At 59.0% G+C, this 43,813-nt stretch carries 44 protein-coding genes and 3 tRNA genes; 30 read left to right on the top strand and 17 right to left on the bottom strand.

Going from position 1 to position 43,813, the window contains the following annotated elements:
• Positions 1-26: 26 nt before the first annotated feature.
• The 10 genes from K0U62_03205 to K0U62_03160 all read left to right on the top strand — a co-directional run bounded on the left by K0U62_03205 (position 27) and on the right by K0U62_03160 (position 10,195).
• Positions 27-473, top strand: coding sequence for an NUDIX hydrolase (locus K0U62_03205; protein MCH9800526.1), 447 nt, complete (start codon positions 27-29; stop codon positions 471-473).
• Positions 470-2,512 (top strand): hypothetical protein, encoded by a 2,043-nt coding sequence (locus K0U62_03200; GenBank protein ID MCH9800525.1) that lies wholly within the window; start codon positions 470-472, stop codon positions 2,510-2,512. Before K0U62_03205 ends, K0U62_03200 begins: the two co-directional genes overlap by 4 nt.
• A complete protein-coding gene (gene murJ, locus K0U62_03195) occupies positions 2,499-4,247 on the top strand; it encodes a murein biosynthesis integral membrane protein MurJ (GenBank protein MCH9800524.1) in 1,749 nt (582 codons plus the stop codon). Before K0U62_03200 ends, murJ begins: the two co-directional genes overlap by 14 nt.
• Positions 4,248-4,301: 54 nt before the next feature.
• Positions 4,302-4,772 (top strand): hypothetical protein, encoded by a 471-nt coding sequence (locus K0U62_03190; GenBank protein ID MCH9800523.1) that lies wholly within the window; start codon positions 4,302-4,304, stop codon positions 4,770-4,772.
• Positions 4,773-4,880: 108 nt separating this feature from the next.
• Positions 4,881-6,311 (top strand): protein kinase family protein, encoded by a 1,431-nt coding sequence (locus tag K0U62_03185; GenBank protein ID MCH9800522.1) that lies wholly within the window; start codon positions 4,881-4,883, stop codon positions 6,309-6,311.
• 52 nt (positions 6,312-6,363) lie between these two features.
• Positions 6,364-6,978, top strand: a complete 615-nt coding sequence (gene sigM, locus K0U62_03180; GenBank protein MCH9800521.1) for an RNA polymerase sigma factor SigM — start codon at positions 6,364-6,366, stop codon at positions 6,976-6,978.
• Entirely contained in the window at positions 6,965-7,606 is a 642-nt protein-coding gene (locus tag K0U62_03175) for a hypothetical protein (GenBank protein ID MCH9800520.1), read from the top strand. The genes sigM and K0U62_03175 overlap by 14 nt, the downstream gene beginning before the upstream one ends.
• A gap of 78 nt (positions 7,607-7,684) precedes the next feature.
• Positions 7,685-8,626, top strand: a complete 942-nt coding sequence (trxB, locus tag K0U62_03170) for a thioredoxin-disulfide reductase (protein ID MCH9800519.1) — start codon at positions 7,685-7,687, stop codon at positions 8,624-8,626.
• Between the two features lie 74 nt (positions 8,627-8,700).
• Positions 8,701-9,027, top strand: coding sequence for a thioredoxin (gene trxA / locus K0U62_03165; GenBank protein ID MCH9800518.1), 327 nt, complete (start codon positions 8,701-8,703; stop codon positions 9,025-9,027).
• A 19-nt stretch (positions 9,028-9,046) separates the two neighbouring features.
• Positions 9,047-10,195, top strand: coding sequence for a peptidoglycan-binding protein (locus tag K0U62_03160; GenBank protein MCH9800517.1), 1,149 nt, complete (start codon positions 9,047-9,049; stop codon positions 10,193-10,195).
• Here K0U62_03160 and K0U62_03155 read toward each other — a convergent pair.
• Positions 10,192-10,338, bottom strand: coding sequence for a hypothetical protein (locus K0U62_03155; GenBank protein ID MCH9800516.1), 147 nt, complete (start codon positions 10,336-10,338; stop codon positions 10,192-10,194). The genes K0U62_03160 and K0U62_03155 overlap by 4 nt on opposite strands.
• A 141-nt stretch (positions 10,339-10,479) precedes the next feature.
• Here K0U62_03155 and K0U62_03150 point away from each other — a divergent pair, with 141 nt between their 5' ends.
• Together K0U62_03150 and K0U62_03145 are read left to right on the top strand one after the other, a co-directional pair.
• On the top strand, positions 10,480-11,715 hold the full coding sequence (locus K0U62_03150) for a PLP-dependent aminotransferase family protein (GenBank protein ID MCH9800515.1): 1,236 nt from the start codon (positions 10,480-10,482) through the stop codon (positions 11,713-11,715).
• A 9-nt stretch (positions 11,716-11,724) separates the two neighbouring features.
• Complete coding sequence (locus K0U62_03145; protein MCH9800514.1) at positions 11,725-12,684, top strand: D-alanine--D-alanine ligase; 960 nt, start codon at positions 11,725-11,727, stop codon at positions 12,682-12,684.
• 4 nt (positions 12,685-12,688) lie between these two features.
• Here K0U62_03145 and K0U62_03140 read toward each other — a convergent pair whose 3' ends face one another.
• From K0U62_03140 to rpmH, 8 genes are all read right to left on the bottom strand, one after another.
• A complete protein-coding gene (locus tag K0U62_03140; GenBank protein ID MCH9800513.1) occupies positions 12,689-13,633 on the bottom strand; it encodes a ParB/RepB/Spo0J family partition protein in 945 nt (314 codons plus the stop codon).
• A gap of 187 nt (positions 13,634-13,820) precedes the next feature.
• A complete protein-coding gene (locus tag K0U62_03135; GenBank protein ID MCH9800512.1) occupies positions 13,821-14,825 on the bottom strand; it encodes a ParA family protein in 1,005 nt (334 codons plus the stop codon).
• Positions 14,826-15,067: 242 nt separating this feature from the next.
• Positions 15,068-15,772 carry a 16S rRNA (guanine(527)-N(7))-methyltransferase RsmG gene (gene rsmG / locus K0U62_03130; protein MCH9800511.1) on the bottom strand — a complete coding sequence of 235 codons (705 nt, stop codon included), beginning with the start codon at positions 15,770-15,772 and terminating at the stop codon, positions 15,068-15,070.
• Positions 15,690-16,295 carry a KH domain-containing protein gene (locus tag K0U62_03125; protein ID MCH9800510.1) on the bottom strand — a complete coding sequence of 202 codons (606 nt, stop codon included), beginning with the start codon at positions 16,293-16,295 and terminating at the stop codon, positions 15,690-15,692. The genes rsmG and K0U62_03125 overlap by 83 nt, the downstream gene beginning before the upstream one ends.
• A gap of 26 nt (positions 16,296-16,321) precedes the next feature.
• Positions 16,322-17,302: a membrane protein insertase YidC gene (gene yidC / locus K0U62_03120; GenBank protein MCH9800509.1), complete on the bottom strand. Its 981-nt coding sequence runs from the start codon at positions 17,300-17,302 to the stop codon at positions 16,322-16,324.
• A 136-nt stretch (positions 17,303-17,438) separates the two neighbouring features.
• Complete coding sequence (gene yidD / locus K0U62_03115) at positions 17,439-17,738, bottom strand: membrane protein insertion efficiency factor YidD (GenBank protein ID MCH9800508.1); 300 nt, start codon at positions 17,736-17,738, stop codon at positions 17,439-17,441.
• Between the two features lie 131 nt (positions 17,739-17,869).
• Complete coding sequence (rnpA, locus tag K0U62_03110) at positions 17,870-18,205, bottom strand: ribonuclease P protein component (GenBank protein ID MCH9800507.1); 336 nt, start codon at positions 18,203-18,205, stop codon at positions 17,870-17,872.
• 4 nt (positions 18,206-18,209) lie between these two features.
• On the bottom strand, positions 18,210-18,347 hold the full coding sequence (rpmH, locus tag K0U62_03105) for a 50S ribosomal protein L34 (GenBank protein MCH9800506.1): 138 nt from the start codon (positions 18,345-18,347) through the stop codon (positions 18,210-18,212).
• Positions 18,348-18,712: 365 nt separating this feature from the next.
• Here rpmH and dnaA point away from each other — a divergent pair, with 365 nt between their 5' ends.
• The 12 genes from dnaA to K0U62_03045 all read left to right on the top strand — a co-directional run bounded on the left by dnaA (position 18,713) and on the right by K0U62_03045 (position 30,987).
• Positions 18,713-20,194, top strand: a complete 1,482-nt coding sequence (dnaA, locus tag K0U62_03100) for a chromosomal replication initiator protein DnaA (GenBank protein MCH9800505.1) — start codon at positions 18,713-18,715, stop codon at positions 20,192-20,194.
• A gap of 671 nt (positions 20,195-20,865) precedes the next feature.
• Positions 20,866-21,975 carry a DNA polymerase III subunit beta gene (gene dnaN, locus K0U62_03095; GenBank protein ID MCH9800504.1) on the top strand — a complete coding sequence of 370 codons (1,110 nt, stop codon included), beginning with the start codon at positions 20,866-20,868 and terminating at the stop codon, positions 21,973-21,975.
• Positions 21,976-21,981: 6 nt separating this feature from the next.
• Entirely contained in the window at positions 21,982-23,112 is a 1,131-nt protein-coding gene (gene recF / locus K0U62_03090) for a DNA replication/repair protein RecF (GenBank protein MCH9800503.1), read from the top strand.
• A 25-nt stretch (positions 23,113-23,137) separates the two neighbouring features.
• Positions 23,138-23,671, top strand: coding sequence for a DUF721 domain-containing protein (locus K0U62_03085; protein MCH9800502.1), 534 nt, complete (start codon positions 23,138-23,140; stop codon positions 23,669-23,671).
• Positions 23,672-23,818: 147 nt separating this feature from the next.
• Positions 23,819-25,846, top strand: a complete 2,028-nt coding sequence (gene gyrB / locus K0U62_03080) for a DNA topoisomerase (ATP-hydrolyzing) subunit B (GenBank protein MCH9800501.1) — start codon at positions 23,819-23,821, stop codon at positions 25,844-25,846.
• An 81-nt stretch (positions 25,847-25,927) separates the two neighbouring features.
• Positions 25,928-28,477, top strand: a complete 2,550-nt coding sequence (gene gyrA, locus K0U62_03075) for a DNA gyrase subunit A (protein ID MCH9800500.1) — start codon at positions 25,928-25,930, stop codon at positions 28,475-28,477.
• Between the two features lie 5 nt (positions 28,478-28,482).
• Positions 28,483-29,043 carry a DUF3566 domain-containing protein gene (locus tag K0U62_03070; protein MCH9800499.1) on the top strand — a complete coding sequence of 187 codons (561 nt, stop codon included), beginning with the start codon at positions 28,483-28,485 and terminating at the stop codon, positions 29,041-29,043.
• A 54-nt stretch (positions 29,044-29,097) separates the two neighbouring features.
• Positions 29,098-29,172, top strand: a tRNA-Ile gene (locus K0U62_03065).
• A 50-nt stretch (positions 29,173-29,222) separates the two neighbouring features.
• Entirely contained in the window at positions 29,223-29,393 is a 171-nt protein-coding gene (locus K0U62_03060) for a DLW-39 family protein (protein MCH9800498.1), read from the top strand.
• A gap of 7 nt (positions 29,394-29,400) precedes the next feature.
• Positions 29,401-29,473 (top strand) — tRNA-Ala (locus tag K0U62_03055).
• A gap of 84 nt (positions 29,474-29,557) precedes the next feature.
• Positions 29,558-30,082, top strand: a complete 525-nt coding sequence (locus K0U62_03050; GenBank protein MCH9800497.1) for a peptidylprolyl isomerase — start codon at positions 29,558-29,560, stop codon at positions 30,080-30,082.
• A 101-nt stretch (positions 30,083-30,183) separates the two neighbouring features.
• A complete protein-coding gene (locus K0U62_03045; GenBank protein MCH9800496.1) occupies positions 30,184-30,987 on the top strand; it encodes a rhomboid family intramembrane serine protease in 804 nt (267 codons plus the stop codon).
• On the opposite strand, the gene K0U62_03040 is transcribed toward K0U62_03045, so the two are convergent.
• Together K0U62_03040 and K0U62_03035 are read right to left on the bottom strand one after the other, a co-directional pair.
• Positions 30,913-31,872 (bottom strand): EamA family transporter, encoded by a 960-nt coding sequence (locus K0U62_03040; protein ID MCH9800495.1) that lies wholly within the window; start codon positions 31,870-31,872, stop codon positions 30,913-30,915. The two genes, K0U62_03045 and K0U62_03040, sit on opposite strands and share 75 nt — an antisense overlap.
• Positions 31,873-32,173: 301 nt before the next feature.
• Positions 32,174-32,452, bottom strand: coding sequence for a cell division protein CrgA (locus tag K0U62_03035; protein MCH9800494.1), 279 nt, complete (start codon positions 32,450-32,452; stop codon positions 32,174-32,176).
• A gap of 117 nt (positions 32,453-32,569) precedes the next feature.
• Between K0U62_03035 and K0U62_03030 the strand changes: the two genes are divergently transcribed.
• Genes K0U62_03030 through K0U62_03020 form a run of 3 tightly spaced genes read left to right on the top strand, consistent with a single transcriptional unit; the run spans position 32,570 to position 34,177 of the window.
• Positions 32,570-33,277, top strand: a complete 708-nt coding sequence (locus K0U62_03030) for a class E sortase (GenBank protein ID MCH9800493.1) — start codon at positions 32,570-32,572, stop codon at positions 33,275-33,277.
• On the top strand, positions 33,270-33,533 hold the full coding sequence (locus K0U62_03025) for a hypothetical protein (protein MCH9800492.1): 264 nt from the start codon (positions 33,270-33,272) through the stop codon (positions 33,531-33,533). The genes K0U62_03030 and K0U62_03025 overlap by 8 nt, the downstream gene beginning before the upstream one ends.
• Positions 33,530-34,177, top strand: a complete 648-nt coding sequence (locus tag K0U62_03020; GenBank protein ID MCH9800491.1) for an aminodeoxychorismate/anthranilate synthase component II — start codon at positions 33,530-33,532, stop codon at positions 34,175-34,177. Before K0U62_03025 ends, K0U62_03020 begins: the two co-directional genes overlap by 4 nt.
• Here the strand turns inward: K0U62_03020 and pknB are convergent.
• From pknB to K0U62_02990, 6 genes are all read right to left on the bottom strand, one after another.
• Complete coding sequence (gene pknB / locus K0U62_03015; protein MCH9800490.1) at positions 34,174-35,916, bottom strand: Stk1 family PASTA domain-containing Ser/Thr kinase; 1,743 nt, start codon at positions 35,914-35,916, stop codon at positions 34,174-34,176. The genes K0U62_03020 and pknB overlap by 4 nt on opposite strands.
• 213 nt (positions 35,917-36,129) lie before the next feature.
• Entirely contained in the window at positions 36,130-37,566 is a 1,437-nt protein-coding gene (locus tag K0U62_03010) for a serine hydrolase (GenBank protein MCH9800489.1), read from the bottom strand.
• Positions 37,563-38,972 carry an FtsW/RodA/SpoVE family cell cycle protein gene (locus K0U62_03005; protein ID MCH9800488.1) on the bottom strand — a complete coding sequence of 470 codons (1,410 nt, stop codon included), beginning with the start codon at positions 38,970-38,972 and terminating at the stop codon, positions 37,563-37,565. Before K0U62_03005 ends, K0U62_03010 begins: the two co-directional genes overlap by 4 nt.
• On the bottom strand, positions 38,972-40,249 hold the full coding sequence (locus tag K0U62_03000; protein MCH9800487.1) for a protein phosphatase 2C domain-containing protein: 1,278 nt from the start codon (positions 40,247-40,249) through the stop codon (positions 38,972-38,974). Before K0U62_03000 ends, K0U62_03005 begins: the two co-directional genes overlap by 1 nt.
• Positions 40,246-40,713, bottom strand: coding sequence for an FHA domain-containing protein (locus K0U62_02995; GenBank protein MCH9800486.1), 468 nt, complete (start codon positions 40,711-40,713; stop codon positions 40,246-40,248). Before K0U62_02995 ends, K0U62_03000 begins: the two co-directional genes overlap by 4 nt.
• Positions 40,713-41,408 (bottom strand): DUF3662 and FHA domain-containing protein, encoded by a 696-nt coding sequence (locus K0U62_02990; GenBank protein ID MCH9800485.1) that lies wholly within the window; start codon positions 41,406-41,408, stop codon positions 40,713-40,715. Before K0U62_02990 ends, K0U62_02995 begins: the two co-directional genes overlap by 1 nt.
• Before the next feature lie 107 nt (positions 41,409-41,515).
• Here K0U62_02990 and K0U62_02985 point away from each other — a divergent pair.
• The 3 genes from K0U62_02985 to K0U62_02975 all read left to right on the top strand — a co-directional run.
• Positions 41,516-41,599 (top strand) — tRNA-Leu (locus K0U62_02985).
• Positions 41,600-41,783: 184 nt separating this feature from the next.
• Positions 41,784-42,887, top strand: coding sequence for an AI-2E family transporter (locus K0U62_02980; protein MCH9800484.1), 1,104 nt, complete (start codon positions 41,784-41,786; stop codon positions 42,885-42,887).
• Between the two features lie 436 nt (positions 42,888-43,323).
• Positions 43,324-43,813 (top strand): GNAT family N-acetyltransferase (locus tag K0U62_02975; protein MCH9800483.1); only part of this gene is annotated, 490 nt, incomplete at its 3' end.

Raw genomic sequence — 43,813 nt, 5'->3', positions numbered from 1 at the left:
GGGGTCGGTCAGCCCGAAATCTGTGGATGGGTGATCCCGTCAATGAGGAAACGAGCGCGGGGGGGTTGGTAGTCAATAGCCTGCCGACCCCCACTCAGGGCCTTCTAATTTCACGCTACGATCGCTGCAACCGCCTCATCTGGTCCTTCCCCAAAGGACACGTCGAGTTCGGGGAGAGCAACCAAATGGCCGCTCTGCGTGAAGTTCGGGAGGAGACCGGTATCGACGCACAGATTGTGGACCATTTGGGCGTCATAGATTTCTCCTTTACCGCTGACGGCCGGAGAATTCACAAGACGGTCCACCATTTTCTGATGGTTAGCAGCGGCGGCTCACTGAGCGATGAGGATCCCGAGGTTGAGTCCGTAGCCTGGATCGCCTTTGACAACCTAGCCAAGCGGCTTGCGTACTCCGATGAGCGAAAACTGTTCCACAAAGCTCGCGAAATACTCACTGGTGGTGGCGCACCATGAAGTACGCCGGATACCTGCTGGCCACACTCTTGGCGACCACGCTGTTGGCCGTAACCCCGTCGACTAGCGCGGATGAAACGGTTCAACCACAACTCTTGATCGAATCGATCACACCAGCTGCACCACAGCCGGATGCAGATCTTCGCGTCTCCGGGCGCCTCGCGAATACCAGTGACTCGCCCATCGTCACTCCCGCCGTGCAACTGCGTCACTCGCCACCGCCATTGGCCAGTCGTCAGGAGGTACGCGAGGTACTTGCTGGCTCAACGGTGCGAGCCGGAGTACCGGTCGCGGGAACGCGACAGGAGTTCGGCGACTGGTTGCAGCCAGGCCAGCAGATCAGTTTTCAGATCCGAGTGCCAGTTACCGAACTAGCCCTCCCCGAGTCCGGTGGCGTTTTCGCAGTCTTTGTTGAAGCGCTATCCGGTGAGCTAAGCGTTGCATCGACGGGAACGGTCTTTCCGTGGTTTCCGCCGACGGCAGAGTTTGAACCCTCGCAATTGGCTTTGCTGTGGCCGATTACCCAACGACCTGCTGTTGCTGCTCAGCGACTAGTGGTCGAATCGCAAGTGATCGCGGACTACTTACCCGAAGGACGGCTATCGAACCTTATTGCGTTGGGAACTGGGCAACGAGTCTCGTGGCTAATCGACAGCGCCACCCTGCAATCCGCTGAGGAACTAGCAAGTGGCTACTCGATCCAAGTCCGCGGGGAACGTACTCCGGGCGAGTCGACCTCCGCTGCGGCAGCAACAGCAAGGAATCTCCGGGCAATCTTGGATCGCAACACTTGGTCACTGATGCCGCAGTTCGCTGTCGCGGACGTGGATGCCATCTCCGACAGTGGGCTTAACGCTATTCTCGCCCGATCCATCTCACTGCCCCGGGTGATCCGAGCCGATCTGAGCTCTGGGTCGCGCGCCAGTGACGTCTTTATTTCCGGTAACTCACGGGTGCGTCCTGCGGCGATGAGCGCAGTCGCAGACGCTGGGACGAGGACAGCGGTGATGCCCGATGACCTCTTCCCACCACTACCGGCACTGCCATTTACCCCCACCGGGAAAACGACGATTTCCGCTGGCGGCACGCAACTCGACGTCGCCCTCACCGACACATATCTGGGGCAGTACCTGGCTGGGCGACTGCAATCTTCGGCGGAACAAAGCGCTGCGCTCCAAGGCTTCTTGGCGGAGACGGCCCTCATCACACTGGAACGCCCCGCAGAACCCAGAATCGTCGCTACGATGCCACCGCTGACCTGGGACCCGCCCATCGCCTGGTCGGAAAAACTACTCAAGCAGCTATCTCGCGCCGATTGGATACGGCTGACCGGGCTCAAGACGTTACTGTCCGCCACGGACTCGGTGGCTCGACAAGAGTTATGGACCGCCGAGCAGCCCACAAAGAGGCAACTGCCTGCGACCTATCTAGATCGAGTCGGCAAGCTTCAGCGACAACTGAACGGCTTGCTGGGAATCGTGGATGATTCCGCGGGATTCAACGAGGATTTTCAACTGGCGTTGCAGCGAGCAACGTCTGGCCTTTGGCGAGGCAAAACCGAGAAGCGCGACACGTTTCTGGACACCGTCGATTCGCAGTTAAGCGCGGAGCGGGCGAAAGTCTCGGTCATCACATCGGGGACGGTCACCCTAGCTGGTGACTCTGGAGTGCTGCCGCTGACGATCGCCAACGATCTTGATCGCAGTGTCACTCTCGCCGTTGAGTTGCGCTCCAGTTCGGGGCTGGCGCTGGACTACGCCGCCCCGGACCTCATCGCCATTGAGCCGCGCACCAAGGCCGGCCTAGAGATCCCCATTCGCGTTCTCAGCAGCCAGCCAGTCCAGGTGACCGTCGTGCTCAAAGATTCCCGCGGGCGCCTCTATAGCGAAGATGCCTCACTGGAAGTCCGCTCCACTGCAGCTAGCCGGATTGCCGGGCTCATCGTGGGAGTAGGAGCTATTGCACTAGTACTGCTCGCGGGCCTCAATCTTTTGCGACGCCGGGCCAGGAAAGGCAGTCAGCCCAATGACCGAGCGTGAACCTGACGGCGGGAGCGGCCCGCCCGACCCATTGGCGGGAACGGAGGCAGAACTCGCCAGCGCAGAGGTCAACGAAGCGGAACAATCTGGTCTCTTGCGCAACAGCGCGACCATGGCGGCTGCCTCCGTTGTCTCGCGGATCACGGGCGTCTTTCGCAACACTGCGCTCGCAGCAGCTATCGGTCTAACGATTTCTGCCGATGCCTTCGCGCTCGGAAACTCGCTGCCCGACATCGTCTACGTCTTGATTCTCGGTGGCGCGTTGAACGCCATTTTTGTGCCACAACTGGTCCGCCGGATGCACGACGACGCAGACGGCGGTCGGCGCTACACCGATGCCCTACTGTCTGCCACCGGCGTCTTGTTAATACTGGTGACAATCCTCGCGGTTGCTGCCGCTCCCTGGATTGTCAACCTGTACGTCACACCGGCCTACTCGCAGGAGCAGGTGGATCTTGCGGTTGCCTTCGCTCGGTACTGCTTGCCGCAAATCTTCTTCTTTGGCATTTACGCCATGGTTGGCCAGGTACTCAACGCCCACAACCGATTCGCTATGCCGATGGTTGCGCCGATCTTCAACAATCTGGTGGCAATCGCTACTTATCTGTCGTTCATCGTGATTTTCGGTTCTGCTGCAGCTGACGAGGGCTTACTGGATCCGCAGCAGACCGCCTGGTTGGGCATCGGAACGACTCTCGGCATTGTGGCCCAGTCTTTGGTCCTGATACCGGCGCTACTACGAACGGGCTACCGCTGGCGGTTCTCGACAAAGTGGCGGGGAATGGGACTGGGTAAGGCGGGAAAACTCGCTGGCTGGACCATCGGACTCGTGGGCGTCACCCAGTTGGGCTTTATCGTCATCACGCGGCTAGCCACCCTGGCGAACGTCAATGCAGCCGAGGCAGGAGAACCGGCAGCCGGTCTTGCTACCTACACGAACGCCTACGCAGTCTTCATGATCCCCCACGGCATCGTGACGGTCTCGATCGTGACCGCTCAATTACCGGGACTGTCGCGACTAGTTCACGCCGGCAAGCGAGAGCGAGCCGGGCGCGAAATCGGCCACACCATGCGACTGGTGATGACCGTGGTCGCGCCATTGGCTATCGCCTTATTCCTCGCGGCCGAGCCACTCGCTGCTTTGCTTTTCAACTACGGCGCTGCCAATGCAGCGCAAGCCCAACAACTGGGCATCGTTATCTCCATCTTCATGCTGGGTTTGCCGGCCTTCACGCTCTACTACGTGCTGCAGCGAGGCTGGTACGCCAGGGAGGACACCCGAACCCCGTTCTTCTTCTCCATTCTGATGAACGGGGTTCTCGTCGGCCTAGCACTGGCCATGTTCCCCGCGGCGGCTCCCGGCGGCCCGGAAGTCAACGTGCTGGCCGCTGCCTACGCTCTGGCAAGTATCGTCACGTTACTGGTGGCCTGGCCCGTCCTGAGTCGCTCCTACGGTGGCATCGACTCTCGTCACACCATTGCGGTATTCCTTCGGCTTGCGTTGGCCGCGGCTGTCGCAATGGTTGCCTCGGTGCTGACCGTGGCGGTGACCGGAACCCAATTTCTGCTGGGTGACTCGAAACTGGACGCGCTGGTGGATCTTGGGCTCACCTCGATTGTGGTTCTCGTCGTCTTCGTCGCTGCGACCTGGCTGCTGCGGGTTCCTGAAATGAGAGAGGTGCTCGGCTGGGCCGGTGGCGCGATCTCGCGTATCCCAGGAAATAAGCGGGCATAATGAGGCACAGCCCGATCACAACGGCGACCACCCGCACGACAGATAGAGCGAATCGTGACGATGCCCACAGTCTGGGGCAGTCCACTATTTAAGGACCTGCCAGTTGGTGCCGATTACTCACGTATGGGTGCAACGGGCTTTCACGACGATGCCGGCGCCATTGTGCTGGGATGGCTGACGAAGCTAATCCTGGTCTTGGTCGTCGGCGGCGTTGTGCTGTTCGATGTCATGGCTATCGCGTATGGCCAGGTGTCGGCCGCTGACGACGCTCGGCAAGTCGCCCGCATCGCCACCGATGCCATTGTGTTGAAGAATGCATCGCCCGACGAGGCGGCAAAACTTGCCTACACGCGCGCGCAGACGCGAGGCATTGACGTCACACCGGAGGCCATCACCGTTGAGCGAGATGGCTCGGTCACGGTGGTGATTGATCGGGATATCCAAACTCTGGTCGCCTACCGGATTGGCCCCATCGAGCATCTCTCCCGGGTGACAGAGACCTATACCAGCCCCGCCACCAGCTAGTGACTGGCTACCGCGGTTCGTTGACCGCAGCAGCCTTCCAATACCCCAACGACTGATCGGCGCGCCAGGATTAGGGCTCGGAGGGAGATCTTGGCTTATCATGAACAGGTGTCGACCCCCCCAGATTCATCTATTTCACAGCGTCAGGTGGGTCGATATATTCTGCTGGACCTCGTAGCGGAAAGCACCGGAACGGCGCTTTGGCTCGCGCGAGATCCGGCTCTCGATCGCACGGTGGCAGTTCGAATCCTGCCGCAAGCGGACCCTCGCGCCAGCCGTCTCCGCGAGGCGGCTGCTGGTGCCGCCAAGGTACTCGATCGCAGGACGGTGCGCGTCCTAGATGTGGTGGAAACCGATGAGGAACTGGCTGTGGTCACCGAATGGGTCACCGGAACCTGTTGGCTTGATCTTTTGGACGATGGCTGGTCACCACAAGAGGTGACCATCGTGGCTCTCGAGGTAGCACGGGCGCTGGAGAGTGCTCATCAGTCGGGTGTGACTCACGGGCGACTCCGGCCCCAATCGGTCATGATCACCGATACTCGGGAAGTCCGACTGCGCGGCCTCGGAGTGGACGCGGTTCTTCGCGGTGAGGATCCGTTCGACGACCCGTTTGCGGCCGATCTGCACGGAGTCGGGGCCCTGCTATACGTGGGTCTAACTCGAAAGTGGCCTGGGCCGGGCACACTGTCAGCACTTCCACCGGCCCCGCTGGCCGGTGGAAACACAGCTGCCGCTTCGGCAGTCGAGCCCAATGTGCCCACCGCCCTCGATCGGGTGATCAACCGTTCACTAACGACACTGGGAAATACCCGCGATCAGTCCTACCAGGACATGGCCGAGTGCGTCTACGCATTGGAAAATGCCGCAGGGGTCCTCGGCGCCACCTCAGCCGGAGATCGGCATCATGACGATACTGACCGGGCCACCAACCGGCTGCTGGGGCGTGTGGGCACCTTGCTGATTGCATTGCTGGCTATTAGCGGCCTAGTGCTGCTGCTCTGGCAACTCACTGTGGGAAATCGCGTGACCGAGGCAGAGGACGCACCGGCACAAGTACCAGCGGACGGTGCCACACCCAATGAACCGTCACCGGTCAAGGAACGTCCTTTCCCAGTAGTGGCGGTCCAAGATCATGATCCCGCCGGCGATGGCAGCGAAAATCCCGAGTTGGTCAATCTGGCTGTCGACGGGCGAAAAGTCACTGCCTGGACGACGGAGACCTACAGTTTCTCCGAACCCAAACCCGAGGAAGGGATCGGGCTAATCCTCGATCTGGGGGCAGTTCGACCGGTACGCGCAATCGATCTTCGCATGACCGACAGTGGGGCTGATTTTGCAGTGGCAACCACGACGAAGAACCCCAACAAGCCCGCCAACTTCAACGAGATTCTCAGCATCACCGGCGCTGGCGAAAAGATTCGGGTTCGCACCCCGGAAGCGATTGCTACTCGTTTCGTCCTCATCAAACTCACTCGGTTGCCGTTCGATGGCACGAACTATGTCGGTGGCATCAGCGAAGTTCGAATCTTGGGCTGACCTCGGGGGGTTGCCCGTGGTGGGCTGTCAAACCGCGTAGGCTCGTGCTGCCATGCAGTCCACCGATAGTTCCAGCGACGAGCAACTCCTCGCTGCCCACGTCGATGGCGATCCGCATGCCTTTGCAGAACTGTTTCGGCGACATTCCGATCGACTCTGGGCAGTAGCATTGCGCACCTGCCGCGACCCAGATGATGCCGCCGACTCGCTGCAAGATGCCATGATCTCGGCTTTTCGGCGCGCCAGTTCATTTCGAGGGGACGCCCGAGTGACCACTTGGCTGCACCGGATCGTCGTGAACGCCTGCCTGGACCGGATGAGATCGCGTAAGAATCGACCCACGATTGCGCTACCTGATACCGAAGCGGATGTCGGCACTCACGATGGTCGGGATCAGATTTCCGAACATGTCACTCGATTGACGGTGATGACCGCGCTTGCGGAAATACCCGACGAACAACGGATCGCCTTGACGCTGGTCGATCTTGAAGGATGGCCGGTCGATGAAGCCGCAGAAATCCTGCAAATCCCACCAGGTACCGTCAAGAGTCGATGCTTTCGTGGCCGACAGCGGATGGCGGAGTTGCTCAGGAACCATAACGAAGCGGGCGACGTCCCAACCAAGAGCAGCCGGATAACCGACGGGGTGAACGATGACAAAGAATGACCCCCACGACAATAGTGAACCCGAACAGGATGAAATCCGCCGGCAACTGTCCGCTCAGCCTGCTCCGGAAATCCCAGCCTCGGTCAGTGAGCGCATCACCGCCGCGCTCGCGGAAGAACAGCAACGCCGCACAGTCGAGGAACCCCGCCGTAATCGCTGGTGGATCCCGCTGGGAGCAGCTGCCGCGATAGCGCTTCTAGTGGGAATCGTTGTCATCCCGGGGGGCACTGATCCCGAACCGCAGCCGATCGCCGCAGGATGTCAAACCCCTGTTGTCGAAGGCGGCGACCTCGGTCCAGTCACCCAGCAAAGTGGCCGAGACTACACCCAAGCCGAACTAGCCGATCAAGCCAAGGACCTCGTTGCAGGCAGTTCGCCCTGTCCGGCACCCACTGGGAACGCCATTCCGTCCGATCGGACTACGGCCCCCGCGCCCAGCCCGGTTGCCGCCGACATCTCCAACTGCCTGCTGGAAGTAATCCCCGATCAAACTGTGGTTGCCATCGATATCGCAGACTTCGAAGGGGAAGAGTTGCTGGTAGCAGTCGTTGCCACTGAAACATCTGAGGCACTTGTCGTAGATTGTGCCCCTTCGCCCACGGTTGTCCACCGCACCGAGCTGGAGTGACTAGGGAATGATCCGGCTACCGCCGGACGTTATAGCCCGGTGTCCAGTTAGGATTCAGCTGAAGGAACAGGGGTATCGGTGAGCGAAGTCCACGATCTGATCATTGTTGGTTCCGGCCCGGCCGGTTACACCGCAGCGCTGTACGCTGCCAGAGCACAATTGCAGCCGATTGTCTTCGAGGGGGCAGTCACCGCTGGCGGAGCGTTGATGAACACCACTGATGTGGAGAACTTCCCTGGATTTCCCGAAGGAATCATGGGCCCAGAGCTCATGCAGCACATGAAAGCCCAAGCCGAGCGGTTCGGCGCAAAACTCATCACTGACGACGCCACCAAAGTGGATTTGACGAGTGACATCAAAACCCTGACGGACGGTAACGGCGAGGAACACCGCGCCAAGGCCGTCATCCTGGCGACCGGCTCCGGGTACCGCGAGCTGGGAATTCCCGGCGAAAAGGAACTGAGCGGGCACGGGGTTTCGTGGTGCGCTACGTGTGATGGTTTCTTTTTCCGGGATCAAAACATTGCCGTCGTGGGTGGCGGAGACTCTGCGGTCGAAGAAGCGACCTTCCTCACCCGGTTCGCGAAGAAGGTCTTCCTGATTCATCGGAGGGATGAACTGCGTGCCAGCAAGATCATGGCTGATCGCGCACTGAATGACCCCAAGATCGAGATGATCTGGGACACCATGGTGGAGAAGGCAAACGGTGATGGAAAACTGACCGGCCTCACGCTGCGGAATCGCAAGACCGGCGACACCAGTGAACTGCCCGTCACCGGCATGTTCGTGGCGATTGGTCATGACCCCCGATCGGAACTCCTGCAGGGCCAGGTCACCTTGGATGATGAGGGATACGTGATCGTAGACGCCCCTGGAACCCGTACGTCACTTCCGGGCGTATTCGCCTGTGGTGATCTGGTGGACCACACCTACCGTCAGGCGATCACGGCAGCAGGAACCGGCTGTGCCGCCGCGCTGGATGCCGAGCGCTATCTGGCTGATCTTGCCGCTGGTCAGTAGTACAACACAGCCATAGTGATGCGGCGGTAACCATCCCGGTCGCCTAGGCTGAGAGAAGAAGAAGGAAGGTCCTCGTGGGTCAAAACACAACCGTAGTCACCGAAGCGTCGTTCACCGCCGATGTACTGCAATCAGATAAACCAGTCCTTGTCGATTTCTGGGCGGAGTGGTGTGGACCCTGCCGAATGGTGGCTCCGGTTTTGGAAGAGATCGCTGGCGAACATGCTGACAAGATCACGGTCGCGAAGTTGAACGTTGACGAGAATCCGCAAATCGCGGCTAGTTATGGAGTGGTCTCCATCCCAACGCTCAACGTTTACCAAGGCGGTCAGGTCGTCAAGCAAATTGTTGGGGCGAAGCCCAAACAGGCACTGCTGAAGGATCTGGCTGAATTTCTGTGACCAGCCATCCGGTTGCACCATGTCTTTGATACGAATCGGTGACCGAGGACCGGCCGTTGCCGAAGTACGGGCGAGGCTGGCCCGCCTCGGCCTGCTGCCAGGTTCGCGCTTCGCTGAGGAGTCCCTACAGCGCGACCGACTGCGGCAAGGGCCGCTGGAACAAGAAGATAATCCGGCAGCCTGGAGCACTACCCAACTCATTAGTGCCGACTTCGACGAGGAAGTGGAAGCCGCAGTGCGCACATTCCAGCGCGAACGGGGGATCACTGCTGACGGAATCGTCGGCCCGGAGACCTTTCGGCGATTGGAAGAAGCTCGCTGGAAACTCGGGGATCGGACACTCGCCTACGCCGCAGGTCATCCCACCTCGGGGGAGGACGTGCTGGAACTGCAAAGCCGGCTCAACGCCATGGGTTTCTCCTGCGGGAAGGAAGACGGCAGTTTCGGCCCCGCAACTGACCAAGCAGTTCGAGAGTTTCAGAGCAACCTTGGGCTGCGTTCCGATGGTGTCTGCGGACCCAATACGTATCGATCCCTCGGGCAACTGCGACGCACGGTAGGGCAGGAGTCTAGCCAGGAGGTACGGGACCGGATCGCGCTGCAGAAAACGCGAACCGGCATCCAAGGCAAGATTGTGGTGTTGGATCCGGGAGCCACCTCGGCAAATCCCTCCATCGAAGCCTGCCAGCTATGCGCGAACGTTGCAGGCCGACTGGAACGTCGGCTCATCCCGTTAGGTGCTCACGTCGTAGTCACCACACCATTAGCTTCGGATGAAACGCCACCACCGGAAGAGGCCGATCGTGCGCGAATCTGCAACGAACTCAGCGCCGACCTAGTTATCTCCTTGACCGCCTTTAGTCGGGAACACGAGCCGACCGGGATCAGTGCCTACTACTTCGGTCGAGACGGTGGCTCACACTCAGTACCGGGCAAGATGATGGCCGCGATGTTGTTGGAAGAACTCACGGCGGAAAACACGGCAGTCAGTGCCGGGCCCCAGCCCCGCACCTGGGACATCCTGCGAAATACCCGCATGCCTGCGGTTCGAATCGCTATAGGTAACACCGGCGATGTCAACGATTCTGGTGCCCTGTCCCAACCTCAGCATTTGGACAACCTAGCTAGAGTCATGACAGATACGATCGTGCGATTCTTCGCGCCCTAGCGCAGCTGATCCTGCTGCAGTTGCCGCAAGTACGCAGACCTAGGATTCTTGTGCAATAACGACCAAGAGAATCCCGCCGCTAGCCCCGCTGCGAAAATAAATGCAGCGACGAGAAACGGGCGAGTTGGGATTCTGGTGCTCACTCAGGCATCGTAGAGTCCAAGTAACACCAGAGTCGACACCGCGCTCGATGAGGAGGAACCGTGAATCCCGCCGATCTGCCACCCGCTCCTGGATCCCGGCTGGATCCGTGGATTGCGGCGTACGCCGATCGCGCAGCCGGTATGACCGCCTCGGAGATTCGCGCACTCTTCGCCGTAGCCTCTCGCCCTGAGGTGGTGTCGCTGGCGGGTGGGATGCCCTACGTAGAGGCGCTCCCGCTCGATGCCCTCGCTGAAACTGCATCGCGACTCATCCGCGAACGTGGCGCTCAAGCTCTGCAATACGGCTCCGGGCAAGGAGACACCGTGCTCCGAGAGCAAATCGTTGACGTGATGTCTGACATGGGGGTGTCATCCCATCCTGATGACATCGTCGTAACCGCTGGTTCGCAAATGGCGCTTGACTTGGTGGCTCGCATCTTTTGCAACCCCGGCGATGTCGTTCTCGTAGAGTCACCAAGTTACGTGGGCGCCTTGGGTATCTTCCGCGCCTTCGAGTGCGACATCGTTCACGTTCCGATGGACGGCGATGGCCTGATCCCGGCGGCTCTCGAGGAAACAATCGCGGACGTCCGGGCCTCTGGTCGAACGATCAAGTTGATCTACACGATCCCCTCCTTCCACAATCCCGCCGGCATTACCCAACCACCCCAACGCCGCAAGGAGTTACTAGACATCGCCCTGCGCGAAGATCTGCTAGTTCTCGAAGACGACCCTTATGCGCTGCTGGGCTTTGACGGCGTCGTACCCCGAGCCATGCGGGCTGACGACAGCGACCAGGTCGTATACCTAGGATCTTTTTCGAAGACGCTGGCCTCAGGTCTACGCGTTGGTTGGGCCGTCGCACCTCACGGTGTCCGGGAAAAACTGGTTCTGGCCGCTGAGGCAGCCGTGCTGTGCCCATCGAACTTCACCCAAGGAGTCGTCTCGGAGTTCCTAGCCACCCAACCGTGGCGTGATCAAGTCGAAGTTTTTCGGGATGTCTACCGTGAGCGACGGGACGCACTGCTGGAGTCACTTGATGCGCTGATGCCACCCGGCACGGAATGGACACGTCCCGCCGGCGGCTTCTACTCCTGGCTGACGCTACCCGAGGGGCTGGATGCAACCGCCATGCTTCCCCGCGCGGTATCTGCGCTGGTCGCCTACGTTCCCGGTACCGGTTTCTATGCTGATGGTCAGGGTCGCCGCCATCTACGGTTGTCGTACTGCTACCCGGAACCGGATCGAATTCGGGAAGGTGTTCGCCGACTGGCTGCAGTGATGGAGCAAGAACTACAGATCGGTGAAACCTTCGGTACCGCAAGTGCGCTGCACCATCCTTCCGGCTCATCGGTACCTACCCCCGACATGCTCTGAGAGGCGCTCATGTCCAACCTCCATGAAACTCCCACGGTTCTCGTTCTCTGCGGCGGTCTATCCCCAGAGCGCGACGTATCGATCCGATCGGGTCGTCGGGTCGCCGAGGCCTTGCGATCGCAAGGCCTCGCTGTCACTACTGCCGACGCTGATGCCTCCTTACTGCAGCGCCTTGCCGAGGCCCGCCCGCAGTGTGTCCTGCCAGCACTGCACGGTACCGGTGGCGAGGATGGCTCCCTGTCTGATGTTTTGACAACGGTAGGGATTCCCTTTGTCGGTTCACCTGCAGATCCTGCACGTCTTGCCTTCGACAAGTCGGTGGCCAAGGGCGTTGTTCGGCACTGGCAACTACCTACTCCCGATTCGGTGGCTTTGCCACATTCCATGTTCCGCGAACTGGGGGCAGCGCAGTTGCTTGACCGATTGGTGGATCGGCTCGGCCTGCCACTCATGGTCAAGCCCACGCGCGGGGGTTCAGCGCTGGGTGCCTCGATAGTGCACGAGGCTACTGAGCTTCCCGCTGCCATGGTTGGTGCCTTCGCCTACGGCGATGTTGCACTAGTTGAGCGATACGTTGCGGGGACTGAATTAGCCGTGTCTGTGATTGATACCGATGAAGGTCCGGTGGCACTACCCGCAGTTGAAATTGTCCCGGACGGTGGCTTCTACGACTACAACGCCCGCTACACCGCCGGTGCTACTGAGTTCTTTAGCCCCGCCCGACTCGATCAGGCTACCGCTGCTCGGGTGGAGGACATTGCCGTGGCCGTCCACCAGAACATGTCGCTGCGGGACTACTCACGCATCGACTTAATCGTGGGGGAAGACAGCGAACCCATGTTCTTAGAGGCGAACGTCTCGCCCGGAATTACCGAAACCTCACTGCTGCCGCAGGCGGTCGAGGCCGCCTCACGGGATTTAGGTGCAGTGTTCGCCCAACTGGTGCACCGAGCAATCGACCGAGGCTGACCGATCAAGAGGGCTGAGATTCACTGCCCTCGATGATGTCGACAATGCGAGCAAGGTCGTCCACCGCAGCAAACTCGACGATGATCCGGCCTTTGGTTTTGCCAGATTCCACCCGAACTCGAGTCTCCAAACGGTCAGCGATTCGATCCGCCGCTGCTTCATACTCCACTGGGATCTGTCGCGGGGTGGCCGCGCGCCGCCGTCGTCCGCCAGACTCACCCACCATCACAAGTTCCTCGACTGCTCGCACACTCAGTCCTTCAGCAACGATCCGTGTCGCCAAAGTCTCCATCTCTTGCTCGGAGTCAGCGGCCAGCAGCGCCCGCGCATGACCTGCGCTGAGCACTCCTGCTGCGACTCGGCGCTGCACCTTCGGCGGAAGCTTGAGCAAGCGCAAGGTATTGGCGATCTGAGAACGTGATCTACCAATTCGCTCCGCGAGTTGCTCTTGCGTGCACGAGAAATCCTTGAGGAGTTGGTCGTAGGCCGCCGCCTCTTCCAGCGCATTGAGTGAGGATCGGTGCAGGTTTTCCAGCAACGCATCTCGCAAGAGCGCGTCATCCTCGGTTTCCCGGACAAATACCGGGATGCTTTCCAGTCCCGCGAGTTTGCTGGCGCGCAGTCTGCGCTCACCGGCGATCAGTTCGTAGCCGCCAGTCGCAGGTCGTACCACGATGGGCTGCAGGAGTCCGATGGTGTTGATGGAATGAACAAGCTCGGACAGCGCCTCCTCATCAAATACTTGCCGGGGTTGCCGCGGATTGGGCGAGATCGTGTCGAGCGGAACCTCTCGGTAGGCAGTCGCGACTGAGGCTGCCAGTTCACTTCCTGGGCTGGGTTCTCGCAGGTCAATGACCTGCGGAGAGTCTTGCGGCAGATCCTGACTATTTTCTGGTGCTGTAGGAATCAGCGCTCCTAAGCCTCGACCCAATCCACGACGCTGTGTCATCTCTTGCTCCCTCTTTCCCGCTTGGCACCACGGACAGCACGTCCTGTGGATACTCTGTGTGCACTCAGCGAGGCGAAATGTCCGATTTGCCCCAGATGTAGTATTTTCACAAGGTCACAACCAGACATTTTGGGGCCGGCTTGACAATCCCCAGGTCAAAATATGCTGTGGAGATACTTGTGGATAATTATTCATTCTCGTCTTCGCTTGTCACCGTCGTGTGGCTTGGTTGCGATGACTCCATGCGGGCCACCAGCTCCCGTGCCACTGCAAGATAAGCACGAGAGCCCACACTGTTCGGGTCGTACTGCAGGACGGTCTGGCCGTACGAGGGTGCCTCCGAGAGACGAACCGAACGCGGGACAACACTGTCCAGCAACTGCTCCGAGAAGTGCTCACGGACCTCTTGCGCAACCTGGGGTGCGAGTCTGGTCCGACCGTCGAACATTGTCAGCAGGATGGCCGCGATACGAAGTTGTGGGTTCAAATGCTGCTGGATGAGTTCCACAGTGCTGAGCAAATGGCCCAAGCCTTCGAGGGCGTAATACTCACTCTGCAGCGGAATCAGTACTTCCGATGTCGCTACCAACGCGTTCACCGTGAGAAGCCCAAGGCTTGGCGGGCAATCCACCAGCACGAAATCCAGCGGATCCCCCTGCTCGCGTCGCTCGGAGACATAGAGTTCGACGGCCTTGTGAAGTCGATTCTCCCGAGCGACCTGACTGACGAGTTCGATGTCAGCACCCGCCAAATCCACCGTCGCAGGAACCAGACCAATCGTGGAGATATCGGCGATCGCAACGACAACATCGGCTATGGACTTTCCCGAGACCAGCACCTCATACGTACCGGCGGTACCAGGACTATGCTCGACACCCAGCGCTGAGGAAGCATTTCCTTGTGGGTCCATATCAACAACGAGCACCTTGCGACCCAGAGCGGCAAGTGCGGCAGCCACATTGACGACCGTTGTGGTCTTAGCTACGCCGCCTTTCTGGTTGGCCACCGCAATCAGACGAGTCTCTGGTAAGGGGGCCAGCAGATCATCAATAGGCAGGCTGAGTGCATCACGCAAAGCCACCACATCTGTAGCCAGTTCAGGGCTGAGGGTGGGCGAGGGCTCTACTTCCGCTTGGCTCGAAGTTGCCGCTGAGTCAGAGTGCTCATCGGGTGTTTCACGTGAAACATTCATATTCACTCCTCGATCCAGATCGGATTCGCGGGCGGGGGTGACCGAACTACCAAAGGGGGACATGAACTCCCAGAACTCAACCCGGTCAGCAGTAGCCATTGACTCCCCAAACCCCTTGACTCTCCCCATGGCTACCAAGCCTAACCCCCGACCGAGGTCGACTCGCTCAGCCGGGTGGGAGAGTCGCAGCCAGGCATGTGGGTAGCTGGCTCGTGGACGCCGTCCCTGTCGTCAGGGATGCCTCATACCGCGTCGTGCTGCCGGTAACGCACCACTGTTGTCGGCTGATTCAGTCCCTCGCCTGCGATCTGCATGATTTGGGCTTGACCGAGACCTAGCGATGTGGCCAACTCCACGGTTACCGCAACTTCGGCCGCTGCTTTATCCCCCTTGAGCAGCACCAACTGTCCGTCCGTGTGCATCAATGGGCGGAGCCACAGCAGCAGCCTCGGTAATGGCGCTACTGCCCTGGCGGTCACCACATCGGCTCGCAGGTCCGTCAACTCTTCAGCCCGCCCCCTGATCACATCTACGCGACTGGCGATTCCCAGTTCCGCAACGACATCAACCAAAAACTGGCTGCGGCGCAACAGTGATTCCACAAGCGTCACCCGCAAGTCCGGCCGGCACAGTGCCCAAATGATTCCCGGTAATCCAGCCCCGGAGCCGACATCGATGACGGTGGACTCAGTGGGTAAGAGTTCGTAGTCGGTCGCGACGACGGCACAGTTCAAGAGGTGCCGTTCCCACAGCCGATCACGCTCTCGGGGACCGATGAGGCCGTGTTCAATACCTCGCGTGGCAAGAATCTCGCCGTATTCCGCAAGTTTCGGCAGATCCGCCGCTTGTTTCACGTGAAACACGTCAGACAGGAGACACCACGACGTAGCGTTCTGGGTCGCTGCCTTCACTCTCGCTAGCCAGTCCCGCTTCGGCCACCGCGTCATGAACGACCTTGCGCTCAAAAGCATTCATCGGATCCAGTCGAACTGGGCCTTGCGCAGCTTTGGCCTCGGCCACAGCTGCAACCGCAATTCGTTGCAGTTCTTGCCGACGAGCAGCTCGGAATCCCGCCACATCTAACATCAGTCGCGAGCGATGACCAGTCTCTCGTGCGGCCGCTAGGCGCACCAGATCTTGCAAGGAATCTAGTGTTTTCCCGCCATCACCAACGAGTAGACTGAGTTCGCCATCATTCACCTCAACCACCGCGACTGAGGCCCGGTCATTCTCCACGTCGATGTCGATGTCGCCGTCGAGATCGATGATGTCCAGTAGGGCCTCTAGGTAGTCGGCTGCTGCATCTCCCTCGGTGATCAGACCGGCGTCGGCTGGCAAATCCTGCCCGGCGTTGTCCGTTTCCTCGACTGCCTGGCCGTTATCACTTGCGGTGTCCGTGTCCTGCTCGTCTTCCCGAATTGGGGTGTCTTGGTCCGCCAAGACACCCGCTGGTTGAGTTTCCTCCGGCATGTGTGCTCCTTGTCGTGAGGGTCGCTCTAGGCCTGGGGGTCCGGATTTTGCGACCCTGGACCACGTTTACGTTGCGAACGACTCTTCTTCTTAGGTTGACTTCGCGGGGTTTGTTTTGGCTCGGAGGCCTTGAGGACCTCTTCGACTGACTCGGCCTCGCCACGCTTGACCGCTTTCTTGGCTTCCTTCGACTTCTTACGCTCTTCCCACGCCTCGTACGCTGGTGTGTTGGGCTGCGGATTGTTGCGGATTACGTAGAATTGTTGACCCATAGACCACACATTCGTGGAGAACCAGTAGATCAAGACACCGATCGGGAAGTTAATGCCAAAAACGCCAAACATGATGGGGAAGACGTAAAGCAGGATCTTCTGCTGCTTAGCCATGGGGTTGTCAGCCGCCATGTTCTTCAACATCAACTGCCGCTGGGTGGTGTAGGTGGTCCCCACCATGAGCACAATCAATACAAAAGTCACTATTCGAGTCGCGACCGGGCTGAAGCCGCCCGCAGCCACCTCATCAGCGGAAAGAAAAGTGCCGTAAAGAGGTGCCCCGAAAATTGCGGCCTCTCTAGCCTCTTGGAACAGGGCGTCGTACTGATCCCAGTTGAAGACGCCTTCTTTGGTGTTCGTTGCAATGCCCTGAAGGACGCTAAAGAGTGCGAAGAAGATCGGCATCTGCAACAGAATCGGCAGACACGACGACAACGGGTTTGTACCAGTTTCCCGGTACAACTTCATCATCTCTTGAGATTGCCGCTCCCGATCCCCGGCGTACTTCTTTTGAATCTCTTTCATCTGCGGCTGAATCAGCTGCATATTTCGTTGCGCTTTGATCTGCTTCACAAACAGCGGGATCAGCAAGATTCGGATGACGATGACAAGTCCGACGATGGAAAACGCCCAGGTCCAGCCACTGGCTGGATCCATGCCCACCGCGCTCAGTAGCTGATGCCACTGCACGAGAATCCAGGAGACGGCTGTTCGCAACCAGTCCAACAGGAACACAGGTATCTCCACAGGCTTGACGTGACATTCTAGTGTCGCTCACTCCGGGGAGGAAAAAACCGCCGGGTACCACAGCTCGGCAGTGAGCAACCCTCAGCGCAGGGTACCCGACCAAGACGATAGCCGAAAATCTCAGTCAATCCTGCCGAGACTGGGGTATTTCGTTTAACGTCTCGCCGGTCCGATTTCGTGGTGTGCCATCCGGTTTGACACTAGGAAGCCACCGACCGCGACGAGGTACCGGGTCCACACCGCCACCGCTCCAGGGGTTGCATTTCAACACCCGCCAACCAGCTAGAACGCTTCCTTTAAAAGCGCCGTGCCGACGGATGGCCACCAGCGCGTAGCCGGAACATGATGGGTGATAACGGCAACTACTGCCGAACAGTGGTGAAATGAAACGCTGATATCCCAGGATCAGACCCTGTAATAACATCCGAATCGGCCAACCCATCCAGTTGAGTAGCCGACTGCCCAGCGAGCGATTCGGGCGTTGACCTGGTGAATCTGGTTGCACCGACACAGCCCCAGCATCCCGGAGTTTCTTCGCTGGCGTCGTTGGCTGAGTCATAAGCGAGCCACCGCCTTACGGGTGGCAACTGCTGCCTCTGTCGCTAGATCGCGGCCCGGTTTCGCTGCACCAGGCAGTGCACGGAGCACCACATCCACCCTTGTGGGAACGCTGCGAAAGACCTCCGGCATCGCGTGCCGGAGAACTCGCGAAACTCGATGCCGTTGAACTGAATTACCGACGTTCTTGCCGACAATAAGCCCGACACGACTATTTGCTGACGCGGCCGGGGAGACGTGAGCGGTGATCCGACCGCTGGTGCCACGGGAACCATTTGACATTACCGCGGTGAACTCGGCACTGCGGGTCAGGCGTTGTGGCCGCGGCAACACGATCTCAGGCGGCGAGCCGCTCCCGACCCTTGCTGCGACGCGACTTGATGATGGAACGCCCCGCCCGAGTACGCATGCGATGGCGGAAGCCGTGCTTCTTGGCGCGGCGCCGGTTGTTCGGCTGGTAGGTGCGCTTCGACATGGTCGTTTCCTCTTCCTCCACACGATGTACCCAACGGGCAATCCCCCTACGGTACGGAACCTGGCCCGATGTGGTCAAACCCTATGTGACCGAAAATCGACATTTCACGGCCCTAGGGGTGGTCAAGATAGGTAACTGACCCCGCCGGTTTAAGTCGACACGCCGAAAAAGTTACGAACATGCAAAGAAATATTGGAATCTCGCTTGACGAACCCCCAGCCCGGAGGACTACTGTCGCACCGCACCGGAGGGAAAAGTAGGACTACCTGTTGGGGGTCAAACCTACTCGTGAACTATCCACAGGTTGTGGATGTTGCTGTGTACTCACACAGCAACATCGGTGATGGCACCTCGAAGGGGAGCGTATGGGTGGGGAAGCAACCTTGGAGCAGCTCTGGCCGGAGATCATCACCAAGATCACTAGTGACAGTGATTCGGTGACTCCGCACCAGCGCGGAATACTTTCACTGATCCAACCAGTAGGCATGGTCGGGCAAACGGTCGTGTTGGCCGTCCCGAGTGATTTTCACAAGGATTCCGTGGAAACCAAGCACCAAGGACCGCTCCTGACCGAACTCAGTCGCTTGTTCAATCACGACGTGCAGTTGGCATTGACGGTCGATCCCAAGTTGGCGCCCGGATTGGATGAGACCAGCACTGACGAAGTAGCTGACGCCACCTACGCCGCTGCCACACCACCCTCACCTCGATCAGCCCCCAGTGAACCCGATGTCACAATCCCCAGCCCCACCCCTGGACGCCCGGGAACGGGAACGCCGCAATCTGTCACCGACAACACCGAATCCCGGCTCAATCCCAAATACACTTTCGAAAGCTTCGTCATCGGTTCAAGTAACCGCTTCGCCCACGCCGCCGCAGTTGCAGCAGCTGAACAACCAGCGAAGGCCTACAACCCGCTCGTTATCTACGGCGAAAGTGGTCTTGGCAAGACTCATATGCTCCACGCCATTGGTCACTACACCCGGGAGATGTATTCACACACCCGAGTGCGCTACATATCGAGCGAAGAGTTCACCAATGAGTTCATCAACTCGATTCGTGATGACTCCTCGGCAGCTTTTCAGCGTCGCTACCGCGACGTCGATTTGCTGTTGGTGGACGACATCCAGTTCTTGTCCGGCAAGGTGCAGACTCAGGAAGAATTTTTTCACACCTTCAACACCCTGCATAACAACGACAAGCAAATCGTGGTCACCTGTGACATTCACCCCCGACAGCTTCCGGATTTCGAGGACCGGATGCGGTCACGATTCGAGTGGGGCTTGATCACCGACGTCCAACCACCGGACCTCGAGACCCGAATTGCGATCCTGCGTAAGAAGACGACTCAGGACAACATCCGGGTCCCTGACGATGTCTTGGAATACATCGCCGACCGAATCTCGAACAACATCCGAGAGTTGGAAGGTTCGCTCATCCGAGTCTCTGCCTTCGCCAGCCTCAATCAGCAACCGGTCACCGTTGATCTGGCTCAGGAAGTGCTGCGAGATCTGATTTCCGATCAGGGACGACCAGAGATCTCTGCTGGTCTGATCATGTCGGAAACCGCGCAGTACTACGGCGTCAGTATCGATGATCTGTGTGGGCCTTCCCGCAGCCGTAGCTTGGTAGCTGCGCGACAGGTTGCTATGTACTTGTGTCGGGAACTGACCGACATGTCCTTTCCCAAGGTAGGTCAAGCTTTTGGCGGCCGTGATCACACCACCGTCATGCATGCGGAGCGGAAGATTCGTAAGGAGATTGCGCAACGGCGCAGCCTGTACAACCAGGTGGACAGCCTGACGCAACGGGTGAAGACGCAAGCCCGTAGTCATCGCCCCTACTGAGTACCCCTTGCGGGCCGGCCGTGGCCTCCCGCAAGCCGCCCACGGTGCCCCGTGGCGCCACCTGACTTCACTGGACAGTTCTTCAATAGTGGTGAGCTTGAGATGTTTAACCGTCGGACTATCGCGGTACATCAGAGGTATGGAAAAATCTGATTGGGAAATCCCAGCCGTCGCGGCAGCCGTCGTGCTGGTAGCTGTGGCAGGGGTTCGCTACGGCTGGAACAACCGCGTTCGATCCCTGTACCAATGACCGCTGTTACTCGCATAGACATGAGTCCCCGCCACCAGTTGTAACTACCTGTTGACTACCTGTTGACAGGTGCTGGAAACACAATCTTGTAGTTCCCTGCAAACAGGGAAAAGTTTTACTGTCGAAGCTGCTTATCCACACTCGTACACAGTCCGGCTGAGAACTACACAGGTTGGCTCTGGATAGAGACACGCATAAACCCAGCGCAAATCGGGTGTTTTCCACACTATCCCCAGTACCTATGACTACTACGAACCACTTAACTCCTAGAAACTTAATTCACCTAAGGGAATGTGGATGGTGTCCCGTTCCCGCAACACAGTGAGTTATCGATCTAGTTGCCATTTCAAAAGGCTGCGGACAGGCGATTTCCTATCGGACCCGGTATGGCAGGATGAGCGGGCAGATCGCTGGAGGAACCATGAAGATTCGGGTGGAACAGGACGAACTCAAAAAGGCCGTCGGCTGGGCTGCGCGTACCTTACCCAGCCGACCCTCGTCGCCACTGCATGCAGGTATCCGTATCGAGGCCGGCACTGACGTCATTCAACTCAGTACTTTTGATGCCGAGACATCGACACGAGCAGATGTGACTGCCGTAGTTGATGAGCCTGGCGTTGCCATGGTTCCTGGTCGACTACTCGCCGACATTGCCAAAGAGGTACCGAAGCAACCGGTGGAGTTGACGCTGGATGGAAGCCGGTTGAATGTTCGGTGCGGTCGAGCCAATTTCGGACTGCCCACCTATCCGCTGGATCAGCAAGCTGAGATGCCCGCCATGCCGGAACATCGCGGTGAAGTGGACGCCGAGACCTTCACCGAGGCAATCGCACAAGTGCAGATTGCCGCCAGCCGCGACGACTTATTGCCGCCGCTAACTGGGGTGCGGATTGAACTGAGCGACACCAGCATGACTCTGGTAGCCACTGATCGGTACCGATTGGCAATCCGAGAACTTCCTTGGCGCCCGGCCGGCAGTGGCAACGAGTTGAGCGCTCTCGTCAAGGCTCGCCAGCTAACTGACCTCGCCCACTCGCTAGAAGCCGAGCAGATGGTGAAGGTTGCCTTGGCTGACGGGGAGGAAGGCCGCATCGGCTTTAGTCTTGCTGGTCGAGAACTGATCACTCGGGTCGTACACGGTGAGTTTCCTGCCTACCGGGCGTTGCTGCCGGACTCAGCTAGCAGTCGGGTAACGGTTGCTACCGAGGATTTGATGGCTGCGGTGAAGCGCGTGAAGATTGTGACCAGCGAGCGGAACACCCCCATCACGCTGACGATCTCAGACGACGAAGTACTGCTGCGTGCGAGTGGCTTTGACGATGCCTTGGCCGCGGAATCTTTGGAATGTCGTCTGGAAGGTGAACCACTAAAGATTGCGTTCAACCCCGAACTGATCATGGAGGGTTTGAATGCCATGAAGGTCGACGAAGTGGACATTGCTTGCAACGGCTCCAGCAAGGCGGCAGTATTCCAGCCGACGACTGGCGAGTCAGGATACCGCTACCTGCTGATGCCGATGCGCTTCAGCTGATCGTCTATGTGGGTTCGCTCTGTCGATGTCGAGGACTTTCGCTCCTATGACAAGGCTCACGTGGATTGGGAGTCCGGTGCGGTCATTCTGTGCGGCCCCAACGGTCGCGGAAAGACGAACCTAGTTGAGGCAGTTGGCTATGCGGCTGGGCTAACTAGTCATCGGGTCAGCACCGATTCGGCACTAGTAAGAGTTGGCCAAGAGCGGGCAGTAATTCGTCTTGGAGTAGTGATAGCTGGCCGAGATACCGCCATCGACCTACAGATCAACCCAGGCAAGGCAAACCAGGTTCGCGTCAATGGGGCCCCCCTCCCTCGCAGTCGCGACGTACTGGGGATCTTCCGCTGTGTCACCTTCGCACCGGAGGACCTGAGATTGGCAAAAGGGGAGCCAGTCGATCGACGACGATTTCTTGATGGCCTGATCGTGCAAGCATCACCACGTTATGCGGCCGTCCGCGCTGACTTCGACAAGGCTCTCAAGCAACGTAACGCCCTGCTGCGATCAGGTACCAGCATGGCCAAATCAGATTTCGAAGCATCGCTGCGGGTCTGGGATGACCGGTACCTCCCGCCGGCCGCTGAACTGACCTGGGGTCGGATCAATGCGGTCCGGCGACTCAAGGAACCGATGGCCGCGGCCTACCGGGCCATTAGTCCGGTTGCTGACACTTGTGCCATTAAGTACTCCTCGAGCGTGGCTGGACTAGCGGAGGCCAGCAGCCTTCCAGAACTCACCGCGTTGCTGGCAGCAGCACTAGCCGAACGTCAGCCAGAGGAACTACGACGTGGCAGCACGTTGGTGGGACCGCACCGAGATGATTTAGCGATCCGACTAAACGACATGCCAGCAAGAACTCACGCAAGTCATGGTGAGTCATGGTCACTTGCTCTGGGGCTACGACTGGCTTCTTTCACAGTGCTGACCGATATAGGTGAGGAGCCGCCGGTTCTGATCTTGGACGACGTCTTCGCAGAACTCGATCAACAGCGCCGGTCTCGACTCGTCGCGGCCATCAGTAGCGCTGAGCAGGTACTAGTGACTGCAGCGGTAGAGAGCGATATTCCCGTGGAGTTGGTCGGGCAGCGTTGGAGTGTCGACCAGCAGGGCACCTCCCACGTGCAACCGATGGACTAGTGGGCCAGACCGTATGCTGACAACCATGGCGGAAGAGACCGTGGATGCGGCCGCGCAGGCACTTGCGCGGGTACGCGCGGCTGGTGTCAATCGCTATCAGCAATCCCGTAAGCCGTCCGGGTCGCACTACAGCAGCTCCGTGTCTGATGATCGCGACCCAGGGCTCCTGGGCCGAGCGCTCGACAACTGGGTCAAGGGTCAGGGACATTCCGATCGACTGGCAATAACTGGACTATTGAATCGATGGGTCGACATCGTTGGTCCTCAGGTGGCTGAGCACGTAAAGGTCGCAGAATTTCGGCCTGCGGACGGTGGCACGGTGGCGCTAGTGGCGGATTCGCAATCATGGGCATTGCAGATGAGATATCTGAAAGACAAAGTGCTGGCCCGGATTTCCGATGAGCTGGGACCTGGTCTAGTCGCGCGCATCACGATCTCCGGTCCAGCAGATAAGCGCCGGCGGGGCGGCAAATTTCGGGTGCGGCACGGTCGACGAAGCCCCCGAATAAGTGATTCACAGCCACAAAGTCTATTGGAAGAGCCACCTGAGGCTTTATAACCTTGCAGGGAGGGGGTAGGTAGGGGGAGTTGTGAGCCTACCTTAATATCCGGAAAATGCCCTTACAGGCCCGCCATGGTCTTGAGTTGAACATTTTCACGGTAGGATGGCAGACGTTGGGGTTCACACGAACCGTATCCAAAGAGCTTGTACGTATCGGCCATCTCGTGGCGATACCGCGTTCTGTGCCAGCAAGGAGAGTCGTTGTCTTACGACGCAAGCGCCATTACGGTGCTCGAAGGTTTAGAAGCCGTCCGCAAACGCCCGGGAATGTACATCGGATCCACTGGTGAGCGTGGGCTGCACCACTTGGTCTACGAGGTGGTGGACAACGCAGTAGATGAGGCCATGGCCGGCTACTGCGATCACATTGAAGTGGAGCTACTCACCGATGGTGGTGTCCGGGTCACCGACAACGGCCGCGGAATTCCAGTGGACATCCACCCCGAAGAAGGGCGACCTGCCATAGAAATCGTGCTGACCGTGCTGCATGCGGGCGGTAAGTTCGGCGGGAGCGGTTACTCAGTCTCCGGCGGTCTGCACGGAGTTGGCGTATCGGTGGTCAACGCGCTGTCCTCGCGGATCACTGCCGAGGTTCATCGGGACGGATCGGTATGGCGACAGAGCTACACCGGCGGAGTTCCGGATGAGGCGCTGGCGCAGGGCGAAACAACTGATCGCTCGGGTACAACCATCACGTTCTGGCCCGATGATGAGATTTTTGAGACGACTCACTTTGAATTTGAGACTCTTGCTGCTCGGTTCCAGGAGATGGCGTTCTTGAATCAGGGACTCAAGATCGAGCTCATCGACGATCGAGAGCATCCACCAGTTGAACCCGATCAGGTAGTGGAGTCGGAGCCGCTAGATCAGCGACGTCAGGTGACCTACCACTATGCCGGCGGAATCGCGGATTTCGTCACGCACTTGAACTCCACCAAGGGGGCCGCCAACCCGAGTGTGATCAGTTTTAGTGGTGAGGACGGTGAGGGACGAATGACCCTGGATGTGGCCTTGCAGTGGAATCAGGGATTCAACGAATCGGTCTACACCTTTGCGAACACCATCAATACCGTGGGCGGTGGCACTCATGAGGAGGGTTTCCGGACGGCGTTGACGTCGCTGGTCAACAAGTTTGCTCGGGAGTGGGGGGTCCTGAGAGAAAAGCAGGCAAACCTGTCCGGTGAGGACATCCGCGAAGGTTTAACCGCGATTATTTCACTCAAGCTCGCCGAACCCCAGTTCGAAGGTCAAACCAAGGGAAAGCTGGGAAACACTGAGGCCAAAACTTTTGTGCAGAAAGTCGTCAACGACCACCTCGGTGCTTGGTTTGAGGCCAACCCAGCAGAAGGTAAGAGCATCGCCCGGAAGTCTGTTGATGCTGCGGCAGCCCGGTTCGCAGCCCGCAAAGCCCGTGATCTTGCCCGCAACCGAAAGGGTCTACTCGGTGGCGCGGGTCTGCCGGGCAAGCTGATCGATTGCTCCTCCCGGGAACCGGAAGAATGTGAAATCTTCATCGTTGAGGGTGACTCCGCCGGAGGTAGTGCCCGCAGCGGTCGCGATCCTCGGATTCAGGCAATCTTGCCGATTCGAGGAAAGATTCTCAACGTAGAGAAGGCCCGTATTGATCGAGCGCTGAACAATAATGAAGTGCAGGCAATTGTCTCGGCCTTGGGTACCGGCGTAAAGGAAGAATTCGACACCGGAAAACTGCGCTATCACAAGATTGTGTTGATGGCGGATGCAGACGTGGACGGTCAACACATTCGCACGCTGCTGTTGACTTTCCTGTTCCGCTTCATGCCAGAAATCATTGAAAGTGGTTTTGTTTATTTGGCTCAGCCACCGCTGTACAAGATCGACTGGTCGCAAGGCGAACCCGAGTATGCCTACTCGGATCGAGAACGAGATGCACTCCTAGCGGCTGGCAAAGCAGATGGTCGCAAACTTCGACGTGGTGGTGAGGTGCAGCGATACAAGGGACTGGGCGAAATGAACGCCAGCGAACTGTGGGAAACGACTATGGATCCGAGTAATCGGACGATGCTGCGAGTAGATATCGACAGTGCAGCTGAGGCAGACGAAATTTTCAGCCAACTAATGGGTGAGGACGTGGCAGCACGTCGGAAGTTCATCCAAGAAAACGCATCAGACGTCCGCTTTCTGGACGTCTGATCAGAAGGAAACACTGTGCCGGAAGATGACATTGTCATAGTCGATCCTGAGCGGATCGAACCAGTTGATCTCCGTGAGGAGATGAAGAAGTCCTACATGGACTACGCCATGTCGGTGATTGTGTCTCGTGCGTTGCCCGACGTCCGCGACGGTCTAAAGCCAGTCCATCGCCGAGTGATCTTCGCGATGTACGACGGTGGCTATCGACCTGATCGGGGTTACAGCAAGTGCGCCCGAGTCGTCGGAGACGTGATGGGCCACTATCACCCTCACGGTGACAGTGCGATCTACGACACCTTGGTCCGGTTGGCTCAGCCATGGAGTTTGCGCTACCCCCTAGTTGACGGTCAAGGAAACTTCGGCTCACCAGGTAACGATCCTGCAGCAGCGATGCGCTACACCGAGTGCCGAATGAAGCCACTCGCGATGGAGATCGTGCGTGACATTGACGAAGAAACGGTTGACTTTCAACCCAACTACGACGGTAAGACTGAAGAACCACTGGTCTTGCCAGCGAGATTTCCGAATCTGCTCGTCAACGGCAGCGCCGGCATCGCGGTGGGCATGGCTACCAATATCCCGCCACACAACTTGCGCGAGGTGGCCGCTGGAGCGCTGTGGGCCCTCGAGAACCCTGAGGCGAGCCGTGAGGAACTACTGACCGCACTCCTCGAGCGAGTGAAGGGTCCGGATTTCCCGACCGGGGGAATCATCGTGGGCCGCCGCGGCATCGATGAGGCATATCGAACTGGTCGAGGCTCCATTGTGACTCGCGCTCGGGTTGAGGTCGAAGAAGATTCACGCTCGCGTCAGTTGCTGATCGTCACCGAGCTCCCTTACCAGGTCAACCCTGACAACCTGTTGCTGCGCATCGCCGAACTAGTCCGTGAAGGCAAACTCAGCGGGATTGCTGATGTGCGGGACGACTCCTCCTCCCGCACCGGCATGCGACTAGTCATCGAGTTAAAGCGGGACGCAGTCGCGCAGGTCGTGCTCAACAACCTGTACAAGCACACGCAACTTCAGGACTCGTTTGGTGCCAACATGTTGGCCTTGGTCAACGGCAAACCACGAACTCTCGCGCTCGATCAGTTCATCACCTACTGGATCGCACACCAGATTGAGGTCATTCAACGGCGTTCTCGGTTCCGGCTACGCAAAGCCGAGGAGCGAGCACACATCTTGCGCGGCTACCTCAAGGCGCTCGATGCCATTGACGAGGTGGTTGCCCTGATCCGAGCTTCTGCCACGGTGGACGCGGCTCGCGCTGGCTTAATGGAATTGCTGGAGATCGACGAGGTGCAGGCCACCGCCATCCTCGACATGCAGTTGCGTCGCCTTGCTGCTCTGGAACGGCAGAAGATCCTCGATGAGTACGAGGAGCTGATGACGCGGATAGCTGATTTGCAGGATATCTTGGCTCGGCCGGAGCGACAGCGGCTAATCGTCTCGGAGGAGTTGTCGGGCGTCGTCGAAAAGTACGGTGACGAGCGACGCACCGAGTTCGCCCCTTGGGAAGGCGATATGGCGGATGAAGACTTCATCGCTGAAACCGAGTCTGTGGTGACCATCACCCACAGCGGCTACGCCAAGCGAACTGCTCTCGATCTCTACCGGTCACAACGTCGGGGCGGTAAGGGCGTACGCGGTGCCCAGTTGCGTGCTGACGATGTTGTCCAGCACCTGTTTGTCACTTCGACACACAACTGGGTGCTGTTCTTCACGAACAAAGGTCGCGTCTATCGGGCCAAGACCTATCAACTGCCGGAGGTGGGTCGCGACGGTAAAGGTCAGCACGTCGCTAACTTATTGGCGTTCCAGCCAGATGAGGAGATTGCCCAGGTCCTCCCGCTGCGAACGTATGAAGACCAGCCGTTCCTGGTACTCGCTACCCGCAACGGGCGAGTGAAGAAGACCCGACTCTCGGAGTACAACTCCCCCCGTACGGGTGGAATTATAGCCATCAACCTGGTGGATGATGACGAGGTCATTTCAGCAGAGTTGTTGGGTGAGGCGCAGGATCTGTTGTTGGTCAGTCGTACCGGAATGTCCGTCCGCTTTACCGCCAATGACCAACAACTACGTGCTATGGGGCGATCCACAAGTGGTGTCGGCGGGATTAAACTGCGCTCAGGTGATGAGCTGCTGGCCATGCAGGTCGCGGAGGACGAGCAGTATCTGGTGACGTTGACCGACGGTGGTTACGGTAAACGGACACCGGTTTCGGAATGGAGCCGCAAGAACCGCAATATTCAGGGCGTGCGGGCGATGCGGCTGGTTGCGGATCGTGGCGGTCTAGTTGGGGCGCTGGTATGTCAACCTGGCGATGAAGTGCTAGCCATTGCCGACACCGGTACCGTCATCCGCACCCCGGTGGAGCAGATCCGGGCAACAGGACGAGACACTATGGGTGTGGCGGTGATGGGTTTGGCCAATGAGCAGTCAGTTGTCGCCGTGGCCCGAGCGGCTGAGCAAGAGTTTGACGACGAGGAATTGCCCGAAGCCGACACAACCTCACCGGCATCGCCGGAACAGGGGGATTCCGCACCGGACGGGCAGCAGCCGGGTAGTCTCGGCTCAGCAGGGGATCAAGATGCAACCACCGAAGCCGACCAGTTGAGTAAGGAGTAGAGCGGATGAACTCGCCTATGTCAGCCAAGCCAACGAGTGAAACAAGCAGCCAGCAGCCCCGCGTGACGAGTAGTTCCTCGCCACGGGTGGCCACTAGTGAATCCAGCGCCAATACGCCTGGAAAGCCCGGGAAAGCGGCTCCTCGAACGCAGTCCCCAAAGAGCTCGAGTCGGGCAGATGCGCCTGCCCCCAAAGCGCGCGCTCGACACGCTCACCTTTTTGTCACCCATATCGATCCGTGGTCAGTGGCAAAGAACGCTTTCATGTTGACCTTGGCCTTGGGCATCGTCTACATCGTCGCAATCACCATCATTTGGATGATGCTGACGGTGAGCGGGACCCTAGATCAGGTCACTTCACAGTTGACGGATCTCGCAGGCGGCGGTGCCGACACCCTTGATCCAGCCAGCCTTTTCTCGTTCTCGCGCATCATCGGTGTGAGTTTCGTGATCGCGCTGCTCGAGGTAATCCTGCTCACGGCCTTGGCCACGCTGTTCGCTTTCCTCTACAACCTGGCTGTAGGAATTACTGGTGGCCTGCAGGTCACACTCACGGATGACTCTTGATCTTCGTCCCCGTGTTCGCATGACCGACGGTTGTCGGTATCCTGCTTGAGGTGCGGGCCTATAGCTCAGCCTGGTTAGAGCGCTTCCCTGATAAGGAAGAGGTCGATGGTTCAAGTCCATCTAGGCCCACGGGCGATGGTGCACGTTCCGGTGCTTGTCGCTGATAGAAGGGATATCCAATGAAGAAACTGCTGTTGCTGGGCGTCGTCGTAGGCGCTGCCTACTTGGTGTACCGGCAGGTAATGGCTTCCCGGGCCGAGGAGGATCTGTGGAGCGAGGCGACTAACGCCCCGGACTTCAGTGCCACCTACCCGCCGGCAGCCGAGGGCTCCGACAACCAGGCCAACTAGGCCGCCAGGGGGCGTAGCTCAACTGGCAGAGCACCGCCTTTGCAAGGCGGGGGTTGAGAGTTCAAGTCTCTTCGCCTCCACTCCTGCCCGAAAGGTGTCGCAGCAGAGCCGCTGCGACACCGGGCAACCCTCAATCGCTGTTGTCTGCATGAAAGGATGACGAAGTGGCAACCAAAACCTTCGCAACACTGCACACCTCGCAGGGCGACATCAAAGTGGAACTGTTCCCCAACCACGCGCCCAAGACAGTTCGGAACTTCGCCGGTCTAGCGACCGGGGAAATCGAGTGGACACATCCGGGTACTGGCCGCACCAGTACCGATCCGCTCTATCAGAACGTGGTCTTCCATCGGGTGATTCCTAACTTCATGATCCAAGGTGGCGACCCCCTGGGTAAGGGCACTGGCGGCCCCGGATACCAGTTCCCCGACGAGATTCATCCAGAACTTGCCTTCACTCGGCCGTACTTGTTGGCGATGGCCAACGCAGGCCCCAACACGAATGGGTCGCAGTTCTTCATTACGACCGCCGAGACGCCCTGGCTGACTGGGAAACACACCATTTTCGGCGAAGTGGTGTCCGGGCAGGAAGTGGTTGACGCCATCGAGTCGGTTCCGACGGGCGCACAGGATCGCCCACGCCAGGATGTGGTGATCTCTTCCATCTCGATCGAACAGGTCGAGTCCTGAACGACGACAGCCAGGCGGTAGCACCCACCTGCTATCGGCACCCGGACCACGAGACCTATATTTCCTGCTCGCGTTGCCACCGCCCGATCTGCCCTGACTGCATGTCAGCGGCACCGGTCGGCTTTCAGTGCCCGGAGTGCGTCCGTGAGGGACAGCAGCAAACCCGGCAGGTAGTAACTCCAATGGGTGGCGAACCCATCCGGGACTTTTACGTCACTAAGGTCCTGATCGGCATCAATGTTGGTCTGTTCATCGTGGAAATGGTCGCCGGTATGGATGCGGTCATCCGGCAGTGGGGCATGTATCCGGCGGCGGTCTCGTTGGGAGGCGAATGGTGGCGCCTCTTCACTGCGGCTTTCTTGCACGGCAGTTTGCTTCATATTGGCTTCAACATGCTGGTGCTCTGGCTGGTAGGTCGGCCGCTGGAATCAATCCTGGGGCATGTCCGGTTCGTGGTGTTGTACCTGCTAGCGGCGCTTGGCGGCAGCATCGCTTCCTATACCTTCAGCCCGCTTAACACGTTGTCCGTCGGAGCCAGTGGCGCGATATTTGGTCTGATGGCGGCCCTGCTGGTGGCAGGACATTCGCTTAAAGCCGACGTCACGCAGATTGCGGTGCTGTTGGCTATCAACATCGGTATCGGCTTTGTAGTGGCAGGAATCGATTGGCGGGCGCATCTCGGCGGGGCCGCTGTGGGTGCTGTGGTAGCAGCAATTATGGCCTACGCTCCCAAAGACAGTCAGGTGTTGTGGCAGACCCTGGGAGTCCTGGCAGTGTGCGGTGTACTCGTGACGATGATGATGGTGCGCACCAGCGCGATTCAAAGTGAGCTACTCGATGGGCGCGGGCAAGTGCTGATTGGGTCTGCTGAGCAGAGCCAACACGATTCCCAGAACTACCACTAGACCACCGACAATTTGCGAGCCGGTAAGGCTCTGATCGAAAAGCCACCAGGCCACTAGCGCGGCGCCGATGGGCTCGGCGGTGGCAAGCACACTCACCAACGTTGCCGGGATGAATTGCATAGCTGCGGTTTCGGCGCCGAAGGGGATCACAGTTCCCAGTAAGATCACCCAGAGCAAGAGGCCACCGAGCGGAAACACGACCGCACCGAGTGACGCAGGTAGTTGGGCGTCGGCGGTCAATGACACCGACCACCATGCGCCTACGACACCGGTGAGACCCACGAAGGTCCACAGCAGGCCGGAGATAGTGAAGCCCCAAAAGGTCACCACGATCGGGTCGGAGCGCTGCACCAGGCGCTCACCCAAGATGAAGTATGTTGCGAACGCGACGCTGCACCCCAGCCCAGCTGTGACGCCAATCGGATCGAGGTCGGCCAAGCCGGTGGCTGCGATGATTCCCAAACCAAGGACGGTGAGTCCGACGGCGGGCCAGAGCAATCGGTTCACCGGCTGCTTGCGGATGAATCGAGCCCACAGCGCCACCCACAGCGGCGCTAGGTACTCCAGCAAGAGCGCCAATCCGATCGGGATCCGGGAGATAGCTTCGAAGTAGAACAGCGGCAGTGCTCCCAGACCCACGAGTCCGTAGACCACCAGAACCGTCAGGTCATGCCGGGGAATCCGCCAGTGGGCCCGGCGAAAGATCAGCACTGCCAACGCCAAGAAGCCAGCCGCTCCGACCGCCCGTACGCCAGAGAGAACGGCAGGTGTCACCCCGGCATCGAGCACGATTCGGGAGACCCCGGCATTCACGGAGAAAGCCACGACTCCCAAAACGACGAGGAGTATCGCCAGACCTTCGCGGGATGCCGTGTTGAAGCGCACCCGTCAGTTTAGCCAGCGGATTTATCCACAACTCATCCCCAACTGCGGATAACTACCCACATGTAACTACACAGGTGTGGGTAATCATCCACATATCCACTGCCCTGTGGATAATGCTGCAGCAGGAGAGACTCGCCAGCTGCTTAGAGCTCACCCGCTAGCGGCAATTGCAGGCGTCATCAGGGGGGGAGCACCGAATCTATCGACGGATTCCGCAGATTCTACGGAAAACGTGTACTCAAATACGTTGCGTGGGGGTCCAGTGGCTAGTTATGCCCAGCAAGGCCGTGCTTGTGGAAAACTACTCCCATTTTGTGGACAACACGAAGCCGATGCCAATGAAAACGAAACCGATGGCCACGTTCCAGCCGGCCAATGGCGCCATCAAAGCGTTGTCCGGCGATACGTACCACACGACAATCCAGGCAAGTCCGATGATGAACATCGCAACCATCAGCGGTGCTAGCCAGCGTGAGTTTCCGATTTTGACCGGAACCTTCTTCTGCTCGTCCTCTTCGCTCGACTTACCCGTCGGCGGCGGCGTGTAGGCAGCCCTTTTTCGGCGACGCGATTCTGGCACGGCGTCCCTCCCGGTTCCAGTTGCTGCTCCCATCATGCCCTACTGGGGCCGCAATCAGTCGATCTGGGCATTGCGGCGTCACCCGTATACCCTGAAAGTCGGTACTCGGGAGGACGCATGAGCGATGGTTCCGCCGCGCGGCGTTCCTCGCCTACCCGGCGAATCTTCTCCGTAGTCGGGGAAATCCTCGTGACCGCCGGTCTAGTTTTACTGCTTTTTGTCGGTTGGCAGTTGTACTGGACCGATGTGCTCGCCGCCCGAGCCCAGGCCGATACCCGCGACGAACTGTTGCTTGAGTGGAACTTGGCGCCAGTTGACGATGAGATCAAAACCGATATCAACACCACCGTCGGTCAGCCATTCGGTCTGCTCTACGTTCCGGCCCTGGGAGACCGGTCCTGGGACATACCAATCGTGGAGGGAACGGAGCATTCGCTGCTTTCCCAGGGAGTGGGTCATCACAAGGACACTGCGCTGCCAGGGCAAGTGGGTAACTTTGCGATCGCCGGACATCGAACCACCTATGGAGCACCGTTCATGGATATTGCGGAACTCCAGCCCGGCGACCCGGTGATCGTAGAAACGAAACATGGTTGGTTCGTCTACGAACTGAACAACGACAAGATCATTAGTCCGAATGATGGTTGGGTCTTGGACCCGGTACCAGGCAAGTCGAACGCGACTCCGAAGCAGAAGTTGCTGACCATGTACGCCTGTCATCCGATGTACTCGGCTGCGCAGCGTTACGTCTGGTTTGGTGAGTTGGTCGCTGAGTATCCGCGTTCAGGTGGTCCCCCGCCCGAACTCACGAGGGGTAATGACTGACATGTACGCATGGATCTGGCATCACTTGCCGGGACCGGTACTCCTGCGAGTTCTGCTGAGCATCGTTCTCACCCTCGGCGCCATTGCATTGCTGTTTGTTTGGGTATTCCCTTGGGTGGAGACTCAGATTGAGTTCGACAACTCTGAGGTTGGCCAGCCAGGCGCGGCTAGTGTCGTCGACCCGGCCGCGGCTAGTGTGGTGGAGCAGAGTAGTTCCGCCATGATCGTTAGAACAGTTAGAGGAGTGGAACTGTGAAGGGTCCACGGATTCTCGTTGTCGATAACTATGACTCATTCGTCTTCAACCTGGCGCAGTACTTGTCCCAAATCGGTGCCGAAGTGGTTGTGGAGCGCAACGATAAGGTATCGGCCAAGGCGGTATTGGGCTACGACGGTGTGCTGCTGAGCCCGGGACCGGGAACCCCAGCAGATTCCGGCGTCTGCCGCCCCATCATTGCCGAATACGGTGCGCAAGTACCGATCTTGGGCGTCTGTTTGGGTCATCAGGCCATCGCTGAGGTCTACGGTGCCATCGTTGATCGGGCGCCGGAGCTGCTCCACGGCAAGACGTCACAGGTCGAGCACGACGGTCGAGGAGTGTTCCAAGACTTGCCCTCTCCCTTTACAGCTACCAGGTACCACTCGCTGGGCGTAGCGCCCGAGACCGTGCCCGCCGACCTCGAGGTGAGCGCAACAACTGCTAGCGGCGTCATTATGGGGTTGCGGCATCGCATCCACCCAGTGGCGGGCGTGCAGTTCCATCCGGAATCAGTCCTGACTGAACACGGGCACCAACTACTGGCTAACTGGTTGGTCGCCTGCGGAGACACTGAGGCACCACAGCGAGCTGCTGACCTCAGTCCAGTTGTCGCTGCTGCACCCACCCAGGTTGCTCCCTAGGGTTGGAAGTCGCCTTCAGCCTGGGGTGGCGTTAGTTCAGTAGGTGGCGCGGACTGCCCTTGCCGACTCGGGTTTTGCTGGTTTTCGCTGGTGGCCGTCGGCGTAGGTGTCGGTCCAGTGGACACTGTCAAGGTAACGGTGTCTCCTCGGCTTACTTTGGTGCCAGCGGTCGGATCCTGCGAGATGACGGTTCCCGATGGCTGACTGCCGGAGTTCTCTTGGACTTTCACCCGTAGACCTTGGTCGGATAGCGTGTCGCGCGCGTTTTGTTGCTGCTGGCCGACCACGTTCGCCACAGCGACCAAGCCGTTGGACACCACAATGTTGACCTGAGAGCCCTTGGCAACAGAAGTGCCGTTCTCCGGGGACTGACTGAGTACGTAGCCCTCTGGTTGGTCACTGTCTTGTTCTCGAACATTGCCCAGTTCCAGGTCAGCCAACTCGAGTTGTCGCTTTGCGGCGTCGGGACTCGCTTGCCCCACCACGTTGGGAACTACCGCCTCGCCGGGTCCACCGGAGACAGTCAGATTGACCCCTTGACCTTCGTCCAGCATCTCTCCTGCTGACGGATCCTGTTGGAGCACTGTCCCGTCGGGCTTATTGGAGGATTTGGTGCTGACGTCACCGACTCGCAGGCCGGCAGAACTCAACTGACTTTGTGCCTCGTTTAACGTCAGACCGGTGACCTTTGGGACTTCCACGTCTCCGGCCTGGTTGGAGCCGAAGAGGCCGTTTGCGAATGCCCCGGCACCTCCGAGGAGTAGCAAGATTACTGCGGCAATGGCAACCCACAGCCATGGTGATTTCTTCTTTTTTTCTTCCTCCACTGGAGCGGGTGCCACTGGTGGCATCGCCTGTGTGGGGTTTGGTTCACTGACCACAGGGATGGGGGCAGTGACCGGTGCGCCGGAGATGGCGTTGTCCACGTCGACCTTGAACTCCGCAGCGGTTTGGTACCGCGCATCCGGCTCTTTGGCTAGCGCCCGCAGCACGATGGAATCGATCTCGGGAGTCACTTGTCCGTCAAGTTGGGACGGTGGGATCGGCTGTTCACTGACGTGCTGATAGGCCACCGCAACGGCCGTTTCACCCATGAAGGGGGCGCGATCGGTAAGCAGTTCGTAGAGGACACAACCTGTGGAGTAGAGGTCGGAACGGGCGTCTACAACCTGACCCTTAGCCTGTTCCGGCGAGAGGTACTGAGCGGTGCCCATGACCTGTGAGGTGGCAGTCATGGTTTGACCTTCGGCTGCAAGCGCTCGGGCGATGCCGAAGTCCATGACTTTGACGTCGCCAGCTTTCGTCAACATGACGTTGGCGGGCTTGATATCGCGGTGCACGATGCCATGTCGGTGGCTGTAGTCCAGTGCGGCCAGAGTCTGGGAAATGATGTCGAGAGCGCGCTCCGGTAGTAGCCGACGACCGCTGGACAGCAGTTGCCGCAGCGTCATACCGTCTACGTATTCCATGACGATGTAGGGAACTGTCACGGCAGTAGGACCGGCGCCCAGTGTTCCCTCGCCAGTGTCGTAAACAGCGACGATGTTGGGGTGGTTGAGCGCGGCCGCGCTGTGGGCCTCTCGACGAAACCGCTGATGGAAGGACGGATCCCGGGCAAGTTCCGGGCGCAGAATCTTCACCGCTACCCGACGTCCTAGCCGCAGATCATAAGCCTCGTGAACCTCAGCCATACCGCCACGTCCGATCAGTTCACCGATCTCATAGCGATCACCGAGCATGGTCTTGCCAGCTCCGGGCGGAACGACTGGCGGCATCGCGGCACCGTCATTCATCGTCGGCTCATCCACTGAACTGGACCCCTGAACCGGTGTCGGCTCGGGTACCGCGCCCTGATCGTCAGGCTGGTTGCCAGCGGTGTTTTGCTCGTCGGTCATGCGCTCTCCTTTGTCATGGCCTGTTCTTATGATGCCTTGTCATGTGTGGATTCTTAGTCATCGACCCAAGACTGCTTCCATCACTGCCCGGGCAATGGGTGCGGCTTGCGAGTTGCCGCTACCGCCATTGCGCTCCAAGACGACCGCGACGGCAACTTCCGGGGTACTTGCAGGCGCGAATGATGTGAACCAGACAGTATCCGGTGATCCATCGCCATTTTCAGCAGTTCCGGTCTTACCCGCGACGGGGACTCCCCGGATAGCACCGTTGCTTCCGGTACCCCGACTGACGACCTGCACCATCATGCTGGTGAGCTGGTCGGCGGTCTGACTGGAGACGGCCCGCCCGACGGTCTGCGGCTGAGTGCGATCCAACACGGTCTTGTCGGGTCGACCGATTTCGGTGACCAGGTAGGGGTACATCACCGATCCACCTTGTGCGACCGCACCCACCACCTGTGCCATGTTGAGTGCAGTCGCCCGCACGTCGAACTGTCCGATGCCAGTGAGTGCAGTCTGTGCCTCATCAGGGTCGGCCGGGTATCTACCAGCGGCTGCAGGCATCGGAACCTCGAAGGTGGTGCCAAACCCAAAGTCTTCCGATTGCTTGCGCAGTGCGTTGTCGCCTAGTTGGTTGGCTAGCCAAGCGAAGGCGGTATTACACGAGACCACAAGAGCCTCGGTGAGTGTGAGTTTGCCGGTCGGCGAGCAGGCAGTGCGAGAAGCGTTGCGAACTTTGGTTGAGGTGCCGGGCAGCGTGTAGGTTTCCGGCCCGGGAATGACCGATTGCGGTGTGAATTCACCCGATTCTAGTGCCGCGGCGGCAACGACAACTTTGAAGGTGGAGCCGGGCGGGCTGGACGAAGCGATCGGTCGATTCAGCAGCGGCTCGGCAGGGTCCGCAGTCAACCTCTTGTAGTACTTCTGGATTTCGCTGCTGTTGTGGGAGGAGAGTTGATTGGGGTCAAACGAGGGTGACTGCGCCAACGCCAGGATCTTTCCTGACTTTGGCTCGATCGCTGCCACTGCACCCGTGCGTCCGGCAAGGCCTTCGTAGGCTGCTTGCTGGGCTTGGGCCACCAGACCTAGGGTGACCGTGCCACCTTGTGGATCCCGGCCCGCGATGAGTTGCTGCATTCGGTCGAAGAGCAGTCGATCGTCAGTACCGGCCAGAACTGGGTTTTCAGCGCGCTCGATACTGGTAGCGCCGTAGACCAGGGAGTAGAACCCGGTGGCGGACGCGTACAGCGGACCGTTGGAGTAGGTGCGCAAGTACTTCAGTTCGTCGTTGGTTTCCACGCTTTCGGCGACCGCTTTCCGGCCCACCAGGATGGGCCCGCGATCTCGGCTGTATTCCTGCAGGATCGCTCTGGCGTTTCCGCTAGCGGATCGGTACTCGTCCGCCTTGTAGATCTGAATAAAGGTCAGGTTTGCCAGCAGGGCCAGCAGCAATAGTGCGCAGACCGCTGCTAGGCGGATAAGACTGCGGGTCATCGCGCGATCACCTGAGCGTCTGGTCGCATTGGTTCCGGCGTGACGTGTGGGTTCGGCAGACGGGTGATGTCGGAAATTCGCAACAGCAGACCGATCATGATCCAGTTCGCGATGAGGGCCGACCCACCCGCTGAGAGGAACGGAGTGGTGAGACCGGTCATGGGAATCAGCTTGGTTACGCCACCGGCAACAACAAACACCTGCAGTGCAAAGACGCTGGCGAGTCCGGCCGCGAAAAGCCGGCCGAAACTGTCACGGCAAGCCACTGCCGTGCGGAAGCCACGTTGCACCAGGATGCCGTAAAACAGCAGCAGCGCAATCATGCCGGTCAGCCCCAGTTCCTCACCGAATGAGGCAAGAATGAAGTCGCTGCTGGCGAAGGGAACAAACTGCGGATATCCCTGGCCCCAACCGGTCCCAAACATGCCGCCGTTGGCGAAGCCGTAGAGCGACTGCACGATTTGGTAGCCGGAGTCGTTGGCGTATTGGAACGGGTCCAACCAGATCTGAACTCGAACTTTGACGTGGTCAAACAGGAAATACAAGACCGTGGCCCCGAGGGCGAACATTAGGGCACCCAGGATCACCCAGCCGATCCGCTGAGTCGCGACGTAGACCATCGCGATGAACAGGCCGTAGAAGATCAAAGCAGTGCCGAGGTCGGTCTCGAAGGCCATGATCGCCAAGGCGAGCAACCAGGCGCCAAGCAGCGGACCGGTGTCCCGCAATCGGGGCAGTGAAATGCCCAGCACTTTCCGGCGCACGGTAGCTAGCGAATCTCGATGGGTGACCAGGTAGCCCGCTAGAAACAGCGTTAGCACGATCTTGGCAAGTTCACCTGGCTGAAAAGTGAGTGGGCCGATCTTGATCCACAGCGTCGCTCCATTCACGGTGTGACCGATGAAGGGAAACAGCGGTAGCAGTAGGAGCAGTACCCCGAGCAGCATGGAGATATAGGTGTAGCGCTGCAGCTTTCGGTGATCCTTGACCAGCAGCAGCACCGCCCCGAGGAGCAGCACGCCCAGTATGGTCCAGGTGAGTTGACCGGAGGACTCTGGTGTCGGGGTGGGGCTACCGTTCTCCACGGCACGCTCGGCAGCAGCGATGTCCAGGCGGTAGATCATCGCGAGACCGAGGAAGTTCAACAGGTAGGCCGTGGGCAACATTATGGGTTCGGCATAGGGCGCCCAGCGGCGAACCGCGAGGTGGGCGAGAACTCCGGCGATGGCCATGACAGCCAGGCACAACCAGTAGCGCCCGGGGAGTCCGATTCCCGTCCCCCAACCGACATTCGCTAGCGCTACCGCCCCGATGGCAAAACCAAGAATCAGCAGTCCCAGTTCCTGGGTACGGCGGGTCGGTTGGTCAACAGATCGTGGTGGTGATGCGGTCGCAGGTGCGCTCATCAGCGGAGCTCGTCTTTGGGGCAGCCCGGATCCGCCGGATTCACCTGACAGTTCGCGGCTTGCTCACGTAAGTTAGCGACGACTTCCTCCGCGCCCGCCCGTGTCGTTGTTTCGACCCCGGACTGCAAGGTGTTGAGGTCGTAACTGGGGAGTTGACTCACCGGCAAGTCGGTAATCTCATCCACTCGATGCAGTGGCACCGGACCAAGATTTCCCTCCACACCTCGATAGATGGCGACGTAGCCACCACTCTCGCCGACGTACCACTGCTGCGAAATCCACCAGGTGAGCGAGACGCCGACGAGCGCAAGTATGCCGACAGCCGCTCCGACCGCGATGATGGCTGATTTCATCCAGACTGGCCGCCGCGGTGGCTCCAACTCAGGGTCTTGCGAGTCGAGCGGTTCTGCAGGTGGCGGTGGTGGCGGTGAAACTTGATCCGGATCGGGTTGTTCGTCCTCGGGCCAGGGAACCTGCGGAAGCCGCGCTCGGTTCTGGGGTTCGCCAGCGGCCCCGACAACCACCGGTACCCCGTCGCTGTCACCGTTCGTCTCGTTAAGCACGTCAGCCACGACCACGGTCACGTTATCTGGTGCGCCCGCCTCGAGCGCCATGTCAACTAGCTGTGTGACCGCAGCGGTGAGGTCAGAAACTTCCAACAACACCTCGGCAATGCGCTCGTCGGAGACGACGCCGGACAAGCCGTCCGTGCACAACAGGAAGCGGTCACCCGCTCTGGTCTCCCGCACCGATAGATCGGCTTCCACACTGTGGATACCGTCGACTGCGCGGTTCAGTAGGTTGCGTCGGGGATGGCGCAGTGCTTCGTCAGGGGTGATTTCGCCCGCATCCACCAAACTCTGCACGTAAGTGTGGTCTTTGGTGATCTGTGCCAGTTGCCCATCACGCAGAAGGTAGGCCCGAGAGTCGCCGACATGGAAGATCACTACATGTGGACCGTTTGGCGCCAGGCCAGTGACGGTGGTGCCCATCCCCTGATTGCTGGGATCGGCAGCAACCACGTCACCAATCCGCTCCTCTAGTTCTGCCACGCCATCGGTCAGGTGCACTGCAACGTCAGCTTCCGCAACTGGCTCGGCGGCTATCTCGGCGAACGTTGCCACGGCCATTGCGCTGGCCAATTCCCCAGCGGCGTGGCCACCCATACCGTCAGCCACCATGATCAGGCTGCCGTCGGCAAATCCACTGTCTTCGTTGCCAGGACGGCGCAGCCCGACGTCTGACCGGGCGGCGTAGCGAAGGTGGATTGAACTCACTTGCGCACCTGCATCACAGTTCTACCAACGCGCAAAGGCATATCCACCGGTAGCACGGTCGGCCGCGAAATCCGGGTCTTGCTAAGCCAGGTGCCGTTGGTGGAGTTGAGATCCTCAACAACCCACTGCTCATCCACTCGATAAATCTTGGCGTGATTAGTTGAGGAGTAATCATCGTCCAACACCAACGTGGAGTCGGGAGCTCGACCAATAGTCACGGTGGCTGAGCCCAGCGGAACGACGGTTCCTGCCAGTGGCCCCTCAGTGATCACAAGGCGCGAGCCCTTGGCGCTGGACCGGCCGCTCTTCCGTGAGGGCCCGGAGGTGACGGGTGGCCCAGTAGTAGGCCTAGCCTCTCGCGGCGCCCTCAGGTCGCGCCGTAATACGTTGAGCGTCTGAAAAATGCCAACCCACAGCAGCATGAGAAAACCAAGCCGCAGGAGAGTGAGCGCCAGTTCCGACATCAAGCTTCCCTATACGTTGCGACGGTTGAACCTAACTGAATTCGAGCGCCATCGTAGAGCGGAGCCTCACTGACTTTGCGTCCCTCAAGCAGGGTGCCATTCGTCGAGCCGAGATCTCGAATGACCACCGGCATGCCTAACAGGATGTCGGCATGAGCCCGACTGATTCCAGGGTCGTCAATGCGGATGTCGGCGCCACTACCCCGGCCGATCCGGATACGACCTCGGGTGAGTGGGTAGGACTGCGCCCCGATAACCAGCCGGGGGTGACCAGTGGTTTGCACCGGGCTGATTGGTGCGGGAGGGGGACCCGATGGCCGGTTGTCGCGCTGCGCTTGGCTGCGAACGGTGAAGATACCGGTCTCCAAGGTGGGGTCCTCGCTGAAGGAGACCTCTACTGGCCCCAGGAAGGTGTAGCGCTGTTCGGCCGCGTACTGGCGAACGACTTCTGCCAACTCCGCGCGCATTTGCTCGTCGTAGATATCCAGCCGCTCCAAGTCGCTGGGGGCCAACTCGATCGCAAAAACGTTGGGAACTACTGTCCGGCCTTTACTCACGACTGCGGAACGAGTGTCCATCTCCTTTTGGATGCGCGAGGCCAGCTCGACGGGTTCAACCGCATCGCGGAAGGCCTTCGCAAAACTACCGTTGACCAACTGATCGAGGCGCTGCTCGAAGTTATCGAGTAACCCCATGGCGACCTCCGTTCCTCTTCTGGTGCCGATGTTATCGGCGACTGGGCCCTGCCGGGGGCCGTGGTGGGATTCCGGTAAGTTTTCCGGTGTTATTCTGAAACATCTGCGCGCGAGTGGCGGAACAGGCAGACGCGCACGGTTCAGGTCCGTGTGCCCGCAAGGGCGTGGGGGTTCAACTCCCCCCTCGCGCACGACGGTTGCGTTTCGCACCAACTGTGAACATTTGGTGTCCCATTGAGACTTTGGTGGGACACCAGTTGTTTGCGGCCTGAGTCCGCTAGGCGACTTACCGGATCGGCTTAAAGCCAGCTACTAACAGATGCCTTCCCGCCCGCGGTTTGCATTGGGGATGTGGACCCCCTCTATTTTTTGCCCATGGGTGAGTCAAAAAATAGCGAAACAATAATGGAGGGGCTACCTCGCTGGCTTAGGCGTCTCGGACTCGGTGCCTGGCTCGTCCTAGGCTTCATCGCATTAGTAGTGGGACTCTATTTTGGTCTCGCGCAGTTGTCGGGCCTCCTGATCCCGCTCACGGTGGCGGTTGTTGTGGGAATGATCTTTTATCCTCTGGTTGATCGCTTGGCTGCTCTCGGGCTCCCCCGCTCGCTGTCGGCCGCGGTCGTATTACTAGGGCTCATTTCGATCACAGTCGCTTCAGTGTTTCTAGCAGTGAAAGGAGTATTCGATCAGCGGGACCTTATTTCCGCTCAGTTAACGCAAGGCTGGGCAGTGATTCAGGAATGGCTCGCTCAGCAGGGTTTGACCCTAGAAGGTCTGGAGTCCCTGTGGGAATCCGTTGGTTCGGGAGCTTCCAGCGGGGCAGCGAGCAGTGTTATTCAGGCTGGATTTTCTAGCGTAGCGGCCTTCTTGATTGGTCTTTTCATAGGTGTTTTTTTGCTCTACTACCTGCTAAAGGACTGGCAACCAATCCGTGATTGGGTTGCTGGGAGCATGGGATTACCGAAAGCCCTTGGTTCTGGTTTGTTGGATGACGCTACGGATTCGATCCGATCCTATTTTTCCGGATTGGCGATCAGTAGTATCCCGGTCTCGATCACGATTGGGCTGGCTATGCTCGTGCTCGATATTCCACTAGCCTTCACGGTCGCACTTGTGACTTTTGTGACGTCATTCATCCCTTATCTTGGCGCTATCGTAAGCGGTGCTTTCGCGGTGCTGGTGGCGTTGGGGGCCGGTGGATTGCAGGACGCATTGATCATGCTGGCGGTCGTGCTTATCACCCAGAATCTTATTCAGACCCTTTTGCTGACCAAGGTCACGAGCGACAAACTGTCCTTGCATCCGATAGTCAACCTGGGATCGACAATTGTTGGTGCCACATTGGCCGGCTTGGTCGGTGCCACCTTGTCGGCGCCGATCGTGGCAACTCTGATCGCGGTTCGAAAGCGCCTGCTGACTTATCGGGAACAGGATGGTACGGAGGACCTTTCCAGCGAAAGTGCACGCCTGACGGACTAGGTCGGGCGAAGCTACCAAATGTCGCAGGTCTGAGATGAACTGTGTGGAATCAGTATGTTAACCTTCGAATTCCGAAGATTATTGGTCTCCTTAGCGGCAATATCGCAAAAAAAGTCACTCTTGTGTCGCATTTGTGTCCTGAAATTGTTTTATATGGAGCATGAATGGGCAACAATGAAGGCATGTCGGAAAATGACCATGACTGCGGTCCCACTTGCCCCTCCTGCGATTTCCCCACACGGGTGGTGGACCAATGGCGTGACTACTCGACGACCCGCGGTCCGATGACCTCCTACGAGGTGACTTACTGCGACAGTTGCAAATTGTCCAGCCTCAACCGTCGTTCGGCTCAAGACCATCGCGTCATCGCGTAGGAAACTTCTCCGCCCCGACGAGGGGCTGGGACACGAGCTTCGCCACCTCGTAGTCTGAAGCCGTGTCAAACGACATCTCGGTGCGACAGGCAACCGCAATAGACATCTCACAGCTCGCAAACATTGCGGAGCGAACTTTCCCGCTAGCCTGCCCACCGGATACTGCGTCGGAAGATATCCAAGACTTCATTCAGCACAGTTTGAGCGAAGTGGCGTTCGGTGAGCACATGAGTTCCGCGGGAACGGATTTCTACTTGGCGGGTGTCGGCGAGAGTGCGGCCGTGGGTTACTCCATGTTGGTAGACGGCTCCGCGGGAGGTCCGGCCGTTAAGGGGGATGATCTCATTGAGCTGCGACGCATCTATGTTGTCGCTGAGGCACACGGAAAAGGGGTAGGTGCGGCCCTCTTAGAGAGTGCGGAGAAGCGTGCTCGCGGCTTAGGTCGAAGCGGGATTTGGTTGGGGACGAATCAGGCGAACCACCGAGCTATTAGCTTCTATCGCAAGCACGGTTTTCAACAGGTGGGAACCAGGACCTTCGAGGTCGGGACGT

The organism is Actinomycetes bacterium, from assembly GCA_022599915.1.
Taxonomy (GTDB): domain Bacteria; phylum Actinomycetota; class Actinomycetes; order S36-B12.
Note: the sequence above shows the minus strand (reverse complement) of the source record. Positions and strands in the feature narration are given on the sequence as shown.

Coding starts and splice junctions, on each gene's coding strand:
- K0U62_03205 (MCH9800526.1), top strand. CDS start 27: ATGGGTGATCCCGTCAATGAGGAAACGAGCGCGGGGGGGTTGGTAGTC.
- K0U62_03200 (MCH9800525.1), top strand. CDS start 470: ATGAAGTACGCCGGATACCTGCTGGCCACACTCTTGGCGACCACGCTG.
- murJ (MCH9800524.1), top strand. CDS start 2,499: ATGACCGAGCGTGAACCTGACGGCGGGAGCGGCCCGCCCGACCCATTG.
- sigM (MCH9800521.1), top strand. CDS start 6,364: ATGCAGTCCACCGATAGTTCCAGCGACGAGCAACTCCTCGCTGCCCAC.
- K0U62_03175 (MCH9800520.1), top strand. CDS start 6,965: ATGACAAAGAATGACCCCCACGACAATAGTGAACCCGAACAGGATGAA.
- K0U62_03160 (MCH9800517.1), top strand. CDS start 9,047: ATGTCTTTGATACGAATCGGTGACCGAGGACCGGCCGTTGCCGAAGTA.
- K0U62_03150 (MCH9800515.1), top strand. CDS start 10,480: ATGACCGCCTCGGAGATTCGCGCACTCTTCGCCGTAGCCTCTCGCCCT.
- K0U62_03145 (MCH9800514.1), top strand. CDS start 11,725: ATGTCCAACCTCCATGAAACTCCCACGGTTCTCGTTCTCTGCGGCGGT.
- K0U62_03140 (MCH9800513.1), bottom strand. CDS start 13,633: ATGACACAGCGTCGTGGATTGGGTCGAGGCTTAGGAGCGCTGATTCCT.
- K0U62_03135 (MCH9800512.1), bottom strand. CDS start 14,825: ATGAATGTTTCACGTGAAACACCCGATGAGCACTCTGACTCAGCGGCA.
- rsmG (MCH9800511.1), bottom strand. CDS start 15,772: ATGACGCGGTGGCCGAAGCGGGACTGGCTAGCGAGAGTGAAGGCAGCG.
- K0U62_03125 (MCH9800510.1), bottom strand. CDS start 16,295: ATGCCGGAGGAAACTCAACCAGCGGGTGTCTTGGCGGACCAAGACACC.
- yidD (MCH9800508.1), bottom strand. CDS start 17,738: ATGTTATTACAGGGTCTGATCCTGGGATATCAGCGTTTCATTTCACCA.
- rpmH (MCH9800506.1), bottom strand. CDS start 18,347: ATGTCGAAGCGCACCTACCAGCCGAACAACCGGCGCCGCGCCAAGAAG.
- dnaA (MCH9800505.1), top strand. CDS start 18,713: ATGGGTGGGGAAGCAACCTTGGAGCAGCTCTGGCCGGAGATCATCACC.
- dnaN (MCH9800504.1), top strand. CDS start 20,866: ATGAAGATTCGGGTGGAACAGGACGAACTCAAAAAGGCCGTCGGCTGG.
- recF (MCH9800503.1), top strand. CDS start 21,982: ATGTGGGTTCGCTCTGTCGATGTCGAGGACTTTCGCTCCTATGACAAG.
- K0U62_03085 (MCH9800502.1), top strand. CDS start 23,138: ATGGCGGAAGAGACCGTGGATGCGGCCGCGCAGGCACTTGCGCGGGTA.
- gyrA (MCH9800500.1), top strand. CDS start 25,928: ATGAAGAAGTCCTACATGGACTACGCCATGTCGGTGATTGTGTCTCGT.
- K0U62_03070 (MCH9800499.1), top strand. CDS start 28,483: ATGAACTCGCCTATGTCAGCCAAGCCAACGAGTGAAACAAGCAGCCAG.
- K0U62_03060 (MCH9800498.1), top strand. CDS start 29,223: ATGAAGAAACTGCTGTTGCTGGGCGTCGTCGTAGGCGCTGCCTACTTG.
- K0U62_03045 (MCH9800496.1), top strand. CDS start 30,184: ATGTCAGCGGCACCGGTCGGCTTTCAGTGCCCGGAGTGCGTCCGTGAG.
- K0U62_03030 (MCH9800493.1), top strand. CDS start 32,570: ATGAGCGATGGTTCCGCCGCGCGGCGTTCCTCGCCTACCCGGCGAATC.
- K0U62_03025 (MCH9800492.1), top strand. CDS start 33,270: ATGACTGACATGTACGCATGGATCTGGCATCACTTGCCGGGACCGGTA.
- pknB (MCH9800490.1), bottom strand. CDS start 35,916: ATGCTCGGTGATCGCTATGAGATCGGTGAACTGATCGGACGTGGCGGT.
- K0U62_03010 (MCH9800489.1), bottom strand. CDS start 37,566: ATGACCCGCAGTCTTATCCGCCTAGCAGCGGTCTGCGCACTATTGCTG.
- K0U62_03005 (MCH9800488.1), bottom strand. CDS start 38,972: ATGAGCGCACCTGCGACCGCATCACCACCACGATCTGTTGACCAACCG.
- K0U62_02995 (MCH9800486.1), bottom strand. CDS start 40,713: ATGTCGGAACTGGCGCTCACTCTCCTGCGGCTTGGTTTTCTCATGCTG.
- K0U62_02990 (MCH9800485.1), bottom strand. CDS start 41,408: ATGGGGTTACTCGATAACTTCGAGCAGCGCCTCGATCAGTTGGTCAAC.
- K0U62_02980 (MCH9800484.1), top strand. CDS start 41,784: ATGGGTGAGTCAAAAAATAGCGAAACAATAATGGAGGGGCTACCTCGC.